This window comes from Nonomuraea diastatica (assembly GCF_004349015.1).
Classification (GTDB): domain Bacteria; phylum Actinomycetota; class Actinomycetes; order Streptosporangiales; family Streptosporangiaceae; genus Nonomuraea; species Nonomuraea diastatica.
Genome location: NZ_SMKP01000066.1, coordinates 1 through 49,319, shown reverse-complemented (window position 1 = coordinate 49,319; position 49,319 = coordinate 1). Strand labels below are relative to the sequence as shown.

Here is a 49,319-nt window from a genome sequence, read left to right as displayed (position 1 = left end):
CCCCGGTCGCCGGGGCGGGCGGGCGCGGGCAGGTACAGGGTGGCCTCCCCGCCCGCGACGACGGCCACGGCGTTCTCCACCGCGCAGCCGGTGAGCCAGTAGAAGTCGCTGTCCACCCTGAAGTCGTAGGCGGTGTCGTTGCTGCGCACCGGCGCCCGGCCGGCCGCCACGACGGCGGTCGTGCCGGGCAGCGCGGCGGCGAGCCTGGCCCGGTGGGCCGCGGCCGCCTCGGCCGCGCCGGGCTCCAGCGCGGGCGTGCGGGCGGGGGAGTCCCAGCCCTCGGCGATGTACGCGGCGAACGCGGGGATCTCCGTCAGTTTGGGCAACCGGCCGTCGGTCACGGGGCGATTCCTCCTCCTAGGTCGCGGACGAGCCCGGTCAGCCGGGCGAAGACCCGGTCGTCGCCGATGCCGTCGTGCTCGTACTCGTTGGTGACCCATGCCTGGGTGTTGCCGACCCGGGCGGCGGTGTCCAGTTGCAGGCCGGCGTCGACGTACATGTCGTCGAAATAGACGGCGGCGGCCACCGGCACCTCGTTGGCGGCCAGCCGGTCCAGGTCGTACAGCGGCGGCCACGTGGCGCGCTCGGCGAGCAGCTCGACGGCCGGGCCGAAGGGCGCAGCGCGCGGATCTCGCTGAACATCCAGGGGTAGATCATTTCGCCGGTGAACAGCAGTGGCCTGGCGTCCTCGGCGAAGGCGGGGTGCCGGGCGCGTTCCCGCTCGGCCGCCCATGCCGTCGCGCCGGGCCCCGAGCCGTAGATGCTCTCCTGCAGCGCCGCGAACAGCGGGTTGTCGGCGTAGGAGGAGCGGGCCAGCACCTGGTGCAGGAACGTCTCCGGCAGGTCGCCGCGCTCGTCGGAGAGGGCCTCGTCGAGCAGCCAGTGCATACGCTCGTAGCCCGGCTTCATGCCGAAGTCGACGCCGAGCGACTGCAGTCGCCGCACGGTGAGGGTGTCGCCGTCCGGCAGCGGCACGTCGCCTTCGGCCAGCCGGTCGGCCAGCCGGCTCGCGGTCTCGACGTGGTGCGGGTAGCGGTGGTAGAACGCGTCGTTCTTGGCCGCCACCCGGGGATAGGTGCGCCGGTAGACCTGCGCGGCGTCCGGTTCGAGCGAGGGCAGCCCGCCCGCCACGTAGCAGGCGCTCAGCCCGCCGGGCGCGCGGGAGAGGTACGTCAGCGTGAGGAAGCCGCCGTAGCTCTGCCCCAGCGTCGACCAGCGCCGCCCGCCGAACACGGTCGTGCGCAGGTGCTCGGCGTCGGCCACGATCGAGTCCGCGCGGAAGCGGGCCAGGTGATCGGCTCCCTCCTGCGGGCTGAGCGCGCTCATCACGCGCCCGTCGATGCGCGAGCTGCGGCCCGTGCCGCGCTGGTCGAGCAGGATCACGCGGTACGTCTCCAGCGCCCGCCCGAGCCACCCCGACGCGCCGGTGGGGCGCGGCCCCTTGCCGCCGGGGCCGCCCTGCAGGTAGAGCAGGCACGGCAGGTCCTCGCCGTCGCGCGCCGGGTCCACCACCTCCCGGGCGAACACCCTGATCGTCGCCGCCGGGTCCGACCAGTCGAGCGGCACCTCGACGACGTGGTCGCGCATCCGCATCCCGGGGATCGTGTACGTCGCGGTGATCAAGCCCTCTCCCTCCTGCGGCGCTCCCACTCGGGGTCGATGCGCGGGATGGCCGCCAGCAATGTGCGCGTGTACTCGTCCTGGGGGTCGTCGAACACCTGGCCGGTCGTCCCGAGCTCGACGATCCGGCCCTCGCTCATCACGGCGACGCGCTGCGCGATCTGCCGCACCACGGCCAGGTCGTGGGCGATGAACACGTAGCTGAAGCCGCTCTCGCGCTGCAGCCGCCGCAGCAGCTCGATCACCTGCGCCTGCACGGACACGTCCAGCGCCGACACGGCCTCGTCGCAGATCACCAGCTTGGGGTTGACGGCCAGCGCGCGGGCGATGCCGATGCGCTGCGCCTGCCCGCCGGAGAACTGCACCGGGTAACGCAGCGAGTGGTCGGGGTTGAGCCCGACGCGTTCCATCAGCTCCTTGGCGTGCGCCCGGCGGCTTCCGTTGGGCGCTATGCCCTGGTAGACCAGCGGCGCCATGAGGATGCGCTCCACCGTGTGCCGCGGGTTGAGCGAGGAGAACGGGTCCTGGAAGACGACCTGGACGTTGCCGCGGAAGCGGGCCAGCGCCGCCCCCTTGGCGTGGGTGACGTCCTCGCCCTCGAACTCCAGCGTGCCCTCGCTCGGCTCCAGCAGTTTGGCGATCATCCTGGCGGTCGTCGACTTGCCGCTGCCCGACTCGCCCACCACGGCCAGCGTCTCGCCCAGCCGTACGTCGAAGCACACCCGGTCGACGGCCGTGAACCCGGCCTTCGCCCCGAGCGGGCCGCGGGCGACGAAGCGTTTGGTCAGGTCCTTCGCGCGCAGCAGCGTCATGCGCTCACCTCGTCGAGGGGGTCGTCGATGCGGGGGATGCTGTCCAGCAGCATCCGGGTGTAGTCGTGGCGGGGCTCGGCGAAGACCTGCTCGGCGGTGCCGTACTCGACCTGCTCGCCGCGCCGCATCACCAGCACGCGGGTGGCGATCGAGCTGATCACGGCCAGGTCGTGCGTGATGAACACCATCCCCATGCCGCTCTGCCCGCGCAGGTCGGCCAGCAGGCGCAGGATCTGCGCCTGCACGGTCACGTCCAGGGCCGTGGTCGGCTCGTCGGCGATCAGCAGTGACGGTGAGCACACCAGCGCCATCGCGATCATGATGCGCTGCCGCTGCCCGCCGGAGAACTGGTGCGGGTAGTGGCGCGCCCGCCGCTCGGGGTCGGGCAGCCCGACCTCGCGCGCCGCCGCGCGCGAGCCGCCGCGGTGCGCGCGGTAGAGCTCCTCGATCTGCAGGCCGACCGTGTAATACGGGTTCAGCGACGACAGCGGATCCTGGAAGATCATCGACATCCGGTCGCCGCGCAGCCGCCGCAATTCCCTGGCGGAGGCGCCGAGCACCTCGGCGCCGTCCAGGCGGATGCTGCCGCGGGTCGTCGCGCCCTCGGGCAGCAGGCCCATGATCGCCAGGCTGGTCATCGACTTGCCGGAGCCCGACTCGCCGACGATGCCGACGGTCTCGTCCCTGCCGACGGTGAAGGAGACGTCCTTCACCACGTCGACCGGGCCACGCGTGGTGGGGAAGGTGACGTTGAGGTCCTCTACGACCAGCAGCTTGCTCATCTCGCCGTGATCCTCACTCTCGGATCCAGCCTCGTGTAGACGAGGTCCACCACCACGTTGCCGATCACCACGAAGAACGCCGCCAGCAGTGTCACCGCCATGATCACCGGCTGGTCGTTCTTGGCGATCGAGTCGGCGGCCATCTTGCCGACCCCGTTCAGCCCGAACACCGTCTCGGTGATCAGCGCGCCGCCCAGCAGCGCCGCGAAGTCCATGCCGAAGATCGTGGCGATCGGCGTCAGCGCCGGCCGCAGCGCGTGCCTGCGCATGGTCAGCGCCGGGCTGAGCCCTTTCGACCTGGCCGTGCGCATGAAGTTCTCGGCCAGGGTGTCGATCACGTTCGCGCGGGTGAGCCGCGCGTACAGGCAGGCGTAGCCGGTCGCCAGCACGAGCCACGGCATCAGGTACGACTGGAACCAGAGCGCCGGGCCGTCGGAGAACGGCACCGCCTGCGGGAACGGCAGCACCTGCAGCTCCACCACCAGCACATACTGCAGGGCCAGCGCCAGCACGTAGTTGGGGATGCTGGAGCCGCCCAGCGCCAGGCCCATCGCGGTGCGGTCCCACCAGGTGCCCTCCTTGACCGCGCTGAGCAGGCCCGCGACGATGCCGAGGAACAACCACAACACCGCCGCGCCGATCGCCACGGTCGCGCTGACCGGCAGGCGCTCGACGACCATGTCCCACACGGACTGGTTGGTCTGGAAGCTGTAGCCCAGGCAGGGCGCGGCGCAGTGCACGAGGTTCGCGCCCGCGCCGTAGTCGCGCCCGGCGAAGATCCCGGCGAGGAAACCGGAGAACTGCGCCAGGAACGGCTCGTCCAGGCCCAGGACGTCGCGGATCTGGTCGATGCGCTCCGGCGTGCACGTCTTCCCGCAGATCATCACCGCCGGGTCGGGGGAGAGCGTGAAGAAGATGATGAACGTGAACAGGCACACCAGGAAGAGGATCAGCACCACCCCGGCGGCCCGCCCGGCCAGGTAACGCGCCATCACGCGGCCTCCCCGGAGTCGAACGCGGCCCGCAACCGGTCGCCGAGCACGGTCAGCGACAACACGGTGAGGAACAGGAACGTGCCGGGGATCGCGAAGTACATCGGGTCGACGGCGTACCAGCCGACGGAGCTCGCGATCATCTGCCCCCACGACGGTGTGGGCGGCACGACGCCGACGCCCAGGAACGACAGCCCCGCCTCGGTGCCGACGTAGCCGGGCACCGCCAGCGTGGTCATGACGATCAGCGAGCTGCGCAGGTTGGGCAGGATCTCCTTGAACACCAGCGCCCCCGTGGAGGCGCCCGAAGCCCGCGCGGCCTCCACGAACTCCCGGTTCACCAGCGTCATCGTCTGCCCGCGCACCACCCGTGCCAGGTACGGCCAGCCGAACACGCTGATCACCACGACCAGCAGCACCGGCCGGTTGCCCTGCGGCAGCGACGACAGGATCGCGATCATGAAGATGAGCGCGGGGAAGGCCATCAGGAAGTCCATGACCCGGCAGATCACCTGGTCGGCCCAGCCCTGGTAGAACCCGGCCAGCAGGCCCAGCACCACGCCGAGCAGGGTGGTGAGCGCGGTGGCGGCGAGCGCGATCACCAGCGACACGCGGGCGCCGTACGCGATGCGGGCGAGGATGTCGCGGCCGTTCTGCGGTTCGACGCCGAGCAGGTGCTGGGCGCTGATCCCGCCCAGCGGCCCGTGCGGCACGCCGCCCAGGTCGGTGTCGACCGCGGCGGTGTCGAAGTCGTTCGGGCCGTGCCCGGTGATCAGGCTGATCAGCGGCGCGCAGATCGCCATCAGCACGATCAGCGCCAGGAACGCGCTGCTGAGCACGGCCGCCTTGTCGTGCAGCAGCGCGCCCGCGACCCGCCGGCCCGAGGTGGCGGGCGCACCCGCCACCTGCTGTGAGTGAGCTGCGACCGTCATCTACTTGGTCGGCTTGGCCAGGCCGACGGAGATGAGGTCGATGCCGCCGGAGAACGAGCTGGACTGGTAGGCGCCCGCGATGTTCGAGCCGACGACGAGGATGAGCTTCTCGTAGGCCAGCGGCACGATCGGTGCCTGCTTCATGACCTCCTTGTCCAGCTCGCCGTACGCGGCGTTGGCCTCGTTGACGTCGGTCATCGCGGCGATCTCGTCGATCCGCTCGTTGATCGCCTTGTCATCGATCTGGGCCAGGTTCGCGTTGCCCTTGGCCGTGATGTTGCGGCCGTCGAACAGCGGCGGCAGGAACGTCGCGCCGGAGGCCCAGTCGGGGCACCAGCCGGTGACGGCGGCGTCGTGCTGCTGCGCCGGCGTGCCGATGACCTCGTAGAACGTCGAGGTGTCGATGTTGTTGATCTTGAGGTCGATCTTCACCTGCTTGAGCGCGTCCTGGATCGCCACCGCCACCGCCGCCATCTTGGGGTCCGGGCGGGTGTCGAGCGTCAGGGAGAACCCGTCCGCCAGGCCCGCCTCGGCCAGCAGCTTCCTGGCCTGCTCGACGTTGTACGGGTACGGGTCGTAGTCCACCCGGCCCGCGATCGTGGGCGGCTGGATCGAGGTGCCCTTGGCGGCCAGGGCGCTGCCGCCCATCCCCGCGACCACGGTGTCCTTGTTGATCGCGTGATTGATCGCCTGCCGCACGCGCACGTCGTCCAGGGGCTTCTTGGTGGTGTTCAGGCTCATGTACGTGGTGCAGCCGTTGAGCCCGGACAGGGTGCGCTGCTTGATCTGCGGCTGCTGAACCCGCGCCACGGTCGCCGCCTGGATCGACGGGCCGATGGCGTCGGCGTCGGTGCCCTGCCCGGCCAGCATGCGCTCGTCGATCGTGGCCGGGTCCAGGCCGAACGTCCACTCGAAAGCGTCCGGCTTGGCCGCCCGCACGCTGTCGGTCTCGGGCTTCCACTGCGGGTTGCGCACCAGCTTCAGCGAGGAGCCGCGCTGGTGGCTCGCCACCTTGTACGGCCCGCTCGCGATCGGCTTGGTGTCGAACGCCGCGCCCGCCCCCGTGCCCTTGGGGAAGGGCGTGAAGTTGGCGAGCGCCAGCGCGCTCGGGAAGTCGGCGAAGGGCTTCTTCAGGTGGAAGACGACCGTCTTGTCGTCGGGCGTCTCGATGGTGTCCAGGTCGCCGTCGAGGTACGGGCCCTGGTAGTCCTTCGGCGCGTCCAGCAGCAGTTTCCCGTACGGCGAGCCGATCCCGGCCTCCGGGTCGAACGTGCGTGAGAAGCCGAACTTCACGGCCTCGCTCGTGATCGGCGTGCCGTCCTCGAAGAACAGGTTGTCCTTGAGCGTGAACGTCCAGGTCTTGCCGCCGTCGGACGGCGTCCCCGTGTCCGTGGCCAGATCGGGCACGATCTTCGTGCCCTCGGCTCCCGGACCCGCGCCGAACATCGTCAGCCCCCGGTAGATGAGCCGGTAGAAGTTGTTGACGCCACCGTCGAAGCCGCGCACCGGGTCAAGGTGGGAGAAATCCGCCTTGGCCAGGACGTGCACCGTGCCGCCCGTCGCAGGTGCCGCGGCCGGGGACCCCGTCCCCGTGCCGGAGTTGGGGGCCGCGCCGCCGCCTCCTCCGCACGAGGTGAGCGCCAGCACGACGGTCATGGTGACGCTCGCGAGCGCCGCCGATCTCCTCATGTCGCCTTCTTTCCGTTGTTCGGGCGGTCCTGGGTCCGGGTCCTGACCCAGACCCGCATGGCTTGAGGGCCGCGGTTGCCCCACAGGAAGTAGGGGGTGAAGGTCGCGGTGACCTTCCCTCGCGGGGACGTCTCCTCCAGCGGTAGCTCGGGGTAGAGCTCGGCCGAGGCCGGGGGGGCGGCGCCGGCCTCCACGCGCAGCACGACGGCGCCGTCCCGCCGCTCGATGTTCGCGTTAACAATGTCGGCGACGCCGACCACCAGGTCATCGACGGGCACCGGGCTGTCCTGCTGCTCGACGCAGTAGACGAGCGGGCCGCGGGCCAGGGCGACCGCGCCCCTGGTGGCGTCGAGGTAGGGGTGGGAGCCGTGCGCCCTGACCGGCATGGGCAGGTGCAGCCGTACCTCGTCGCCCGCCGCCCACGCGCGCCGCAGGGTGATCCATCCGTCGCGAGCGGCGGCGTCCAGCGGCTCGCCGTTGACGGTGACGGACACGTCCCTGGCCCAGCCGGGGACACGCAGCGCCAGCTCGTACGGGTCGCGCGGCGCCCGCTCGACCGTGAGGCGCACGTCGCCGTCCCACGGGTAGCCGGTCTCCATGGCCAGGTCCAGCTCCGAGGTCTCGATCCTGGCCGCGGTGTAGGCGGCGACCAGCACGGCGCCGTCCCGCTCGGCCGCCACGTAGTCGGCGAGCTGGGCCATCCACCGCACGATGTTGGGCGGGCAGCAGGGACAGCCGAACCAGGCCCGCCGCAGCGGCTCGCCGCCGGCCTCCGCGCCGCTGCGCTGCTCGTGGTCGGGGCGGCGCTGGAGCGGGTTGTCGTAGAAGAAGGCCGTGCCCTCCGCCGACAGCCCGACGGCGTAGGCGTTGTGGAGCACGCGCTCGAACACGTCCACGTACTTCGCGCCGCCCGTGGCCAGGAACATGCGCCAGGCCCACTGCATGACGGCGATGGCCGCGCAGGTCTCGCTGTAGGCCCGTTCCGGCGGCAGCTCGTAGCGGTCGCCGATCGCCTCGTCGGAGTGCCGGCTGCCCAGCCCGCCCGTGATGTACAGCTTGGTCGCCACCATGTCGTCCCACAGCCGCTCCAGCGCCTCGGCCAGCGACGGGTCGCCCGTCTCCAGGAGGACGTCGGCCACGCCGGCCGCCAGGTAGCCCATGCGCACCGCGTGCCCGGTCACCGACGGCAGCTCGCGGAAGGGCACGTGGTCCTGGAAGTAGTCGCCGGGGAAGATGCTGTGCTTGAGCGCGCCCGTGCCGCGCCGGTCGACGAACCGCGACGCCTGGGTGAGATAGCCGCGCTCGCCCGTCTCCCTGTACAGCTCGACCAGTGCCATCTCGACCTCGGGATGCCCGCAGACGCCCGCCTCGCCGAACCGGGAGACGACCAGGTCGGCGAAGCGCGCCGCCACCCGCAGTAGCCGGTCGTCGCCCATCCGGCGGTGCGCGGCGACGGCCGCCTGGATCAGGTGGCCCAGGTTGTACAGCTCGTGTCCCCAGGCCAGGTCCTCCCACGGCTTCTTGGCCGCCGCCGGGTCCTGGAAGAAGGAGTTGAGGTAGCCGTCGGGGGCCTGGACACGTTCCAGGAGGCCGACGACCTCCTCGTAGAACTCCCGCACCGGCTGCGCGGTGCGGCCGTCGCCCAGGTCGTACGCGAGCCCTTCGAGGGTCTTGTACAGATCGGTGTCGAGGAACGGGTAGCGGCCGCGGTAGGGGGCGGGGTCCGGCTCCAGGAGGCGGCTCAGGTTGGCGACGTTGCCGGCCGCCCTGAGCTGCTCGATGGTGTGCGGGATCGTGGCCGTGCTGTTCCGGCGCCGCCAGTCGTGGAGCAGACCGCCGGTCATGTGCACCCCGGAGACGGGCCGTACCGCTCCCGCGGTCGTACGCACGGCGCCCGACGGGGGCTTGACCTGCTTAGACGTCATGAAGCATCCCAGTAATGTGTGGCATTGCACTGAACCATAAGTGCCGGGACGGCCTGTTGCCAAGGGCTGGGAGAGCACTGGTGACAAGAAGGTGACCCGCCCGGAAATTTCCGGACGGGTCGGGATGTGGCGTCGGGCCGGTGCCGCCGGCCGCCGCCGGGGCCCGCGGCGGCCCCGTCTCAGCAGGTCCTGAGCCCGTCGAAGCGCTGCGGCCACTCCCACGTGAACTTGCTGTAGCGGCTGCCGGGCTCCTTGTACGTGCAGACGCCGTCCGGCCCGTTGGCCAGCCTGACCCGGAACTCCACGCCCTTGGAGCAGTTGTTCCAGACCCACAGCTCGTCCTGGGCTCCGTCGTCGTCCAGCGTGTACGCCAGGCAGGAGGGCGCCCGGCCCGAGGCCGCGGCAGCGGCATGGGCGGGGGCGGCGACCGTCGTGGCCGCGAACCCGGCGAGGGCGAGCATGGCGATGGTGGTTGCGCGCATGTCCTGGTGCTCCCTGTCCGTTGGTAACAGGTATGTCGGTATGGGCCTGTCGGTACGGGGCCGCCGGGTCAGCAGCTCACGAGCCCGTCGAAGCGGCGCGGCCAGTTCCACCACCACTTGTCGAACCCGCTGCCGGGCCTCTTGTACTTACAGGGCATGTCCTGGCCGTTGGCCAGCTTGACCTTGTAGCTCTGCGCCCCCTTGCAGGTGTTCCAGACCCACAGTTCGTCCTTGCCGCCGTTGTCGTCGAGCTTGTAGGTGAGGCAGGACGGCGCCGCCGCCTGCGCGGGGACAGGAGAGTCGGCTATGGCGGCGGCCGCGAAGACGCCCGCGGCGATGATCGTTCTGGTGCGCATCGTTGCTCCTCCGTCGGTGTCGGTGCTGATGACAGGACGGTAGGCGGCGCCATGTTGAGATCCCGTTGAGTCCGTGTAAGCCCGCCTGCCCCGGTACATTTGCCTGGTGCGGCGCATATCCGTGGTGGGCAACTCGGGTTCGGGCAAGTCGACTCTGGCCGCCGAGTTGTCGGGGCTCCTGCGCGTTCCGTGGCTGGAGCTCGACTCGATCTTCCACATGGCCGGCTGGACACGCCGGCCTGCCGAGGAGTTCCGCGCCGACGTCGACCGGTTCACCGCGGCCGCGGGCGGATGGGTGGTGGACGGCAACTATTCCGCGGTGCGCGACCTGGTGTGGTCACGGGCCGACACCGTGGTCTGGTTCGACCTGCCGAGGCGTACGATGATGCGCCGGCTGCTGGCCAGGACGCTGCGGCGGATGGCCACCGGGGCCGAGTTGTGGAACGGCAACAAGGAGTCGTTCCGCCTGCTGCTCGACAAGGACGAGTCGATCTTCCGGCAGGCCTGGACCGCCCACGCTCGACTCCACCGGTTGTTCCGCGGGGCCGCCGCCGACCCGGCCAACGCTCATCTGACCTTCGTCAGGATCGCCTCGCCCGACGACGCCGGGCGCCTGTCACGCGCGCCCGCAGAGGATCGCTGACGGAGTCGCGGCCTCAGCGCTCAATGAGGGTGACCTCCAGGGAGTAGTGCGAGGCCCGGTAGACGTGCGAGCCGTGCTCGACGGCCCGTCCCTGGTCGTCGTACGTTGTGCGGATCATGGTGAGCAGGGGGGCGCCGCGCCGCTCGTCCAGCAGCTTCGCCTCGGACTGGCTGGCGGAGCGCGCGCCGATGCGCTGGTTGGCCACCCGCATCCGCACGCCCGCGCCGCGCAGCAGCTCGTAGAGGCCGCGGCCCTCGAGGTCGGCGGCGGTGAGCGGGGCCAGCCCGAGCGGCAGCCAGTTGTGCAACACGGCCAGCGGCTCGCCGGCCGCGAAGCGCAGGCGTTCGAGATAGAGGATCTCCGTGCCGGTCTCCACACCCAGGATGCCGGCGATGTCCTCGTCGACAGGGCGCGGCTCCAGGGCCAGCACCTGCGTGGCCGGCTCCTGGCCGGCCCTGCGCAGGTCGTCGTAGAGGCTCGTCAGCTCCACCGAGCGCTTGACCTGCCCGTGCACCACCTGCGTGCCGACGCCGCGCTTGCGTACGAGGAGGCCCTTGTCCACGAGATACTGGATCGCCTGGCGGATCGTGGGCCGCGACAGGCCGAGCTTGTCGGCCAGCAGGATCTCGTTGTCCAGCCGCGAGCCCGGCGCCAGGTCACCCCGCCGGATCGCCTCGGCGATCTGCTCGGCCACCTGGAAATAAAGCGGCACGGGGCTGGATCGATCCAGGTCGATGGCGAGATCGCGGGTCATGCTGATCAGCTTAACCGAGGTCAGAATGTCCTGACAAACGGGTCATGAAAGGGCGTGCGCGGCGCTCGGGATTGGGCATGACGGTTGCGATGACCTCGATCGGCTGAAACTGGAGACCCACATGGACGTGACCCATCTGCTGGACACCGCCACCGAGGCGGTCAGGGCCGTTGGCCCAAGGCTGCGCAAGGCCTTCAGATCCCGGCCCGGTGTGACCACCAAACGGGACTTCCACGATCCCGTGACCGAGCACGACAAGGCGGCCGAGGAGACCATCCGCGCGGTCATCGGCGCCCGTTTCCCCGGCAGCGTGATCGTGGGGGAGGAGGGCGGCACGACCGGCTCCGGCGACCTCGCCTGGTACGTCGACCCCATCGACGGCACCGCCAACTTCGCCGCCGGGCTGCCGTTCTTCTGCGTGTCCATCGCCGCCGCCGTCGGGGGCGAGCTGGTGGCGGGGGTGGTGTACGACCCGGTGCGCGAGAACGAGTTCACCGCCTCCGCCGACGGCGCCTGGTGCGACGGCACGCCCCTGCGCAGCGCCGGCGCCGCCACCGACCGCGAGGCGATGTTGCTGACGAGCTACCCCTCACCCCACGACCTGGACGCGGAGGGTGACGAGGCGCTGCGGCGCTACCGGCGTTTCCTCGAGTCCTTCGCCGCCGTGCGCAGGCCGGGCAGCGCGGCGCTGAACCTGGCGCACGTGGCCGCCGGATGGTCCGACGCCGCGTACGGCACCCGGTCCAACCCGTGGGACGTGGCGGCGGGAGCCCTGCTGGTGCGCCAGGCCGGCGGCGTCTACCTGGGAGATCCCCTGGCGCCCGGCGACTACCTGGCGCACGTGGGCGGCTTCGCCTTAGAGGACTCCGTGCTGGCCGAGGTCGCCGAAGAGCCGCGCCAAGCCGGTCAGTGAGGTGATGCGGGGGAACCCGGCGGGCGGCCGCCGCACGCCGAGCCGGTCGAGCCAGATCGAGCGCATCCCGGCCGCCGCCGGCCCCGTCACGTCGTTCTCCACGTCGTCGCCCACCAGCACGACCTCCTGCGGCGCCAGGCCGAGCGCCGCGGCGGCCCCCGTGTACGACGCGGGCGACGGCTTGAAGTGCCCGCCCAGCACCTCGCCCGTCAACACCGGGCCGACCAGCCCGCCGAGCCCGATCGCCCGGACCTTCTCCTCCTGCACCGGTTGCGCGCCGTTCGTCAGCACGCCGAGCGCGAACCCGCCCAGCTCCTTCACCGCCTCCGCCGCGTCGGGAAAGGCCGCCCAGCCGCGCCGGTAGCGGTCGGTGAAGTCGGCGTAGGCCGCGTCGAGGTCTCCAGGCTCGGGCACGGCCAGCTCCTCGCAGAGCGCGCGCAGCCGGAGCCGCCGCTGCTCCTGCACCGAGCACTCGCCGCGCTGCCACATCGCCAGGTACGGCCCCTCCAGCTCCGCCCAGAGCGCGGCCACCTCGCCCAGCCGGGGATGGCCGGGTGCGCGGGCGGACACCCAGGAGACGATGGCGGTGTCGGCGGCGCCCCGGTGGTCGAGCAGCGTGCCGTCCAGGTCGAACAGGACGCCCTTGACGCCGGTCATGCCAGGCCGCCCGTCAGCGGGCCGGGGGTCTCCTTGCGATAGTCGCCGGCGCGGTTGACGTGGTCGACCATGATACGTTCCGCGGCCGCCCCGTCGCCGGCCGCGAGCGCCGCGAGGATGCCCTCGTGCGCCTCCATCTGGGCCTTGACCTGGGCCTCGTCCAGCCAGAGCGACGCCTCGGCGGGCACGGGGAAGCTGTTGCGCACCGATCGGGCGTGCGCGCCCAGGAAGGCGGGGCCGCCGATGTCGACGATGCTGAGGTGGAAGCGCCTGCTCTGCTCGCCGAGCAGGTCGTACCTGCCGTGCTCGGCGTCCTCGGCCATCGCGGCGTGCAGCTCGCGCAGCGAGGCCAGCTGTTCCGGAGTGATCCTGGCCGCCGCCAGCCGCGCCCCCAGGCCCTCGACGACCGCGCGCAGGCCGTAGTATTCCGCGAGCGCCTCGTCGCCCAGGTCGACCACGGTCGCGCCGTGGTGCGCCTCATAGCTGATCAGCCGGTCCTTCTCCAGCCTGCGCAGGGCCTCGCGTACGGGCGTGACCGACACCCCGAGCCGTTTGGCCACCTCTCCGGCCCGCAACGCCGTGCCGCCGGGGATCCGCGCGCTGCGGATCTCGTCGAGGAGCACGCTGTAGACGTACTCGGCCTTGCTCATGGGAGGTCGTGGGGTCGGCATGCGTCAAGTGTCTCCCAGATCCAGGGCTGATCAGGCGAAAGTCTTGACCTATGACATATTTCTTATAAGTTACATTCCCATGACAAGCCTCGCCGACCTGCGGGTCATCGACGCGGCGACGCTGTTCGCCGGTCCCTCCGCCGCGATGATGCTGGGCGACTTCGGCGCCGATGTGATCAAGATCGAGCATCCCCGCCGCGGCGACCCCTCACGCGGGCACGGCGCCTCCGTGGACGGCGTGGGGCTGTGGTGGAAGACGTTGTCGCGCAACAAGCGCAACGCGGCCGTCGACCTGTCGCAGGCCGAGGGGCAGGAGATCCTGCGCCGCCTGGCCGAGCGGTCCGACGTGCTGATCGAGAACTTCCGCCCCGGCACCCTGGAGCGCTGGAACCTGGCCCCCGACGACCTCCTGCGGCTCAACCCGCGGCTGATCGTCGCGCGGATGACCGGCTTCGGGCAGTTCGGGCCGATGTCCGCGCGGCCGGGGTTCGGGACGCTGGCCGAGGCCATGAGCGGGTTCGCGGCCATGACCGGCCAGCCCGACGGTCCGCCGACGCTGCCGCCGCTGGCCCTCGCCGACGGCATCGCCGGCCTGGCCATGTCGTACGCGATCATGGTGGCGCTGCGGGCCCGCGAGCGCACCGGCCGCGGGCAGGTCATCGACCTGGCCATCATCGAGCCCATCCTCGGCCTGCTGGGGCCGCAGGTGAGCGCGTACAAGGCGCTCGGGATCGTGCCCGAGCGCACCGGCAACCGCTCCACCAGCAACGCCCCCCGCAACACCTACCGCACCCGCGACGGCCGCTGGCTGGCCATCTCCACCAGCGCGCAGCCGATCGCCGAGCGGGTGATGACCCTCGTGGGACGGCCCGACCTCGTCGAGCAGCCGTGGTTCGCCAGCGGGCACGGGCGGGTGCGGCACGTCGACGAGCTGGACGAGGCGGTCGCCTCGTGGATCGCCGCGCGGGACGCCGACGAGGTCATCGCCCGCTTCGAGGAGGTGCAGGCCGCGGTCGCGCCCATCTACGACGTCTCCGATGTCGCGAGCGACCCGCAGTACGCGGCGCTGACCACGTTCGTGGACGTGCCGGACGAGGAGCTCGGCACGGTCACCATGCAGAACGTGTTGTTCCGCATGTCGGACACGCCCGGCGAGATCCGCTGGCCGGGCCGGCCCCTGGGCAGGGACACCGACGAGGTGCTCGCGGGGCTCGGCTATCCGGACGAGCGGATCGCGGCGCTGCGCGAAGCCGGGGTGATCGCGTGAACCCGCCCGTGACCTGGCTGTACGTTCCCGGCGACCGGCCCGAGCGGTTCGGCAAGGCGGTGGCGTCCGGAGCCGACGTGGTGATCCTCGACCTCGAGGACGCGGTCGCGCCCGCCCGCAAGGACGAGGCCCGCGCCAACGCCGTCGCCTACCTGCGCTCCCGTGGGGACGGCCCGTCCGGCGCGGAGGTGCACGTCCGGGTCAACGACCTGGCGACCGGGCGCGGCCGGGCCGATCTGGAGGCGGTCGCCGAACGGGCCGACGGCATACGGCTGCCCAAGGTCGAATCGCCCGCCATGCTCGACACCGTACTCGGTGGTGGGCCCAGGAGTGGGCCCAGGAGTGGGCCCAGGAGTGGGCTCGACGGGAACGCCGGGGCGCCCGTGTACGCGCTGCTGGAGTCGGCGGCCGGGATCGTCGCCGCCCGCGAGATCGCCGCCCACCCGCGCGTCGCCGGCGTCGCGCTCGGCGAGCAGGACCTGGCCGCCGAGCTGGCCGTCACCGACGAGCACGCCATGAACCACCTCAGGCTCCAGGTCGTGCTGGCCGCCGCCGCGGCGGGACTGCCGCCGGTGCCCATGTCCGTCTACCCGAACGTCAAGGACGAGGCCGGCCTGCTGGCCTCCTGCCGGGCCGGCCGCGCGCTCGGCCTGTTCGGCAGAACCGCGATCCACCCCCGCCAGATCCCCGTGATCGGGCAGGCCTTCCGCCCGGACGACGAGGAGGTGGCCAGAGCCGCCGAGATCGTCGAGGCCGCCGAGCGGGCCGAGCGGACCGACACGGGGGCGATCGCGCTGCCCGACGGCCGTTTCGTGGACGCCCCGATCGTCGCCAGGGCCCGCCGCACCGTGGCCCTGGCCCGCAGGCTCGCCGACCCGCCGTCCACGGACGGCTGACCCCGGACCCTCGTCCGCGGTCCGCCGTCCGGAACGTGTGGAACCGTCCCCCTACCCCCCACTGGAGGAATCCCGCCGTGACTCCTCCGCTCCCTGAAGGGAGCGGCTTCTCGCCCCGCTTGCGCGGGAGACGACGGCCAAGCCCTGACCGATGCCCGAAAGCACAAGCTCAATTTGATCCGGAGGTGGCGACAATGGCTGAGGCTCTGCCACTGCACGCCCGGGCCTTGGCGGCCCTCCCGCTCCCGATTCCCGCCTCGCCTGAAGGCGACGCCCTCAGGAGGCTCTGATGGGAATCGCCGTATGGGCGCTCGTCGCCTACATCGCCATCATCGTCGTCTGGAACGGCGTGCTGAAACGCGGCATCGGTGAGGCGATGCTCCTCGGGTTCGTCGCCATCTGCCTGTTCGGCGGCACCGAGTTCTTCGGCCTGGCCTGGGCGGGCATCACCGAAGCGCTGGCCGAGGAGGTCGTCTTCGCCGCGCTGGCGTTCGTGTTCATGGGTTACCTGCTCACCAGACTGGGGCTCATCCAGGAGCAGGTCACCGTGCTGAACTCCGTCTTCGGCCGGCTGCGCGGCGGCGCCGGATACGTCTCCACCTCGGCGGCGGCCCTGCTCGGCGGGCCGTCGGGCTCGGGGTCCGGCATCGCCGCGTCCGTGGGGTCGGTGACCATCCCGTGGATGACCAGGTCGGGCTGGCGGCCCGACCTGGCGGCCTCGCTGGTCGCGGGCAACGCCGGGCTCGGCATCTCGATCCCGCCGAGCTCGTCGATCTTCCTGCTGCTCGGCTCCGCCGCCGTGGCGCCCGTGCTGACCGCCGACCAGCTGTTCGTGCCCGCGCTGGTGGGCGGGTTGTGGACGGTGGCGTACCGGTTCGTGCTGGTGTTCCTCTGGGTGCGGCGGCACAACATCGCCGCCACCGACGCGGCCGACATCGTCCCGCTGCGTGCCGCGCTGCGGGCCGGATGGACGTCGCTGCTGGTGTACGCGGGCATCGTCATCCCGGTGCTGATGACCCTGGACTTCGGCGTGAAGCTGATGGAGTCGCAGGTGGGGGAGGCGGCCGACGACGTCAGCATCGTGGTGTGGATCCCCGTGCTGACGGTGCTGGTCACCCTCGCGGTGGCGTGGAAGCGGCTGCCGCGCACCGTCCGCGCCTGGAGCGAGCTGCTCGCCGACATGGGTCCCAGGTACGCGGTCATCGGCGCGACGCTGTTCTTCGCCTTCGCGGCCGCCGCCACCCTGGGCGAGCTGGGCCTGGTCGAGCAGCTGACCGCGATCATGCAGGCGCTCGACGCCCCCGCCGTGGTCATCGCCACCCTGGTCGGCCTGCTGATCGTGGTCGTCGCCGCGCCGCTGACCTCCACCGCGACGATCGCCGCGGTCGGCGGGGTGGCCTTCAGCGCGCTGACCGCGGCCGGGATGGACCCCGCGGCCGCGGCCACCGCCGTCATGATCTTCGCCTCGACGGAGGGGGCGTCCCCGCCGGGCGCGGCCCCCATCTACATCGCCTGCGGCATCGCCCAGGTGGACCCGGCCAGGACGTTCGTCCGGCTGATCGTCTGGTTCGTCATCCCGACCCTGGTCATCGGCGTGCTGGTGGCGACCGGCGCGCTGCCGATCTGAGAGGAAGTCACATCGTGAACGCCGTCAAGACCGTGACCATGGTCCTGTTCAAGATCGGACTGGTGCTGTTCCTCGCCCTCGGGGTCGTCGTCGTGCTCACCCAGGCGGTCGGCCTCGCCGCCGGAAGTCCTGGCCTGGTCTCCGGCGTGGTGTCCGCGCTGGGCCTGGCGATGACCGTGGCGGCGGGGGCGACCGGTCTGCTCGCCTTCGTGATGGCCTACGTCTTCGGCTGGAAGCCCGGCGAGGACTAGGCGGGACTAGCCCGGGCTCCAGCGGGCCGAGAGCTCCTCGTCCTCGGGTGGCGGGCCGGGCAGCTCACGGTGGCCGGGCGGCACCCTCAGCGCGTCCGTCGCCAGTGCGAGGAAGCGGTGGCGCAGCTGCGCGGTGCGCTTCTCGTCACCCAGCCTGATCGAGGCGATCTGCTCCAGCAGCAGCGCGATGTCGGCGACCGTCACGTCGGGCCGCAGCGCGCCCGCCTCGACCGTGCGGCGATGGATCTCCGTGGCCAGGGCGCCGGACCTGGCGGCGTCGTGGTGGAGCTCCTCCGTCGGGTGGAAGGTGCCGGCCAGCTTGATCGTCAGCGAGTTGGTGTCGGCGTCGACGATGCCGCGCAGGTAGCCGGCGAAAGCCTCCCACGCGTCGCCCTCCTCGGCCAGCGCCCGCTCGGTGACCTCGATGTAGAGCTTCAGCCCGTCGCCGCAGAGCTTCTGCAGCAGGGCCTCCTTGCTGGGATAACGGCGGTAGAGTGCGCTGATCCCGACGCCCGCCTTCTCGGCCACGGCCGCTATGGGGGCGCCGGGGTCGGCGGTGAACACCGCCCTGGCGGCCTGGAGGATCAGCTCGTCGTTGCGTGCGGCCTGGGCCTTGCGGCCGCTCATGGGTGCGCTGGTCATACTGCCATCATACGGGAACGTACGGTTCCGTTCTATTCCCTTGCACTGGAGTGTTACGGCAGGGCGGTCCGCGCGGGACGGTGGACCGGTGAGGTGCCCTACCGCTCCGGCACGACACCCGTCACGGCGCACCTCTTCCCCGGCGCGGCCGGCGCGCCGCTCCTCGTCGTCTGCGGCGGCGTGGACACCTGGAAGGTCGAGCTGCACCGCACCGCGGCGGCGGCGGGCTCCGGCGTGACCGTGGCCGTGCTCGACATGCCGGGCACGGGGGAGTCGCGGGTGCCCCTGGCCGCCGACGCCGACACCATCCTGGCGGCCGCCGTCCAGCGGATCGCCGAGCACACCGGAGCCCGCCGCACCGCGTTCCTCGGCATCAGCTTCGGCGGGCACTGGGCCGCCAAGCTCGCGCTCACCGGCCGGGTGGACGCCGCCGCCGGCATCGGCGGGCCGGTCGGAGCCGCCGATCACGCCCCCGACCTCACCACCCTGCCCGGCGCGATGCCCGGCATCGTGGCCCACGCCCTCGGCCTGCCGGCCCTGCCCGGTCCCGAAGACGCCGCCCGCTTCGCCGCCGCGTTCTCGCTGCGCCGCCAGGGGCTGCTCGACGCCGCGCTCCACGTGCCGCTGCTGGCCGCCAACGGCACGTCCGACCCGTACGTTCCGGTGGAGGACACCGCGGTGTTCGGCTGCGACCCGAACGCGACCGTGTGGCTCGTCCGCGACGCGGCGCACTGCGCCTCCGAACACCTCGCCACGCTGATGCCCGCGGTGCTGGCCTGGCTCCGCCACCGCCTCGGCGGCGACGAGGAGAGCGCGGGACGCCTGGAACGGGCCCGCCGCTCCCTCACGCCGCTCCTCGCCTGATCCCTTCTTCCCCGTAGACGGGGAGACGTGCCTGACACCGGGCGACGCGGTCGAGGAAGGTCTCGAGGGCCGACGTGGCCCGGCGTAGGACGTCCCCCGCAAGCGGGAGATGATCGCCGCATTAGTCCGCATGTCTATACATAGAGTTGACATTGAGGTAGAACCATGGCTAGCCCGTTGGTCTTGGAGGTGTCCTGTGAGACGTACCCCGATCGTGCTGGCCCTGGTGGGCGCGCTTGCCATGACAGGTTGCTCCTCGGGAGGGGAGAGCGCGCAGAGCGCCCCGCCCGCCTCGTCCGCCGGCGCGGCCGGGGGTGGTGACGCGAGTTTCGCGGTCATCACCCACGGAGCGCCAGGCGACTCCTTCTGGGACGTGGTCAAGAACGGCGCGGAGGCCGCGGGCGAGCAGTACGGCGTGCAGGTGACCTACCAGGGCGACGGCGATCCCGCCAGACAGTCGCAGCTCATCGACCAGGCCGTCTCCGGGAAGGTGGACGGCATCGTGGTCTCCATGGCCAACCCCGACGCGCTGAAGGAGGCCGTCGGCAAGGCGGTCGCGGCGAAGATCCCGGTGGTGACGATCAACTCGGGCGCCGAGTCGTCCAAGGCGTTCGGCGCCCTCACCCACGTCGGCCAGTCGGAGGACGTCGCCGGGCGCGGCGCGGGTGAGCAGCTCAAGGCGGCCGGCGTCACCAAGCTGGTCTGCGTCGTCCACGAGGCCGGCAACGTGGGCCTCGACCAGCGCTGCAAGGGCGCGGAGGAGACGCTGGGCGGCACGGTCGAGCGGCTGCAGGTGGACATCAGCAACCTGGCCGACGTGACGTCCAAGATCACCGCGAAACTCCAGTCGGACCAGCAGGTCAACGGCGTGCTGGCGCTCAACCCGGCCATCGCGGTCGCCGCCAGGGACGCGATCGCCGACTCCGGCTCGCAGGCCAAGCTGGCCACGTTCGACCTGTCGGCCGACGTGGTCGACGCGATCAAGGCGGACGAGATCCTGTTCGCCGTGGACCAGCAGCAGTACCTGCAGGGCTACCTGCCGATCACGTTCCTGAACCTGTACAAGACCAACCTCAACACCGTGGGCGGCGGCCTGCCGGTCAACACCGGGCCGGGCTTCGTCACCAAGGACAACGCCGAGCAGGTGTCCAAGCTGGCCGAGGCGGGCTCCCGATGACGCCGTCCGCCGGGGAGGCCGCATGACGGGCGCGCAGGCCCGGGCCGACGACCGGATGGTGAACGCCGGAGCGGTCCGGCGGCTGCTGATCAGGCCCGAGCTGGGCGCGGTGGTCGGCCTGGTCGTGGTGTTCGTGTTCTTCGCCTCCCAGTCGCCGGTGTTCCGGTCGCCGGACGGCATCGCCAACTGGCTCGACCCGGCCGCCACGCTCGGCATCATGGCGGTCGCGGTGGCGCTGCTGATGATCGGCGGCGAGTTCGACCTGTCGGCCGGCGTGCTGACCGGCACCAGCGGGCTGATCCTGGTCACGCTGGCCACCCGGTTCGGCCTCAACGTGTGGGTGGCCATGCTCGTCGGCCTCGTCGTGGCGCTGGCCGTCGGGTTCGCCAACGGCCTGATCGTCACCAGGACGCGGCTGCCCAGCTTCATCGTCACCCTGGGCACGTTCCTCATGCTGCAGGGGATCAACCTCGGCGTCACCAAGGCCATCACCGGGACCGTTCAGGTCAGCGGGCTGCGCCGGGCCGAGGGGTTCGAGGGCGCCAACGCGATCTTCGCGGGCACGATCGAGATCGGCGGCACCTCGTTCCGGGTGGCGATCCTGTGGTGGATCCTGGTGACCGCGGTGGCCACCTGGGTGCTCATGCGCTCCAGGGCCGGCAACTGGATCTTCGCGGTGGGCGGCAACGAGCAGGCCGCCCGCGCCGTGGGCGTGCCGGCCGCGCGGACGAAGATCGCGTTGTTCATGACCACGGCGTTCGCGGCCTGGCTGGTGGGCTCGATCATGGCGCTGCGCTACACGTCCGTGCAGGCCAACATCGGGATCGGGCAGGAGTTCATCTACATCATCGCGGCCGTGATCGGCGGCTGCCTGCTCACGGGCGGCTACGGCTCCGCCGTCGGGGCCGCCATCGGCGCGGTCATCTTCGGCATGGCCGACAAGGGCATCGTGTTCCTGGGCTGGGACGCCGACTGGTTCAAGTTCTTCCTCGGCGCGATGCTGCTGCTGGCGACGCTGGCCAACCGCCTGGTCCGGCGGTACGCCGAGGAGGTGCGGCATTGATTCTCGAGACCCGCGGCATCGGCAAGACGTTCGGCTCCGTGCTGGCGTTGCGCGACGTGTCGATGAGCGTGACGGCCGGCCAGGTCACCTGCGTGCTCGGCGACAACGGCGCGGGCAAGTCGACGCTCATCAAGATCCTCGCCGGGGTGCACCGGCATGACACGGGCACGCTGCTCGTCGACGGCGCGGAGGTGAGCTTCGCCAGCCCGCGCGAGGCGCTCGACCGCGGCATCGCCACCGTCTACCAGGATCTGGCGATGATCCCGCTCATGTCGGTGTGGCGGAACTTCTTCCTCGGCTCCGAACCGCGCAAGGGCCTGGCCTTCGACGTGGCCAAGGCCCGGCGGGTGGCCCGCGACGAACTCCGGGCCATGGGCATCGACATCCGCGACGTGGACCAGCCGGTCGGCACGCTGTCCGGGGGTGAGCGGCAGTCGGTGGCCATCGCCAGGGCCGTGTACTTCGGCGCCCGCGTCCTCATCCTCGACGAGCCCACCTCGGCGCTGGGGGTCAAGCAGGCGGGCGTGGTGTTGCGCTACATCGCCAGGGCCCGCGACCGAGGGCTCGGCGTGGTCTTCATCACCCACAACCCGCACCACGCATACCCGGTGGGGGACCGGTTCCTGCTGCTCAACCGGGGCACGAGTCTCGGCGAGTACGGCAAGGGCGAGATCACCACGCAGGAGCTGACCGCGCTCATGTCCGGCGGGGCGGAGCTGGAGGAACTGGCGCACGAGCTGGAACGGGAGTGAATTTGGGCGAGATTTGACCGATTCTGGCGATCCCCTGGGCGGATGGACGGGGCAAAGACCCCATAGGTACGCCTAGTGCCATCGGGGGATCATTTGATCTACAACGTAAAGGCGCCCGGCATCGTACGGTGGCGCTCGCTCCTGTACGGCCCCTTATTACCCGCCCGCGACGGCCGCCCGTGTCCTGAAGGCACGGGCGGCCGCGCGTGTGCAGTCCATCGCCGCCCTGTCCAACCTGCGCACCCAGCACGCCCGGGGCGAGTGGCGCGCCGCGTCCTCGACCTCAGCTCCTTCGCGCTGCGGCTGACGCTGGAGGAAGGGCGGCGGCTGCGCGCGGACCTGGGCGAGGTCGTCGCGCGCTACCGGCGCGAGGTGCCCGGCGTGGCCGCGCCCGAGGGCGCGGTGCGCGTCTCGCTGATCACTCAGGTTCTGCCCGAGCTGCCGTTGCCGCGCGGCATGGGACACCGCGCGCCGGCGCAGGGGGAGAAGGAGGGGTACTGGCGGCGGTTCGGCCAGGGCTTCACGTTCCTGCGCGGCGAGCCGCTGCTGCTCGCCGTGGCCGTCATGGCGGGTGTCGCGTTCCTGGCGGCCGGGCCGCCGATGCCGCTCTGGGCGATCGTGACGGTGTTGGCGATCGACGGGGAACCCCGTTCTGGGAGCGATCTCGTACGAACGGGTGCCGCGGCCCCTGCTCGGCCGGGTGAACGCCCTGCAGACGTAGCTGGTTTGGGCGGGCATCCCCCTGGGCGGCCTGCTGGGCGGGGTCGCGGTGGCGGCGGCCGGGCCGGCGCCGGTGTCGCTGGCCTGCGGGTCCGCCTGCGGCCTCACCACCAGCCTGACGGGGCTGCGGCCCGAATGGCGGGAGATGGACCGGCGGCGCGGTCACGGGCCACCTGCCGTACCGGTGACGGGGGAGCGCCGGGGCACGGTGCCCTAGCTCGCGGGGCCGCGGCGGGAAGGCAATACGCTGTCGGATGTGCCTGCGCCGTACCTGACCATCACCACCACCGTCGAGCACGAGACGGAGGCGCGGCGCTCGCGTTTCATCTGCGCGCTGGCGCCGGCGCGCACGGTCGGGGACGCGGCGGCCTTCATCGGCGAGCGCAGGCAGCGGCATCCGTCCGCCACCCACACCTGCACGGCCTACGTCATCGGCGAGCGCGTCCGGAAGGGCGACGACGACGGCGAGCCGGGCGGCACCGCGGGCACGCCCATGGTGCAGGCGCTGGTGGGCAGGGGGTTCAGCGACGTGGTGGCGGTGGTGACACGCTATTTCGGCGGCACCCTGCTGGGCGCGGGCGGGCTGGTGCGGGCCTACGGTTCGGCGGTGACCGAGACCCTCGACCGGGTCGAGCCGGTGCGGATGGTGCCGGCCAAGCTGGTGCGCGTGGCGGTCGCGCACGACCAGGCCGGCCGGGTGGAGAACGACCTGCGCGCCTCCCGCCACACGGTGCGGGACGTGACGTACGCGGGCGAGGTCCGCTTCGCCGTCGCGGTGGGGGCCGACGAGGTGGCGGCGTTCACCGGCTGGGTGGCCGGGCTGACGGCCGGCCGGGCCCGCGTTTCGCTGGAGGAGGACCTCCACGTCCCGGAGTGATCAGCTCTCCAGCGCGTCGGGGGAGGATCTTCGCGTCCCGGAGTGGTCAGCCCTCCAGTGCGTACTGCATGACGCGGAACTTCGCCTGGGCCTCGGCCAGCTCGGCGGCCGGGTCGGAGTCGCCCATGATGCCGCCGCCGGCGAACAACCGCGCCCGCCGCCCCTGCACCAGCCCCGAGCGCAGCGCGATGCCCCACTCGCCGTCGCCGTTGGCGTCGATCCATCCGACGGGGCCGGCGTAGCCCGCGCGGTCCATGCCCTCGAGCTCGCGGATGACCTCGATGGCGGTGCCGGTGGGAGTGCCTCCGACGGCCGCCGTCGGGTGCATGGCCGCGACCACGTCGAGCACCGACGCCCCGTCGGCCAGCCGGCCGGTGACGTGGCTGGCCAGGTGCTGGACGTTGGGCAACATCAGCAGCTCGGGCTCGTCGGGCGTCATCAGCGCGGAGCAGAGCGGCGCCAGCGTGTCGCGTACGGAGGCGATCGCGCACTCGTGCTCGTGGCGGTCCTTCGTCGAGGCGAACAGCGCGGCGCCCCTGGCGAGGTCGTCGGCGGTGCCGGTGCCGCGCGGGGTCGTGCCGGCCAGCACGAGCGACTCGATCTCCTGGCCCGTGCGCCGGATGAGCAGCTCGGGCGTGGCCCCCACCAGCCCCGCCACCGAGAACGTGTAGCACTCGGGGTAACGCCGTGCCAGCCGGGTGAGCAGCAGCCGCACGTCGATGGGCTGTTCGGCGGTGGCGAGCAGGTCGCGGGCCAGCACCACCTTCTCCAGCTCGCCGTCGCGGATGCGCCGCGCGGCGCGGGCGACGACGTGCTCCCACTCGGGGGCGCTCAGGCTGCCGTCGCCGTAGCTGATGCGGCCAGGCTCGCGTACGGGGGAGAACGTCTGCAGCGGCGCCTCGCCGATCGTGGTGAGCCAGGCGTGCCCGCCGCGCCGGCCGAGCACGGCCCGGGGCACGACCAGGACGGAGCCGCGGGCGTCCTCGTCGAAGGTGAAGCTGCCGAAGGCGACGGGGCCCGAGGCGGGAGCGTGTACGGAGTCGTCGACGTGGGCGTCGCCGAGGACGGTGGCCAGCCACTGGCGGGCCCAGGCGAACCGGCCGGGGCCTGGGGGCACGGCGACCCGGGCGGCCTCACCCCAGCCGACCAGGCCCTCGCCGTTTCTGACCCAGGCGTAAGGTGTCGTCCTGGGCAGGGAAGCCAGCAGGTCACCGGGGTCGCCGACAGGGGTGGTGCGAACCGGTAGCGGGCGGGTTGTTCCGAGCGCGACACTCACCCGAGACACTCTATGCGGGAACTGAACATGTTCGACTCGGACCCCCGTGAATGTGAGGTTACGGACATCGAACCCGGATATACCCGCACGCGCAGGGGCATCGGCCACACCCCGACCACCTGCGGACCTGTCAAGCGGCGATATGAAGTCGGTCCTGAAATGGCAGACCTTGCCCTGACGTCATAGGACCCCCGTGATCGGCTCCCTACCTTGGGGCCATGATCGCTCGTCTGGGCTCCGCCTCCCTTGCCGCCGTGCTCGTCCTCTCCGGCTCCGGCGCGGGCACCGCGCGCGCCGGAGCCGCCGTCCAGCCCGTGCCCGAGATCATGGCCGCGCTCGGCGACTCGATCTCCACCGGGTTCAACGCCTGCGGCTGGTACGTCTCCTGCGCCTCACGCTCCTGGTCGTCGGGCGACCACCGCGAGGTGTCCAGCCACTACCTGCGCCTGTCGCACTTGTCGGGAACGATCCACAAGCACAACCTCAACTTCGCCGCCCCCGGGTCGACCAGCGCCGACCTCCTCGGGCAGGTGAAGAAGGCGGTGGCGGCCAAGGCCGACTACGTGACGATCCTCATCGGCGCCCAGGACGCCTGCGTGCGCACCGAGCAGGAGATGACCTCCGTGTCGACCTACCGGGCCCGGCTGGACCGGGCGCTGCGGGAACTGCGGGCAGGGATGCCCGGCGCGAGGGTGTTCCTCGCCAGCATCCCCGACCTGCGGCGGTTGTGGCGCGTGGGCAAGGACCACCCGCTCGCCCGATCGTTCTGGACGCTGGGCCGCATCTGCCAGACCATGCTGGCCAGGCCCAGGTCGGTCAAGCGGGCCGACAAGGAGCGCAGGTCCAGGGTGCGGGAGCGGGTGATGGCCTACAACAACGAGGCGGCAAGGGCGTGCGCCGCGTACGGGCCCGCCTGCCGCACCGACGGCGGCGCGGTGTTCTCCTTCCCCTTCACCCTCGACCACGTCAGCAGGTGGGACTACTTCCACCCCAGCACGGCCGGGCAGCGGGTGCTGGCCGAGCAGACGTTCGAGCACGGTTTCGACTGGCTCGACCCGCGGTAGCCGTCATCGGCACTGGGCGAGCATGGCCTTCTTGTCGGCGCGGGTGACGGGCACGTCGTACTTGAGTGCGACCTGCGCGAAGCGGGTGACGTAGGCACAGCGGATGACCCGGCGCGGCGGCAGCCAGCGTGACGGGCCCGAGGCGTCCTTGTCCTCGTTGGTGTCGCCGTCCACGGGCAACAGGTTGAGCGGGTCGTTGGCGAAGTCGAGCCGCTTGGACATCGACCAGCGCGGCGCGCCCATCCGCCAGCCGTAGTTGAGCGGCACCACGTGGTCGACCTGCACCTCGTCGGCGCGGGACTTACGCCAGTGGATGATCCGGCCGGTGTAGGGGTCGGTCAGCTTCATGGAGACGACCTCGCAACTGGAGCCCGCCCGGTAGGTGACGTCGCGGCCGTCGCGGGCCAAGAGGTCGTCACGGGTGCGGCAGCCGTTGCGCGCGTACGGCACTCCGGCGGCGTCGTCGGCCCAGTTGCCGCCGTACCTGGTTCGCCGGTATCCAGTGTGGGGGCCGACCCGTGCGACGCGCAGGCGTCGGATGAGGGTGCGCGCGTCGGCCTTGTCGGCATCGGAGATGATGGGTGCCAGGCCGGGCAGCGTCCCGCTGACGTTGCCCAGGGGGCCGGCCGCGGTGGCCGGCGAGGTCTTGGCACTGTTGATGAGAGAAACGACGATGACGGCTCCTGCGAGGAAGGCGATCGCGTCCTTCGTGCTCAACCGGTCCTCCGTGCGGTTCCCCAGGCTGTCTAGAGAGGTTCCCGGCATCCGGTGTGCCGACACGGGGAGTGTTTCGTGACTGATCGCCCGATCGATCCGGATGTCGATCTCCACGTTCCCGCGCAGCGCGCCGAGGTGAGCGGCGGGGTGCTCGCGGTGATCGCGGTCGGCGGTGCGCTGGGGGCTCTGGCGCGGTACGGCGTGCAGACCGTCATGCCCGCCGGTCCGGCGGACTTCCCGTGGGCGACGTTCTGGGTCAACGTGCCGGGATGCCTGCTGATCGGGGTGCTCATGGTGGTGATCACCGAGGTGCGGCGGGCCCACCGGCTCGTGCGGCCGTTCCTGGGAGTGGGGGTGCTGGGCGGCTACACGACGTTCTCGACGTACACGGACGGCGTGCGGCAGGCGGTGGAGGCGGGCGCGCCGGTGACGGGGCTGGTCTACCTGGTGGGCACCCCGCTGGCGGCGCTGGCGGCGGTGGTCGTGGGCATGTGGCTGACCAGGCGGATCGCCGGTGTCACGCGGGCGTGGGCGAAATGACGGCGGCGATCGCCAGGCGGGTGTGGGCGAAATGACGGCGGCGGTTACCAGGCGGGCGATGACGGCGCACGCGCGGCGAGGGGCCGGTGGGGGATGACGGTGCTGCTGATCGTGCTGGGGGCGGCGGCAGGGGCGCCGCTGCGGTACCTGATGGACCGGGCGGTGCAGGCACGCCACGACACGGTCTTCCCGTGGGGGACGTTGACGGTCAACGTGGCCGGGTCGGCGCTGCTGGGGTTCCTGGCCGCGCTGCCCGCGGGCGACGGGGTGATGGCGCTGGCGGGCACGGGGTTCTGCGGGGCGCTGACGACGTACTCCACCTTCGGGTACGAGACGGTCCGGCTGGTGGAGGAGGGCGCGCGCTTCCACGCGGTGACCAACGCGCTGGCCAGCGTGCTGGCCGGGCTGGGGGCGGCCTACTGCGGCGTGGCGCTGGCGCAGGCCGTGGCCTGAGCGGAATCCGCCGGGAACACGAACCGGAAGCTGCGGCGTTAGCGTGTAATCCTGTAAGCAAAGGAGTGCACGATGGCGGATCCCCTTGACGCCTATTCGCGCGTCGTCTCCTCTGTGGCATCCGGGTTACTCCCGACAGTGGCCGGTGTGCGGGCCGGCAGGGGCAGCGGTTCCGCGGTGGTGTTCACCGCCGACGGGTTCCTGCTGACCAACGCCCACGTGGTCGGCTCCTCCCGGTCCGGCACCGTCGCGTTCGCCGACGGCACGTCGGGGGACTTCACGGTCGTCGGCCGTGACCCGCTGTCCGACCTCGCGGTGATCAGGGCGCGGACGGCCACGCCCGAGCCCGCCGAGCTGGGCGACTCCGACGAGCTCGTGGTCGGGCAACTCGTGGTGGCCGTCGGCAACCCCCTGGGCCTTGCCGGGTCGGTGACCGCCGGGGTCGTGTCCGGGCTCGGCCGCTCACTGCCCGCACGGAGCGGCTCCGCGTCGCGATTGATCGAGGACGTGATCCAGACCGATGCCGCGCTCAACCCCGGCAACTCCGGTGGCGCGCTGGCCGACTCGCGGGCGCGGGTGGTCGGGATCAACACGGCGGTGGCCGGCGTCGGCGTGGGGCTGGCCGTGCCGATGAACGCCACAACCCGCTCCATCATCGCCGCGCTGATCAGGGACGGCCGGGTCAGGAGGGCATTCCTGGGGCTGGTGACCTCGCCCGCGCCGCTGCCCGAGCACCTGCGGCGGCGCACCGGGCGGTCCGGCGCGCTGCGCGTCGTCGAGGTGGTGCCGGGCTCACCTGCCCACCGGGCTGGGCTGCGCGCCGGCGACCTGGTGCTGAGCGCGGGACAGAGCCCGGTGGCCGACGCGCAGAGCCTGCAGCGGCTGATGTTCGCCGACGCGATCGGAAGGCCGTTGCCGATCACCGTCCACCGCAACGGCGCGCTCGTGGACGTCATCGCCGAGCCGGTGGAGCTCACGGGCTCTGGAGTTTGACCTCTACCGGCGCCAGGACCAGCCGGGCGTTCACCGGCTCCGCCTCGTCCCCGGCCACGACGGCGGTCTCCGTGTCGTGCCGCGGTTCCGGCGGCGGGTCATGGGCGGTGTTCGTGTCGTGCCGCGGTTCCCGCGGCGCATGCTGGGCGGCGTTCGTGGCCGCTCGGCGCCGGCGTGCGCTGCCGGCGCGGCGGGTCAGCAGGTCGGCCAGCAGCTTGTCCCACTTCTGGCCGATGACGTCGGGGTCGTAGCCGCGGGCCGTCTCCAGCGCACGCGCGGCCAGGTCCCGGCGCAGCCCCTCGTCCTCGATGACGCGGATGATCGAGGACGCCAGGTTGGCGTTGGTACGCGGCTTGACCAGCAGCCCGTCCGCCTCGTGGGTGATCATCTCCTTGGGGCCGTGCGGGCTGTTGAAGCTCACGATGGACAGCCCCTTGGCCATCGCCTCCAGGATGGTCATCGGGAAGCCCTCGTGGCGGGAGCTGAGCACGTAGATCGACGCCTTCTCCAGCGCCGCCCCCACGTCGGAGGTGGGCCCCGGCAGCTCCACCGTGTCCTGCAGGCCCAGCTCCACGACCTGCTGGGCCAGGCTCTCCTCCTGCGGCCCGGCGCCGTAGATGCGCAGTTTCCAGTCGGGATGGGCCGCCGAGACGGTCTGCCAGGCGGTGATGAGCCTGTGGAAGCCCTTGATGCGGGTCATCCTGCCGACCGCCACGGCCACCTTGGCGTCCAGCTTGGCCGGCTCGCCCGTCATCGGCGGCACGGCGTTGGGGATGCGGACCAGCTTGCGCGGCTGCTTCGGCAACATCTCCCGGTAGTCGCGCAGGTCGGCCTTGGTAAGGGTGACCAGAGCGTCGAGGCGGCGGTACCGCCACTTGATCAGCTCCTGGACCGGCTCGGCCTGGGTGCGCAGAGCCACGTGCTCCTGCCCGATGGTGATGACACCGGGCCTGGCTAACTGGGCCACCACGAGGTTGAGCCCTGGTCGGGTGCCCATCAGCACGCCGGTGCCGAGCGAGCGGATGTAACGGGTGAGCGCGAGGTCGGTCCACAGGGAGAACCGGTGGTAGGCCGTCTCTCCCTTGGGGATGAGCTTGCTCGGCAGTTTCGACAACATCGCGCGCAACGGGTCGAGGCCGGGCTTGAGCCGGTCGTCCAGGTAGCGGAACTTCACGCGCGGATCAGTGGGGAAGAACGGGTGCTCGGCCTCCTTCAGGATGCTCACGATCTCGACGTCGTGCTCCTTGGCGAGGTAGCTCGCCAGGTTGAACACCGTCCTGATGGTGCCGCCCATCCCGTTGGCGTGCAGCAACAGGATGCGGATCTGCCGCGTCGTGGGTGGCGGGGCCTTCCTGCCCCGTCGCCGGTCGTACCCCCGATACAGCCTGACCACGGCCGACTTACCCTTGCGAGCCAGTGCGCGCACCTGACGTAATCCCCTCTGGGCCGGAACAACTCTGAACACATATGGCCGGTGGCGCGGGCATCCGCCCTGCCACCGGCCTTTCATCTCTCGGCGGAGTGCACGTTGTTCATCCCCTGTGCGCTTTCCCCACCTATGATCGTTAGACGCCATATATATGGCTAAGGTTGCACGCGAGGGTTATGCCGGATGATCTCCCAGGTCGGACGCCGATCACGCTTCCCCGGATACGCTCGCCCGCGTCGGCCCCCGGCCCGTGCCCCGGCCCCGCTGTCCCGGCCCTGCGGCTTCCGATCGACGGGACAGCCGAGGCGCGGCTCCCTCGGCTGTCCGGTCATGGTGTCCGGCCTGGCGGGCGGGTGCCCCTGGCCGCCCGCCGTCCGGCCAGGGTCACCCCTCGTCCGGAGCCTTCCTGGTCTCCTTCTTCGTCTCCTTTGCCTGCCTGCTCGTCTTGATGGCCTGCTTCTTCGACTTGCCGGTCTTGGCCGCGGGTTTCTTCTTCGTGTCAGCCATGGGAATCCCCCCGTGTACGGACGTGGTGCACCCCTATTGGTGCACCACGTGCGTTACTACCCAACTAGCGAAGAAATCCGACATACCGCCTATCGGGCGGGACGGTCGCCCGACGGCTCCGACCACCACACGCCCTCGCCGTGCGTCAGGCCCGGTAGCCGCTGCTCGGCCTCGTGCACCGCGGCCGCCGGGATCTCACCCGTCAGCACCCAGGTGTCGTCCTGCCTGCGGGTGTCGCGCAGGACGCCGCCCAGCACCGCCAGCTTCGCCGTGACCGCGCCGAACGACTCCAGCGGCACCTCCACCTCGAAGCGGTGGCACGGCTCGTACACCGTGGTGCCCGCCCGGCGCAGCGCCTCCGACAACACGATCGGGGTGCGGCCGCGGAAGTCGGCCGCGACCGTCGTCGGCGCGTCGTAGCCGGTCCTGGTGAGCGCGACCGTGACGTCGGTGACCGGCCAGCCGTGCGGGCCCGCGCGCAACGTCAGGCGCACGCTCTCCTCGATGGCCCGATGGAACGCCGCCGGCAGCGATCCCAGATCCACCTCCATGAGGTAAGCCACGCCTGAGCCGGGGGCGGCCGGCTCGACGCGGAGGCCGACCGTGGCCATGAACGCGTTGGGGCCGTGGCGCAGCATCTCCTCGACCGCCTCGGCGGTGCCCGCGGGACGTTCGAAGTAGACGGGGCGGCTCGGCTCGAAGTCGGCCTCGACCCCGAAATCCCTGGCCAACGTCTCGCCGATGACCTCCTTCTGCACCTCCCCGTACAGCAGGACGGAGGTGTCGCCGCCGGCCAGCGTACGGGTGGCGATCAGCGGGTCCTGCTCGGCCAGCGCGAGCAGAGCGGCGTGCAGGCGCGACTCCTGGCCCGGGACGCGGGCGCGTACGACGGTCTCCAGACCGGGCGGCGTGAAGTGGGTTTGCCCGGCCGGGCCCGGCGCGCCCAGGTGGTCGCCGACGCGGATTTCCGGTACGCCCCGCACCTTGACGATGTCGCCGGCCACCGCCTGTCGCTCTCCCGGCGCGCCGATGACGGTGAGCGCGGTCAGGCGGCCGGCGTACTCGTGCCGGCCGCGGTGGAAGGTCAGCTGTTCGCGGGTGCGCAGGACGCCCGCGCGCATCCGCAGGTAGGCCACCTTCTCGCCGGACGGGCCCCGCTCGATCGCGAACACGCTCGCCCGCACCCCCCGGCGCGCGCCGCCGTGGGCCGACCGGCGGGTGGCGGGCAGCAGGCCGATGCCGTCGAGCAGGTCACCGATGCCCTGCCCGGTCAGCGCGGAGCCGAACACCACCGGATGGGCCGCCCCGTCGGCGCACTGCCGCGCCAGCGCCGCGCGTACCTGCTGGACGTCGGGCGCTTTGCCGTCCACGAGAAGTTCGAGCAGTCCGTCGTCCCGCTCGGCCAGCACCTCGGCCGCCTCCTCCATGGAGGCGACGGGCTGCGTCGTGGCGGCCGGGCCGCCGAGGCCGCGCACCGTGTTGAGCGCGACGCAGTGCGGCGAGAGCCGCCGCCGGATGTCGGCCAGCAGGTCCCGTTCTCTCGCGCCGGACCGGTCGATCTTGTTCATGAAGATCAACGTGGGCAGGCGCAGCCTGCGCAGGGACTTCATCAGGACCCGGGTGTGCGGCTGGACGCCCTCGACGGCCGACAACACCAGCACGGCGCCGTCGAGCACGCCGAGAGCCCGCTCGACCTCGGCCACGAAGTCGGCGTGACCCGGCGTGTCCACCACATTGACCTGCAGGTCGTCCAGGGTGAAGGAGGCGACGGCCGTGCGGATGGTGATGCCGCGGCGGCGTTCGATCTCGCCGGTGTCGGTCTGGGTGCTGCCGTCGTCGACGCTGCCGAGCCGGTCGATCGCGCCGGTCTCGAACAGCAGTCGCTCAGTGAGACTGGTCTTGCCCGCGTCTACGTGCGCGAGAATGCCGATGTTCAGGATATGCATGGGTGAGGAAGTCCTCGAGAACTCTCGTGCCAATGGGGCGCTGGGAGATTCCGAGGCGGCGCCGCATCTCATGCTCCTGATCGTCGGGGTTGAGTGCCGCCCATGCTGACACCTGGCACGGCGCCCGAGCCAGTCCTTTTCCGCCCGCGCCTCCGCACGGCCGGTTCCTTGCGGAGCGAGGTCAGCGGCCGGTGGATCCGTCGATCTGCTCGCGCAGGATGTCGGCGTGGCCGGCGTGCCTGCCGGTCTCTTCGATCATGTGCACCAGGACCCATCGCATCGAGGGCGCCGGCCCTGGGCGGGTGGGCCGCGGAGCGGGAAGAGCCAGATCCGGGCAGGCGTCGATGACCTGGTTCGCTCGCTCGACGGTCTTCCGGTAGTCGGCGAGCACGCCGTCGACGGTGTCCTTGGGGGACGGCCGCATGGTCGCGGGCCAGTCGCCGACGTCCTCGCCGAGGAAGTAGAACCGTTCGACGAACGCCAGATGCCTGAGCAGCCCGAGAAGGTTGGTGCCCGAGGGCACCCCGCCCGTTCGGACGTGCGGTTCCGGCACGCCCGCGACCTTGTACGCGATCGCGTTCCGCAGATAGTCGAGGAAGCCCCTCAGGGTGGCCTTCTCGTCGGCGCCGGTCCGCGGGGGCGTGGCGTCCTTCGCCCGCTTCCCGGAACCTCGCGCGTTGTTGTCCGGCATGGGGGTCACTCCGTTCCGACGTGACGTCGTGTGGTTCGGGCGGTCATCTGGCGGTTCGCTGGACGAGTAGGACGATGTCGATGACGGTGGCGCTCTCGCCGGCGGGTCCGGTCGCCCGCCGGCTGGGCATGTCGGCGCGCAGGACGGACCAGCGCGCGGGGTCGAGGTCGAGTTCCGCGGCGATCTCGGCGGGTGCGGGGTAGCGGGTGTCGGGATCCTGGTTCCACGACCAGGGCGCGGTGGAGCCGTGGTCGACGATCAGCAGCAGACCACCGGGACGCAGGGCCCGTGCGGCGGTGCGCAGGACCCGGCTGCGGAGCAACGGGAACGGGGTGTGGAAGTACTGGGCCGAGACCAGGTCGAACCGCCCGGCCGGGAAGCTCCTGGCCAGATCGTGTTGTTCGGTGACGACCCGGTCCGCGACGCCGAGATCGCGGGCGCGTTCCCGTACCCGTTCGACGGCGGTGGTGGAGATGTCCACGGCGGTGACGTGCCAGCCCTGCCGGGCGAGCCAGATGGCGTCGCCCCCGGCGCCGCAACCCAGGTCCAGGGCGGCGCCGGGGCGCAGCGGCGCGGCGGTCTCGGCGAGCAGCGGGTTGACGCCGGCCCAGGAGCGCCGGGCGCGGTAGTGCCGCTCCCAGAACAGCTCGGCGTCCTGCTCCGCCGCCGTGCCCTGGCCGTCCCGGGCGCCGGCCGTGGGCCGTTGGTGTCGGGTGGAATCCATCAGAGATGTCCCTTCGCCGGTCGGCGTGCCGAGCGTGATCCGATACGCGCCCGCGACGCCGACGATGTACCGACAGCATCGCTACCGCCATTTCCAGGTTGCAAGAAAAGTTGCGGATGCGCATTATCGGGCGATGGACAATTCTGTAGGAGACGTTCTGACGGGAGTCGGGCCGCGTCTGCGTGCCCTGCGCCGGGCGCGCGGCACCACGCTGGCGGAGCTGGCCGACGAGACCGGCCTCACAGCCAGCACCCTGTCCCGTCTGGAGAACGGCAAGCTCCGTCCCACCCTGGAGCAGCTCCTGCCGCTGGCCCGGGCGCACGGCGTGCCGCTCGACGACCTGGTCGCGGCCCCGCCGACCGGCGATCCGCGCATCCACCTGCGGCCGGTACGGCGATCCGGGCTGGTGCTGGTGCCGCTGACCAGGCGGGCAGGTGGGATCCAGGCCTACAAGGTGATCTATCCACCCGCCGGCCGGACGTCCACGATGACGTTGCAGACCCACGAGGGATACGAGTGGTTCTACGTCCTCGACGGACACGTCAGGTTCGTGCTCGGCGAGCAGGAGTTCCTGCTCGGCGTCGGGGAGGCCGCGGAGTTCGACACCCGCATACCGCACTCCATCGGCAGCGCCGACAGCCGGCCTGCGGAGCTGCTCACCCTGTTCGGAGCGCAGGGAGAGCGCGCCCATCTGGGACCGTCCGGCCATTGACCGTCGCGGCCCTCCGCTCCGCGTGCACGCCGCCTCCTCCGGACGACGGCTGACGGCGACCGCGATGGGTGTGCATGGCGCGTGCGGTGGTCACAGGAGGCGGAGCTGCTCGGGCTCGGCCGGGCCGGGTGGGCGGCGGGGCGGGACGCGGCGGGCCATGGCAGGGGTGGCGCGGCCGACGCCGTGGCGCTCGGCCAGCTCCTTGACCAGCCCGGTCACGCGCGCCTGGTAGGTCTTGGGCGCGTAGGCCCCTCTGCCGTAGAGCTCCAGATAGCGCGGCACCAGCCGTGGGTGCTCGCGCGAGAGCCACCCCAGCCACCACTCGCGCGCCCCCGGCCGCAGGTGCAGCACGATGGGCGCGATGTGGGTGGCGCCCGACTCGGCGATCTCCTTGACCGTGCGCTCCACCTGGGCGGGGGAGTCGGTGAGGTAGGGCAGGATCGGCGCCATCAGCACGCCGCAGGCGATGCCGTTGTCGTTGAGAGTGGCGCACGTCTCCAGCCGTCGCCGCGGGTGGGGCGTGCCCGCCTCGATCGCCCGCCACAGCCCGGCGTCGACGAACCCGACCGAGACGCCGGCGCTCACGTCGGTCACACCGGCGGCCTCGGTCAGCAGGTCGAGGTCGCGCAGGATGAGCGTGCCCTTGGTCAGGATGGAGAACGGGTTGGCGGCGTCGCGCAGCGCGGCCAGGATCCCGCGCATCAACCGGTAGCGGCCCTCGGCCCGCTGGTAGCAGTCGACGTTGGTGCCCATCGCGATATGGTGACCACCCCAGCGGGGTGCGGCCAGCTCCTTGCGGGCCAGTTCGGCGGCGTTGACCTTGACCACGATCTTCGAGTCGAAGTCCGCTCCGGCGTCCATGTCCAGATATTCGTGCGTCCTGCGGGCGAAGCAGTAGACGCAGCGATGGCTGCAGCCACGGTAGGGGTTGATCGTGTACTCGAACGGCACCCGGCTGGCCCCCGGCACCTTGTTGATGATGGACCGGGCCTGGATCTCGTAGAAGATCATCCCCTTGAACTCGGGCGTGTCGAACGTGCGGGTGACCGCGCCGCGGGCGAACAGCGGCATGGCCGGATCGTCCTGACCGGGCGCGGCCAGGCGCAGGTTGTCCCAGCGCATCCCATGATTAGAACAAAGATTCGAGCATGATCGCAAAGGAAAAGAGGTGGCAATTACCCGGTCGGGCGGGGGCTAATGATCTTCATGGTTGGGCAGAAACACGCCTGAAGAGCTTGCGTTCGGGAGGTGCACCCATGGCCTGGTCGCAGGACGAGGAGCGGATGCTGGCGGAGATCGAGCAGCACCTCGTCGACGACGACCCGCGACTCGTGGCTCGGCTCGAGTCGTTCAACGAGCGGGTCCGTCGCAGCGAGTCGAAGACCCAGCGGCCGCCGGGTGCCGCGCGCAGGCCACGCCGCTCGACGGTGATCATCCTGATCAGCTGGCTGCTCATCGCGACCCTCATCGCCACCCTCCTGATCATGGTGCTCCGTCTCGACGCCGCCGCCGCTCTGGCCCTGGCCGCGGCCTTCTGAGTCACGGCCTTCTGGGTCACGGCCTTCTGGGTCACGGCCTTCTGGGTCACGGCCTTCTGGGTCACCGCCTTCTGAGTCACGCTCCGCTGCACGGCCTTCCGTGCGCTCCCCACCGCGCGGAGCCGGATCTTCAACGCGATCCCCCGGGGCATGGACGGCTCGGCCTGGAGCGAGACATGCGGCAAGGCGTACGCACCGACCTCGCGCGGTTCGCCATATGATCACGCGTCGTAGCTCGGGTGAACCACGGTCACCGGAGAACTCCGTCACCGCCAAGTCGTCGGTCCGCCTTGATCCTTAATAGCGCTAAGATTCCCTACTTCTATTAGGGAACCATAGATACCCTAGGATGGCACCGTTCGTGTCCCGGGGGAGGGTGGACTATGGCCGCGCAGGGGCCAAGCAGGCGCGACAGGGTCAGGCAGGCGACGCTGGCGGAGATCCGCGCGGTCGCGCGCAAGCTGCTGATCGAGAAGGGCCCGGCCGCCGTGACGATCAACGCCGTGGCCAGGGAGATGGGGATGAGCGGGCCGGCGCTCTACCACTACTTCGCCGGGCACGACGAGCTGGTCGGCGCGGTGACCGCCGACTTCTTCCGCGAGCTCACGGCGGTGGTGGAGGCGGCGCGCGACTCCTGCCCGCCGGACGAGCACGGCCGCCGGCTCCTGGCGGCGTGCCGGGCGATGCGCGGCTGGGCGATCATGCATCAGGCGGAGTTCGGCTGGGTGTTCGCCAGCCCGATCACCGCCGAGCGGCGGCCCGACTCGCCGCGCGAGCTGGCCGGGCGCGACTTCGAGCAGGTCTTCCTGGAGGAGGTCGCCGAGTTGTGGAAGGCGCGCCCGTTCCCGGTGCCCGCGCCCGGGGAGCTGCATCTGTCCATCGCGGAGCAATTGCGCGTGTACGCGGACTCATCCGGGGTGGACATGCCGGTGGAGGCCGTGCACGTCTTCCTGACGTGCTGGATCAGGCTGTACGGCCTGCTCTGCATGGAGGTGCTCAACCAGCTGAGCTTCGCCTACTCCGACCTGGAACCGGTCTTCGAGGAATGTCTGCGGGAGATGGCCCCCAAGCTCGGCCTCGACTACGACGAGGCGACCCCGTCCCGGTGACGGTCTTTACCGCCTGATACTCGTAAGCGTATATTCGTAGACGAGTAGGAGGTGAGCGAGATGCCGAAGCGGCGACGGGTCGGAAACCTGATGGCGCTCGCCGTGCTGACCGCGGTCGTCCAGCGGCCGATGCACCCCTACGAGATGGCCTCGGTCCTGCGGGCGCGCGGCAAGGACCAGGACATGCCGATCAAATGGGGTTCCCTCTACACCGTGGTCCGCAACCTGGAGAAACACGGCCTGCTGGAGGTCGTGGAGAGCGGGCGGCAGGGCGCCAGGCCGGAGCGCACGATCTACCGCGTCACCGACGCCGGCCGCCAGGAGGCCGACGATTGGACCCGCGAGCTGCTGTCGGCCCCCGAGCGGGAGCCGTCGGCGTTCGAGGCCGGGCTGTCAGTGATGGGCGGGCTCGGTCCCGACGAGGTCGCGGCACTGCTGCGGCAGCGCCTCGATGAGCTGCGACGCCAGATCGGCGACGACCGCCGGGGGCTGGATCAACAGCGTGGCGAGCTGCCCCGGCTCTTCCTCCTGGAGTCGGAGTACGCGCTGGCGATGCGGGAGGCGCAGGCCCGCTGGGTGAGCTCGCTGCTGGCGGACCTCGGCGGAGGCGTGTTCCCCGGCCTGGAGGAGTGGCGCGCCTATCACCGCACGGGCCGGATGCCCTCTGACGTGGCGGACCTCGCCGAGAGGGGCCGCACCGACTGAACAACCAGGCAGCGGCCACCGCAGGCACGGCCGCACCAAGAAAAACCCGGCGGGGGTGTTGCAGCACCGCCGCCGGGAGACCTCGCACCGCGAATCCGCGAAGCGGACCCCGGCCACGAGATGGCACTCGCAACAATAGCCGGGCTCCCTTCACGGGCTGAAACCACCATGGGAGCCACGCATGACGACCACCACCACCATGGGCGACGTGACGTCTAAGGACGGCACCACGATCGGCTACCACCGGCTCGGCCGCGGCCCCGGCCTCGTTGTCCTGCACGGAACCATGCAGGTCGGCCGCAGCCAGATCGAGCTGGCCCAGGCGCTCTCGGACGACTTCACCTGCTACCTGCCCGACCGCCGAGGCCGCGGCATGAGCGGCGCGTACGGTCCCGCCTACGGCGTCGAGCGGGAGACCGAGGACCTCCACGCCCTGCTGACGGCGACCGGCGCCCGCTACGCCGTCGGCATCAGCTCGGGCGCCATCATCGCGCTGCGCACCGCCCTCACCTCTTCGGCCCTCGACAAGATCGTGCTGTTCGAACCCCCGCTGGACATCGCCGGCTCCAACCCGACGGACTGGCTGCCCCGCTTCGACCGCGAGATCGCCGCGGGCGACACCACGGCGGCGCTGGTCACCGGCATGCGGGCCACCCGCATGGGCCCGCCGATCTTCATGATGATGCCGCGCGTCCTGCTGGAGCGGCTCACCGTCATGGCGCAGAAGCGGCAGGAAAGGGACGAGACGGACGGGGAGCCGACGTTCGACGAGCTCGCCCCGACGCTGCACTACGACGTCCAGGTGGTGGCCGAAACGGCCACGGCCGGCGATCCGGTGGCCTACCGGCCGGTGGACGCCGAGGTGCTGCTGCTCGGCGGCGCCAGAAGCCCGGCCTACCTGCGTATGGCGCTCGACGCGCTGGAGCGCGTGCTGCCGCGCGCCCGTCGGGTGGAGCTGGCGGGTCTCGGCCACAGCGCCACCTGCAACGCCTCCCGGCGCGGGCGGCCGGAACGGGTGGCCGCCGAGATCCGCGAGTTCCTCATCTGAGCCCGGCTCAGAGGCCCTTGAGGAAGGTGGCCGCCACCGGGGCGGCCACCGACCCGCCGCCGCCACCGCCCTCCACGACCACCGCGAACGCCACGTCGTCCTTGAACCCGATGAACCAGGCGTGGCTGTCGAGCTTCTCGCCGGTGCCGTATTCGGCGGTGCCGGTCTTGCCGTGAGTGCCGGCGGGCAGCCCGGCCGCCTTGGCGGTGCCCTTGGTCACCACGGCCGACATCATCGCGTGCAGGGCGTCCTTGACCCCTTCGGGCAGCTTCCGCTCGGAGGCCTTCTGCTTGAGCTCGGGCACCAGCGTCGGCGGCCGCCACGTGCCGTCGGCGAGGGCGGCGGCCACCGACGCCATCGACAGCGGGCTCGCGGTGATCCTGGCCTGCCCGAACGACTCCGCGGCCAGCTCGGCGTCGGACTCGGCCTTGGGGAAGCCGGCGTCGGTGGCCGGCACGCCGATGTTGAGAGGCTGGTTGAAGCCGACGGACTCGGCCGCCTCCAGCAGCTTGTCGGCGCCCAGCTCCCGCTGCGCCAGCGGCGCGAACGTCGTGTTGCACGAGTGGGCGAACGCGTCGAGGAACGACACCGACCCGAACTCCGCCTTGTCGGAGTTACGGATTTTCAGCCCGCCGACGGTCGCGTATTGCGGGCACGTCACCTTGTCCTGCGCCGACACCCCGGCCGCCAGCAGCCCGATCGCGGTGACCGCCTTGAAGGTCGAACCGGGCGGATAGCGGCCGTCCAGCGCCCGGTTGAAGCCGCCCTTGTTGTTGACCACGGACAGGATCTCGCCGGTCGACGCCTTGATCGCCACCATCGACGCGGGCTTTTCGATGTCCTTGACCGCGTCGACCGCGGCGTCCTGCACCTTCGGGTCGAGCGTGGTGCGCAGGGGCTCGCCGTCCTTGCCCTCGATGGTCTCCAGGGTCTTGCCGCCGAGCATGATCTCCGTGGACGGTGTGCCGGCCAGCTGCTTCTGGAACGTCCTCTGCAGTCCGTGGTGCCCGATGGTCTGCCCGGGTTCGTAGGCTGAGCCGAGCTTGGCGGCATCTTTCTTGGAGGCCTTGTCGAGATAGCCGACGAGCTGCTGCACGGAACCGCCGACCGTGCCGGTGTCGATGCGCCCGCCCTCGGCGTCGGTGATCTCGGCGCGCTCGGGCCAGTGGGTCTTCACCTCGAACGACGCCCCCTCGGTCATCGACGGGTGCAGCGTGGTGGACTTCCAGTCGACCTTCCAGGTGCGGTCGGCCACCTTGAGGTCGATCTCGCCCTCGTAGACCCAGGTGCCGATGTCCTTCAGCGTCAGGGTCGCGGTGTAGGGGGCGCTGGCCCGATCGTCGCCCTCGGTGACCTGGCCCAGCCGGATCACGGTCGACTCCACCGCGAGCGCCTCGCGTTGCTGGTCGTACGCGCTGAACTGCTGCGGTGCGGCCAGCTCGGCCGCCATGGCGGCCTTGTCGCCCGCCTGCCACGCGGCCGCGAAGCGCTGCGCCGTCTCGGCGGGCGTGCCCCTGGTGTGCAGCACGTAGTAGGCGCCGCCGCCCGCGGCCCCCACCGCGAGCACGGCGGCGACGGACACGATCGCGATCGTACGACCCCGCGCCACTGATCAGCCCCCTCGTCATCGACGCCGGACGGCCCGGCTCATGGTGTGCCGTTGGCGGCGGCCTTGAGGCTCGACGCGTAGGCCGGCACGTATTCCTGCCCTGACAACTTCTGAACGGCCGCCATGATCTCATCGGTCACCCGGCGGCGGTCACGTGCCTTGGTGTGGTCGCCATCGAAACGCAGGGGCGCCCCGATGGCGATGCCGATCCGCGCGGGCCTCGGCACACTGGCCCCGGGCGGCAGCACCTTCTCTGTGCCGCTGAGCGCCACGGGCAGCACGGGGGCGCCCGTCTTGAGCGCCAGCCAGGCCACGCCGACCTTGCCGCGGTAGAGGCGACCGTCGGGGGAGCGGGTGCCCTCGGGGTGGATGCCGAACAACTCGCCCCGCTCCAGCAGCGCGGCGGCCTCGTCGAGCATGACCTGGGCGGAGTGCGCGCTCTCGCGGTCGATCGGCAGGCTCCCGCCCAGCCGCATGAAGAACCCGGAGACCGGGTTGCCGTCGAAGTATTCGTTCTTGGCGGTGAAGGTCACGTGCCGCGGCAGCAGCGCGGGGAGCAGGAACGAGTCGAGCACCGACAGGTGGTTGGCGGCCAGGATCGCGGGCCCGCTCCTCGGCACGTGGGCCGCACCGGTGACATGCGGCCGGCACATGGCGTGTGCCAGCGGCGCGGCGGCGAACTTGACCACTTCGTACAGCAACGAGCTCTCCTGCGATCATCGGGCGGTCGGCCACCCCACCATAAAGCAGGCGCCCCGCCGGTGGGCGGGACGCCTGGAAAAGCTGTTAAGGCCGATGTGGCGGTCGCCTCCTCGGCGAGATGCACAACACGGCTCCAGCCGAACGGTATTCCGTGAAGGCGGTAATTTGCGGCCCGGGGGACACAGACCACATCGGCCATTCGATGCTAACGGACATCCGGCGACGCATATTCCATACGCCCCAAAGAATCGGTCACGTTCGTGTCCAATGTGGTTGCGCGACGTCGAAGACCCGCTGCTCGCGGCCACGCAGCGCCACCTCCGCGAACTGCCACAAAATCGCCCCGGTCGGCGCGTGGATCACGATCGAGGGGCCCAGCGGCATCTGCAGCAGCTTGCCCTTCCAGCGCGGCACCCCCGGCGCCAGGAACCGCTCCAGCGGCACCGCGTGCACCGAGGCCACCTCGCGCGGGTCGGCCACCGGCTCCTGCCGGCCGCCGAACGCCACCACCGGCGTGATCACGAATCCCGAGTCGGTGACGAAGTCGTCGAGCAGCCCGGCCACCTCGACGCTGTCGACGCCGGTCTCCTCGGCCAGCTCACGCAGCGCCGCGTCCACGGGCCGCTCGCCGTCGTCGAGCCGCCCGCCGGGCAGCGCCCACTGCCCGGGGTTGCGGCCGTGCGGCGCCCGCTTGATCAGGATCGTGTACGGGCGGCGCTCGGCGTCCTCCAGCACGCACACGGTGACGGCGGCCCTGCGCACCCCGCCGACCGGCGGCACCTGCCTGCGGTCGAAGGCGGCCAGATGGGCGATGATCTGCTCGCGCAGCACGTCAATGGGCGACAGCACGCCACCAGGATCTCACGGCGCGTGTGACGTGCGCCGACCGTGGCACGGCGCCGGCGCAGGAACTCCCGCTCCGGCGCCGTGCCCGCCAGCTCCAGCGCCCGCCCGTACGCGGCCCCACCGGGCGTGGCGATGTGCCGGATCAGGCGGACATGCTGCTCGTGACCAGGATGCCGAGCAGGAAACCCAGGATCATCCCCACCCCGGCGGCGACGGCGGCCCACTTGCCCAGAGGCTCCCCGCGCGTGTGGCCGACGATGCCCAGCACGATGCCGGCCAGGCCGAACACGATCGGGACGAACAGCACGGCGACCGCGGCGCAGAGGAACCCGATGATCGACAACACCTGGTTGGCCGGCCGCGGCTGTTGGGGCGGCTGCGAGTAGGGCGGCGGCTGCGACCATCGGGGCGGAGGTTCGTCGCCGTGGGGCGGCTCAGGGGAGGTCGTCACTGCGCTGGCTCCTCTCGGAGGCGTGAACCACATCACACCTCGATCCGGCGGCCCTGTCGAGCCGGTGGGCCGGATCGGCAGCCATGCGGCTTCAGCGGGGCCGGGTGAGCTGGGGAGGCAACGGACGCGCGTGCACGATGTCGAGCCGGGAGACGGCCCGGGTGAGGGCGACGTACAGGCGGTTCAGCCCGCGCCGCTCCGCCTCGGCGACGGCGGCGGGCTCGGCCACGATCACGTGGTCGTACTCCAGCCCCTTGGCCATCGCGGCGGGCAGCACCGTCAGCCGCTCGCTCGCGGCGACGCCCTCGTCCCGCAGCGCCGCCGCGAGCTCCTCCACGTCCGCGCCGGCCGCGATCACGCCGATCGAGCCCTCGAACGCCAGCGCCTCGCGCACCGCCGCCACCACGCCCTTGGCCGGGTTCGCCACCCGGGTCACCCGCAGCCGGCCGTCGGCGCGGTACGAGCGCGTCGCGGGCACCTCCACGTCGAGCGCCGCCAGCAGCGTGTTGGCCAGGTCGACCACCGCCGCGGGCACCCGGAAGCCGGTGGTCAGGGCGATGACCCGGGCGTCCGGCTTGCCGAGCAGCTCCATGCGCTCCCGCCACGAGGTGGCGGCCCACGGGGTGGTGCCCTGGGCGAGGTCGCCGAGCACGGTGAGCGAGCCGTGCTCGCTGCGCCTGGCCACCGCCCGGCACTCCATGGGCGACAGGTCCTGGGCCTCGTCCACGATGACGTGCCCGTAGCCGCGCGGGCGCTCGACGAGGGCGGCCAGCTCGTCGAGCAGCACCAGGTCGGCGGCCGACCACGTGGCGCTCCTGACGCTGCGGGACGGCCTGTCCCAGGTGATGGCGGCGCGCTCGGCGTCCGTCAACACGCCTGCGGCCGGATCGGGGCCGGATCCGGGGCCGCGCAGCAGCTCGTACAGGACCTCCACGGGCTTGACGGCGGGCCAGAGCACGTCGAGCGACGAGGTGACGCCGCGGCCGATCTTGCGCAGCCAGGCGGCGTTCGGCGTCTGGCCGCGGGTCTCGGCCTGCCACCGGATCGACTCGACCACCCTCGCGCGTACGCGTTCCCGCCCGACGGCGTACGGGAGCGTCTCGCGCCGGGTGTCGTCCACGAAGCGGCGCAGTTCGTCCGCGTCCACCCGCCACCGGTAGGAGCCGTCGGGCACCACGACCGGCTCGACCGGCTTGCTGATCCGTCCGTACAGGGCCTTGCGCAGGACCGTCGCCATCCGGGCGTCATGTTTGACGGCGGCGGCCTGCTCGCTGTCGGCCGCGGTGACGGGGACGGCGCCGAGCAGCCGCTCCAGCGTGGTCTGCTCGACGTCCACCTCGCCGAGCGCGGGCAGGACGGCGGAGATGTAGCCGAGGAAGGCCCGGTTCGGGCCGAGCACCAGCACACCCGAGCGTTCGAGGCGCCGGCGGTGCGCGTACAGCAGGAAGGCGGCCCGGTGCAGCCCGACCGCGGTCTTACCGGTGCCGGGGGCGCCCTGGACGCAGATCGAGGTGTCCAGCTCGGCGCGTACGAGGTCGTCCTGCTCGGGCTGGATGGTGGCGACGATGTCGCGCATGGGTCCCACGCGGGGGCGTTCGATCTCGGCGGCGAGGATCTTGCTCTCGCCCTCCTCGCCCTCCTCGCCCTGTTCGAGCCGCTCGTCCTCGAAGCTCGTCAGGGTGGTGCCCGACCAGCCGAAGCGGCGGCGCACCGCCACGCCCTGGGGATCGCGGGCGCTGGCCCGGTAGAAGGCCCTTGAGACGGGCGCGCGCCAGTCGATCACGACGGGCGGGCCGCCGTGCTCGCCGGTGATGTGGCGCCGGCCGATGTGGTACGCGCGGCCGCGGTGCTCGGCCGAGCCCGGCCCGAAGTCGAGCCGGCCGAAGAACGGCGGCCCCTCGGGCTCCTCGCCGAGCTCCTTGGCCAGGCTCTTGAGGTGGCGTCCCAGCCGTTCCGCGCTGTAGCGGTCGCCGGCCACGGTCTCGCCGACGATCATGTTGTGGCGCGCGCCCTGCACCATCCTGCGCAGTCCGGCCATGCACTCTTCGACGTACCGTCTCTCGTCGTCGAGCGTGCCCATGGCACCTCCCTAAAGCGTTAACTCGGTTAAGAGATTAACCAGGTTAACACTTTGATAGGGTGTGCTCATGACGGGACTGCGAGAGCTTCAGCGGCAGCGGGTGCACGACGCCATCTCGACGGCGGCCATCGCGCTCTTCCTGGAGCACGGCTTCGACGAGGTGCCCGTGACGGAGATCGCGGCGGCGGCCGGTGTGTCGAAGCCGACGCTGTTCAAATACTTCCCGACGAAGGAGGACCTCGCCCTCCACCGCATCGCCGACCACCGGGGGGAGTCGGCGCGCGTGGTGCGGCGGCGCGCGGAGGGCGAGGGGGCGGTGCAGGCGCTGCGCCGCCACTTCCTCGACGGGCTCGCCCGGCACGACCCCGTCACCGGGCTCAACGACGACCCCGAGGTGGTGGCCTACCACCGAATGGTGTTCTTCACACCGAGCCTGGCGGCGCGGTTGTTGCAGCACATGGCGCTCGAAGAGCGGGCGCTCGCCGAGGCGCTGGCCGAGACGACCGACGACCTGACCGCGGGCCTGCTCGCGGGGCAGGTGCTGGCCACGCAGCGGGTGCTGGCCCGGCGCACCTGGGAGCAGCTGGCCGGTGGGCGGCCGCTCCGAGAGGTCGAGACCGAGGCGGTTCGCGCGGCCGGGAGGGCGTTCTCGCTGCTGCCCGCGCTGTGATGCCCGTGCTGTGACCCGCTGCCCGCGGGTTCAGCCGGGCGGAGCCGCCAGCCAGGTCTCGTGCAGGTGCAGCCAGCGCAGGCCCGGGCCGCGCCGGAACACCACCGTCGCCCGGCGCCCCCGCGCGGCCGGGGACGGCGCGTGCCCGCCGGGAGCCGTCCTGTGCCACTCCTCGTACGCCGCCACCACGAGATCGCCCGATTCGGCCACCACACGGACGTCGCGGATGGTGATCCTGAGGTCCGGCGCGCTGCCGTGGGAGCCTTCGACCCAGGCCCGCACCTCCCCCTGCGTCATCGCCACCCCGTCGGGGCCGACCAGGGTGAAGTCCGGCGCGAGCGCCCCGGCGAAGGACTCGAACCCTGCCCGGTCCGCCGCCCCGGTCAGCCACTCCTCGATCACCCGGTGATGGCGGATCACCTCACGCTCGGCGTCCGTCATGACAGGCCCCGGGCGGCGATCCAGTCGCGCAGCGGCGTGAGGCGGATGCCCAGCCGCTCCCCGGCGTCGTGGGCGGTGGCGAAGAAGCCGTCCGTGTCACGGATCCACCGGTAGGTGCCGGCGACCCCGGCGGCCGTCTCCGCGCCCGCCATCCGTGCCAGGCCCGCCTCGAACGCGTCCACGTCCTGCTCCTCGTATCGCACCCGCGGCCCGAACGCCGCCGCCAGCTCAGGCCCCGTCAGCGCCTGCGGCCCGCCCACGTCCAGCGTGAGCCCGTCCAGCCCGTCGCGCGTGAGCGCAGCGGCCGTCGCCGCGCCCAGGTCGTCGTGCGTCAGCCACGGTACGGCGACCCGCGCGGGCACGGGGTAACGCAGCACGCCCGAGCTCGCCAGCGGGCCGGACACCCAGGGAGCCAGCAGGTTGTCGGCGTACAGGGGCGGGCGCAGCACCACCGCCGGCACCCCGCTGCCCAGCAGGGTCGCCGCCGCGGTCCTGCGCGTGTCGAACACGGCCACGCCCGTCTCGCGCCCGGGCAGCCGGTTGCCCGTGTTGAACACCAGCCGCCGCACCCCGCCGGCCCGGGCGCCGCCGATCACGTGGCGCACGTAGGCGGAGACCGTGGCGGGGTCGAACTCCATGGGCAGCACCACCGACGCGTGCGTCACCCCGTCGAACGCCTCCTTCACCCGTCCGGCGTCCCCGAGGTCGCCGGGGAAGGGGCGTACCCCTTCTGGGACGTTCGCGGTGCGGGAGAAGCCGCGCACCTCGTGCCCCGCCGCGACCAGCCGGCGGGCGACGGCGCCGCCTTGGGCGCCCGAGGCGCCGATCACCAGGAATCTCATGGGGTCCATCTTTCCGGCGTGCGGCAATACGCTCTATAAAGGAAAGTCTCGCGATACTTAAGGATCGTCCGGTGGATGGTGACCTGCTGAGCGAGCTGCTGGGGCCGCTCCGCCTGCGCGGGGTGTTCCGCAGCCGCTGGACGGCCCGCGCGCCGTGGGGCGTGACGGGCGAGCGGGAAGACTGCGCCCTGCTGCACTACGTCAGTGAAGGCGCGTGCACGGTGGAGCTGCCGGAGGCCGAGCCGGTGCTGCTGGGCACGGGGGAATTGGCCGTCTTCCCGCACGGCGCGGGCCACCGGCTCGGCGACGCGCCCGGCGGCCCCGCCGTGCCGCTGGACGGCCTGCTCCCTGGGCGGGAGCCGGGCCTGGCGCGCAGGGTGTCGATCGACGGCCCGGGGCCGCTGACCGCCGTACTCTGCGGCGGGCTGCACTACGATGCCGCCGCCGCGGCCCCGCTCTACCGGGCGCTGCCGCAGATGCTCGTACTCGACCGGGCGGCGATCGCCGGCGAGCCGCTGCTCGGCGACATGCTGGACCGGCTGGCCGGCGGCTGGGACGGCGGGGAGCCCGGGCTGGAGATCGTCGCGTTGCGCGCCTTCGAGCTGGCCTTCGTGCTCGCCCTGCGCGCGGCCCTCGCGAACCTGTCCGAGGGCGAGCCGATCCTGCGCGCCCTGCGGCATCCGGCCGTCGGGGCGGCGCTGCTGGCCGTGCAGACCAGGTTCGCCGAGCCCTGGACGGTGGAGTCGCTGGCCGAGGAGTCGGGGCTGTCGCGTTCGGCGTTCGCGGCGGCCTTCCGCGAGCTCGTCGGCGAGGCGCCGATGCGGCACCTGACCGCCCGCAGGATGCAGGAGGCCGCGCGGCTGCTCGCCGAGAGCACGCTTCCGCACAGCCGGATCGCGCGGCGCGTCGGTTATCAGTCGACGGTTGGATTTCATCTGGCTTTCAAGCAATGGCATGGTTTGACACCCGGCGAATATCGCAAGAACGCCGACGTCCGCGCAGGTGGGAAAGGTTTCTGGTAGATATCATGACCGCCCCTTGACCCTTTGCGGAGTCAAGGCGATGCGGATATCGCGAGGCGGGCTCCTACCTGAAAGGACTGATTTGTGAGCGGACTTTCCCTGCACATCGTCGGCTACGGAAACGGATTGAGCGGTGACGGAAAGTGATCGGCGGAGTGTTGTCCCGCGGATGGGCGCGGGCACGTTCCGTGCTGCCCGAGCGCGCCGCGCTGGCCGCCATGGGGCGGACGCCCCGCCGTGACCTGCTCGCCGGTCTCACGGTGGCGATCGTGGCGCTGCCGCTCGCCCTCGGGTTCGGCATCTCCTCCGGCGCCGGCGCGGCGGCGGGCCTGGCCACCGCTGTGGTCGCCGGAGTGCTGGCCGCGCTGTTCGGCGGCTCGGACCTGCAGGTGACCGGCCCGACCGGGGCGATGACGGTGGTGCTCGTGCCGATCGTGCACGCGTACGGCATGCCCGGCGTGCTGGCGGTCGGCCTGATGGCCGGGATGCTGCTGATCGCTCTGGCCCTGGCGCGCGCGGGCCGGTACATCGCGCTCGTGCCTGCCCCCGTCGTGGCGGGCTTCACCGTCGGCATCGCCCTCGTCATCGGCCTGCAGCAGGTCCCCCACGCTCTCGGCGTGCCCGCCGGGGGCGGCGACACGGTCGCGGTCGCCGCCTGGCACGCACTGGTGCGCTTCCTCACCGAACCGCACTGGTGGGCCATGTGCGTCACCGTGGCCGTCGCCGCGGCGCTCATCGTGGGCGCGAGCCTGCGGCCCGCCGTGCCGTTCTCGCTGCTCGCCGTGGTCGCCGCCACCGTCGTCGCCGAGCTGGCCGAGCTGCCGCTGGCCAGGATCGGCGACCTGCCGGCCGGGCTGCCCGCGCCGTCGCTGGAGTTCCTCGACCCGGGGGCGCTGCCGTCCCTCATCGCGCCGGCCGTCGCGGTGGCCGCCCTGGCGGCGCTCTCGACCCTGCTGTCGGCCGCCGTCGCCGACGGCATGAGCGGCACCCACCGGCACGACCCCGACAGGGAGCTGTTCGGCCAGGGCGTCGCCAACCTCGTCGCCCCGCTGTTCGGCGGAATTCCCGCCACGGGCGCGATCGCCCGCACCGTGGTCAACGTCCGTGCGGGAGCCGGGTCCCGGCTGGCGGCGCTGGCGCACGCCGCCATCCTCGCCGTCATCGTCTACTGCGCGGCCGGGCTCGTCTCCCGGATTCCGCTGGCCGCGCTGGCCGGCGTGCTGGTCGCCACCTCGATACGCATGGTGGAGGTCGGGACGCTCAGAGCCATGGTCCGCTCCACGCGTGGCGACGCCGTGGTGCTGGTCCTGACCGCCGTCGCCACGCTGGCTCTCGACCTGGTGGTGGCCGTCGTCCTCGGCCTGATCGCGGCCGGGGCGCTGGCGCTGCGGGCCGTCGCCAGGAACACGCGCCTGCACCAGGAGCCGCTCCGCCGCGACCTGCACCCCGTGGCCGAGCACGCCCTGCTCACCGAGCACATCGTCACCTACCGCCTCGACGGGCCGCTGTTCTTCGCGGCCGCGCACCGCTTCCTGCTGGCGCTGTCCGAAGTGCGCGGCGTGTCCGTGGTGGTGCTGCGCATGTCCCGCGTCACCACCATCGACGCCAGCGGGGCGCTCGCCCTCGCCGACGCCATCGACCAGCTCGAGCGCCGCGGCATCATGGTGTACGTCTCGGGCATCCCCGACCGCCACCACCAGCCGCTGGAGGCGCTCGGGGTGGCCGGCCGCCTGTCCAGGGCCGGTCAGGTCTACCCGACGACCGGCGAGGCCATCACGGCCGCCCGCGACCGCCTCCACCACGCCGGCGTCCTCCCCGGCCTGGCCGGCTGAGCCCACCC

Annotated in this window: 53 protein-coding genes; 23 read left to right on the top strand and 30 right to left on the bottom strand. The window is 71.8% G+C overall.

What is annotated here, in order from left to right; all coding sequences use genetic code 11:
• From E1294_RS23295 to E1294_RS23250, 10 genes are all read right to left on the bottom strand, one after another.
• A partial coding sequence (locus tag E1294_RS23295) for an aminopeptidase P N-terminal domain-containing protein (RefSeq protein ID WP_181958539.1) occupies positions 1-341 on the bottom strand: 341 nt, incomplete at its 3' end.
• A gap of 37 nt (positions 342-378) precedes the next feature.
• On the bottom strand, positions 379-1,623 hold the full coding sequence (locus E1294_RS23290; protein ID WP_246083211.1) for an alpha/beta fold hydrolase: 1,245 nt from the start codon (positions 1,621-1,623) through the stop codon (positions 379-381).
• A complete protein-coding gene (locus E1294_RS57790) occupies positions 1,620-2,432 on the bottom strand; it encodes an ATP-binding cassette domain-containing protein (protein WP_132511461.1) in 813 nt (270 codons plus the stop codon). The genes E1294_RS23290 and E1294_RS57790 overlap by 4 nt, the downstream gene beginning before the upstream one ends.
• Positions 2,429-3,214, bottom strand: coding sequence for an ABC transporter ATP-binding protein (locus E1294_RS57785; protein WP_132511459.1), 786 nt, complete (start codon positions 3,212-3,214; stop codon positions 2,429-2,431). The genes E1294_RS57790 and E1294_RS57785 overlap by 4 nt, the downstream gene beginning before the upstream one ends.
• Entirely contained in the window at positions 3,211-4,206 is a 996-nt protein-coding gene (locus E1294_RS23275; RefSeq protein ID WP_132511478.1) for an ABC transporter permease, read from the bottom strand. Before E1294_RS23275 ends, E1294_RS57785 begins: the two co-directional genes overlap by 4 nt.
• Complete coding sequence (locus E1294_RS23270) at positions 4,206-5,138, bottom strand: ABC transporter permease (RefSeq protein WP_132511457.1); 933 nt, start codon at positions 5,136-5,138, stop codon at positions 4,206-4,208. Before E1294_RS23270 ends, E1294_RS23275 begins: the two co-directional genes overlap by 1 nt.
• On the bottom strand, positions 5,139-6,827 hold the full coding sequence (locus E1294_RS23265) for an ABC transporter substrate-binding protein (protein ID WP_132511455.1): 1,689 nt from the start codon (positions 6,825-6,827) through the stop codon (positions 5,139-5,141). It lies immediately after the preceding gene.
• Complete coding sequence (locus E1294_RS23260; RefSeq protein ID WP_132511453.1) at positions 6,824-8,752, bottom strand: glycoside hydrolase family 127 protein; 1,929 nt, start codon at positions 8,750-8,752, stop codon at positions 6,824-6,826. The genes E1294_RS23265 and E1294_RS23260 overlap by 4 nt, the downstream gene beginning before the upstream one ends.
• Positions 8,753-8,931: 179 nt before the next feature.
• A complete protein-coding gene (locus E1294_RS23255) occupies positions 8,932-9,234 on the bottom strand; it encodes a hypothetical protein (protein ID WP_132511451.1) in 303 nt (100 codons plus the stop codon).
• Between the two features lie 68 nt (positions 9,235-9,302).
• A complete protein-coding gene (locus E1294_RS23250) occupies positions 9,303-9,590 on the bottom strand; it encodes a hypothetical protein (protein WP_132511448.1) in 288 nt (95 codons plus the stop codon).
• 106 nt (positions 9,591-9,696) lie between these two features.
• Here E1294_RS23250 and E1294_RS23245 point away from each other — a divergent pair, with 106 nt between their 5' ends.
• On the top strand, positions 9,697-10,233 hold the full coding sequence (locus E1294_RS23245; RefSeq protein WP_220447893.1) for a P-loop NTPase family protein: 537 nt from the start codon (positions 9,697-9,699) through the stop codon (positions 10,231-10,233).
• A gap of 13 nt (positions 10,234-10,246) precedes the next feature.
• Here the strand turns inward: E1294_RS23245 and E1294_RS23240 are convergent, their stop codons facing one another.
• Positions 10,247-10,987, bottom strand: a complete 741-nt coding sequence (locus tag E1294_RS23240) for a GntR family transcriptional regulator (RefSeq protein WP_132511446.1) — start codon at positions 10,985-10,987, stop codon at positions 10,247-10,249.
• A gap of 121 nt (positions 10,988-11,108) precedes the next feature.
• Here E1294_RS23240 and E1294_RS23235 point away from each other — a divergent pair, with 121 nt between their 5' ends.
• Entirely contained in the window at positions 11,109-11,900 is a 792-nt protein-coding gene (locus E1294_RS23235; protein ID WP_132511444.1) for an inositol monophosphatase family protein, read from the top strand.
• On the opposite strand, the gene E1294_RS23230 is transcribed toward E1294_RS23235, so the two are convergent.
• Together E1294_RS23230 and E1294_RS23225 are read right to left on the bottom strand one after the other, a co-directional pair.
• Positions 11,844-12,557, bottom strand: coding sequence for an HAD family hydrolase (locus E1294_RS23230; RefSeq protein WP_132511442.1), 714 nt, complete (start codon positions 12,555-12,557; stop codon positions 11,844-11,846). The genes E1294_RS23235 and E1294_RS23230 overlap by 57 nt on opposite strands.
• Entirely contained in the window at positions 12,554-13,228 is a 675-nt protein-coding gene (locus E1294_RS23225) for a GntR family transcriptional regulator (protein ID WP_246083210.1), read from the bottom strand. The genes E1294_RS23230 and E1294_RS23225 overlap by 4 nt, the downstream gene beginning before the upstream one ends.
• A 79-nt stretch (positions 13,229-13,307) precedes the next feature.
• On the opposite strand from E1294_RS23225, the gene E1294_RS23220 reads away from it, so the two are divergent.
• From E1294_RS23220 to E1294_RS23205, 4 genes are all read left to right on the top strand, one after another.
• Positions 13,308-14,495, top strand: coding sequence for a CaiB/BaiF CoA transferase family protein (locus E1294_RS23220; protein WP_132511440.1), 1,188 nt, complete (start codon positions 13,308-13,310; stop codon positions 14,493-14,495).
• The gene (locus E1294_RS23215) at positions 14,492-15,391 is read left to right on the top strand and encodes an HpcH/HpaI aldolase/citrate lyase family protein (RefSeq protein WP_132511438.1); all 900 of its coding nucleotides are present in this window, start codon (positions 14,492-14,494) and stop codon (positions 15,389-15,391) included. The genes E1294_RS23220 and E1294_RS23215 overlap by 4 nt, the downstream gene beginning before the upstream one ends.
• 289 nt (positions 15,392-15,680) lie before the next feature.
• Positions 15,681-17,018 (top strand): TRAP transporter large permease subunit, encoded by a 1,338-nt coding sequence (locus E1294_RS23210; RefSeq protein ID WP_132511436.1) that lies wholly within the window; start codon positions 15,681-15,683, stop codon positions 17,016-17,018.
• 14 nt (positions 17,019-17,032) lie between these two features.
• Positions 17,033-17,269, top strand: a complete 237-nt coding sequence (locus E1294_RS23205) for a hypothetical protein (RefSeq protein ID WP_132511434.1) — start codon at positions 17,033-17,035, stop codon at positions 17,267-17,269.
• A 6-nt stretch (positions 17,270-17,275) separates the two neighbouring features.
• On the opposite strand, the gene E1294_RS23200 is transcribed toward E1294_RS23205, so the two are convergent.
• Entirely contained in the window at positions 17,276-17,911 is a 636-nt protein-coding gene (locus tag E1294_RS23200; RefSeq protein WP_246083209.1) for a TetR/AcrR family transcriptional regulator, read from the bottom strand.
• A 93-nt stretch (positions 17,912-18,004) separates the two neighbouring features.
• Here E1294_RS23200 and E1294_RS23195 point away from each other — a divergent pair, with 93 nt between their 5' ends.
• The 4 genes from E1294_RS23195 to E1294_RS23180 all read left to right on the top strand — a co-directional run bounded on the left by E1294_RS23195 (position 18,005) and on the right by E1294_RS23180 (position 21,767).
• A complete protein-coding gene (locus E1294_RS23195) occupies positions 18,005-18,775 on the top strand; it encodes an alpha/beta fold hydrolase (protein WP_165977434.1) in 771 nt (256 codons plus the stop codon).
• A 196-nt stretch (positions 18,776-18,971) separates the two neighbouring features.
• Positions 18,972-19,952, top strand: coding sequence for a sugar ABC transporter substrate-binding protein (locus tag E1294_RS23190; protein WP_220447892.1), 981 nt, complete (start codon positions 18,972-18,974; stop codon positions 19,950-19,952).
• 22 nt (positions 19,953-19,974) lie between these two features.
• Positions 19,975-21,015 carry an ABC transporter permease gene (locus tag E1294_RS23185; protein WP_132511432.1) on the top strand — a complete coding sequence of 347 codons (1,041 nt, stop codon included), beginning with the start codon at positions 19,975-19,977 and terminating at the stop codon, positions 21,013-21,015.
• On the top strand, positions 21,012-21,767 hold the full coding sequence (locus E1294_RS23180; RefSeq protein ID WP_132511430.1) for an ATP-binding cassette domain-containing protein: 756 nt from the start codon (positions 21,012-21,014) through the stop codon (positions 21,765-21,767). Before E1294_RS23185 ends, E1294_RS23180 begins: the two co-directional genes overlap by 4 nt.
• Positions 21,768-21,923: 156 nt before the next feature.
• Here the strand turns inward: E1294_RS23180 and E1294_RS23175 are convergent, their stop codons facing one another.
• Entirely contained in the window at positions 21,924-22,598 is a 675-nt protein-coding gene (locus E1294_RS23175) for a hypothetical protein (protein WP_132511427.1), read from the bottom strand.
• 145 nt (positions 22,599-22,743) lie between these two features.
• Between E1294_RS23175 and E1294_RS23170 the strand changes: the two genes are divergently transcribed.
• Positions 22,744-23,364 (top strand): IMPACT family protein, encoded by a 621-nt coding sequence (locus E1294_RS23170; RefSeq protein ID WP_132511424.1) that lies wholly within the window; start codon positions 22,744-22,746, stop codon positions 23,362-23,364.
• Positions 23,365-23,410: 46 nt separating this feature from the next.
• Here the strand turns inward: E1294_RS23170 and E1294_RS23165 are convergent, their stop codons facing one another.
• Complete coding sequence (locus E1294_RS23165; protein ID WP_132511422.1) at positions 23,411-24,640, bottom strand: isochorismate synthase; 1,230 nt, start codon at positions 24,638-24,640, stop codon at positions 23,411-23,413.
• Between the two features lie 218 nt (positions 24,641-24,858).
• On the opposite strand from E1294_RS23165, the gene E1294_RS23160 reads away from it, so the two are divergent.
• A complete protein-coding gene (locus E1294_RS23160; RefSeq protein ID WP_132511420.1) occupies positions 24,859-25,704 on the top strand; it encodes an SGNH/GDSL hydrolase family protein in 846 nt (281 codons plus the stop codon).
• Positions 25,705-25,707: 3 nt separating this feature from the next.
• On the opposite strand, the gene E1294_RS23155 is transcribed toward E1294_RS23160, so the two are convergent.
• On the bottom strand, positions 25,708-26,421 hold the full coding sequence (locus E1294_RS23155; RefSeq protein ID WP_132511418.1) for an HNH endonuclease family protein: 714 nt from the start codon (positions 26,419-26,421) through the stop codon (positions 25,708-25,710).
• 75 nt (positions 26,422-26,496) lie between these two features.
• On the opposite strand from E1294_RS23155, the gene crcB (E1294_RS23150) reads away from it, so the two are divergent.
• The 3 genes from crcB (E1294_RS23150) (at position 26,497) to E1294_RS23140 (ending at position 28,407) form a co-directional block, all read left to right on the top strand.
• Positions 26,497-26,961 carry a fluoride efflux transporter CrcB gene (gene crcB, locus E1294_RS23150; protein ID WP_132511416.1) on the top strand — a complete coding sequence of 155 codons (465 nt, stop codon included), beginning with the start codon at positions 26,497-26,499 and terminating at the stop codon, positions 26,959-26,961.
• Between the two features lie 93 nt (positions 26,962-27,054).
• Positions 27,055-27,414, top strand: coding sequence for a fluoride efflux transporter CrcB (crcB, locus tag E1294_RS23145; protein ID WP_132511414.1), 360 nt, complete (start codon positions 27,055-27,057; stop codon positions 27,412-27,414).
• Positions 27,415-27,486: 72 nt separating this feature from the next.
• Positions 27,487-28,407 (top strand): S1C family serine protease, encoded by a 921-nt coding sequence (locus tag E1294_RS23140; RefSeq protein ID WP_132511412.1) that lies wholly within the window; start codon positions 27,487-27,489, stop codon positions 28,405-28,407.
• Here the strand turns inward: E1294_RS23140 and E1294_RS23135 are convergent.
• From E1294_RS23135 to E1294_RS23120, 5 genes are all read right to left on the bottom strand, one after another.
• Positions 28,388-29,833 carry a glycosyltransferase family 4 protein gene (locus tag E1294_RS23135; protein ID WP_246083208.1) on the bottom strand — a complete coding sequence of 482 codons (1,446 nt, stop codon included), beginning with the start codon at positions 29,831-29,833 and terminating at the stop codon, positions 28,388-28,390. The two genes, E1294_RS23140 and E1294_RS23135, sit on opposite strands and share 20 nt — an antisense overlap.
• 387 nt (positions 29,834-30,220) lie before the next feature.
• Positions 30,221-30,343: a hypothetical protein gene (locus E1294_RS57280; RefSeq protein WP_281284160.1), complete on the bottom strand. Its 123-nt coding sequence runs from the start codon at positions 30,341-30,343 to the stop codon at positions 30,221-30,223.
• An 89-nt stretch (positions 30,344-30,432) separates the two neighbouring features.
• Positions 30,433-32,289, bottom strand: coding sequence for an elongation factor G (locus tag E1294_RS23130; protein WP_132511410.1), 1,857 nt, complete (start codon positions 32,287-32,289; stop codon positions 30,433-30,435).
• A gap of 181 nt (positions 32,290-32,470) precedes the next feature.
• Positions 32,471-32,980, bottom strand: a complete 510-nt coding sequence (locus E1294_RS23125) for a DinB family protein (protein WP_132511408.1) — start codon at positions 32,978-32,980, stop codon at positions 32,471-32,473.
• 43 nt (positions 32,981-33,023) lie between these two features.
• On the bottom strand, positions 33,024-33,704 hold the full coding sequence (locus E1294_RS23120) for an SAM-dependent methyltransferase (RefSeq protein WP_132511406.1): 681 nt from the start codon (positions 33,702-33,704) through the stop codon (positions 33,024-33,026).
• A 133-nt stretch (positions 33,705-33,837) separates the two neighbouring features.
• On the opposite strand from E1294_RS23120, the gene E1294_RS23115 reads away from it, so the two are divergent.
• Positions 33,838-34,416 (top strand): helix-turn-helix domain-containing protein, encoded by a 579-nt coding sequence (locus E1294_RS23115; RefSeq protein WP_132511404.1) that lies wholly within the window; start codon positions 33,838-33,840, stop codon positions 34,414-34,416.
• A gap of 90 nt (positions 34,417-34,506) precedes the next feature.
• On the opposite strand, the gene E1294_RS23110 is transcribed toward E1294_RS23115, so the two are convergent.
• Positions 34,507-35,538: an Rv2578c family radical SAM protein gene (locus E1294_RS23110; RefSeq protein WP_132511402.1), complete on the bottom strand. Its 1,032-nt coding sequence runs from the start codon at positions 35,536-35,538 to the stop codon at positions 34,507-34,509.
• 134 nt (positions 35,539-35,672) lie between these two features.
• Here E1294_RS23110 and E1294_RS23105 point away from each other — a divergent pair, with 134 nt between their 5' ends.
• From E1294_RS23105 to E1294_RS23085, 4 genes are all read left to right on the top strand, one after another.
• A complete protein-coding gene (locus E1294_RS23105; protein WP_132511400.1) occupies positions 35,673-35,954 on the top strand; it encodes a DUF3040 domain-containing protein in 282 nt (93 codons plus the stop codon).
• Positions 35,955-36,337: 383 nt separating this feature from the next.
• Entirely contained in the window at positions 36,338-37,063 is a 726-nt protein-coding gene (locus E1294_RS23095; RefSeq protein ID WP_132511398.1) for a TetR/AcrR family transcriptional regulator, read from the top strand.
• 60 nt (positions 37,064-37,123) lie between these two features.
• Positions 37,124-37,768 (top strand): PadR family transcriptional regulator, encoded by a 645-nt coding sequence (locus E1294_RS23090; protein WP_132511396.1) that lies wholly within the window; start codon positions 37,124-37,126, stop codon positions 37,766-37,768.
• A gap of 181 nt (positions 37,769-37,949) precedes the next feature.
• Positions 37,950-38,816 carry an alpha/beta fold hydrolase gene (locus E1294_RS23085; protein ID WP_132511394.1) on the top strand — a complete coding sequence of 289 codons (867 nt, stop codon included), beginning with the start codon at positions 37,950-37,952 and terminating at the stop codon, positions 38,814-38,816.
• A gap of 7 nt (positions 38,817-38,823) precedes the next feature.
• Here E1294_RS23085 and E1294_RS23080 read toward each other — a convergent pair whose 3' ends face one another.
• The 5 genes from E1294_RS23080 to E1294_RS23060 form a co-directional block, all read right to left on the bottom strand.
• The gene (locus tag E1294_RS23080; protein ID WP_246083207.1) at positions 38,824-40,398 is read right to left on the bottom strand and encodes a penicillin-binding transpeptidase domain-containing protein; all 1,575 of its coding nucleotides are present in this window, start codon (positions 40,396-40,398) and stop codon (positions 38,824-38,826) included.
• A 65-nt stretch (positions 40,399-40,463) separates the two neighbouring features.
• Positions 40,464-41,126 (bottom strand): lysophospholipid acyltransferase family protein, encoded by a 663-nt coding sequence (locus E1294_RS23075; protein WP_246083206.1) that lies wholly within the window; start codon positions 41,124-41,126, stop codon positions 40,464-40,466.
• 253 nt (positions 41,127-41,379) lie between these two features.
• On the bottom strand, positions 41,380-41,976 hold the full coding sequence (locus E1294_RS23070) for an NUDIX hydrolase (RefSeq protein ID WP_132511390.1): 597 nt from the start codon (positions 41,974-41,976) through the stop codon (positions 41,380-41,382).
• 139 nt (positions 41,977-42,115) lie between these two features.
• Positions 42,116-42,424: a hypothetical protein gene (locus E1294_RS23065; RefSeq protein WP_132511388.1), complete on the bottom strand. Its 309-nt coding sequence runs from the start codon at positions 42,422-42,424 to the stop codon at positions 42,116-42,118.
• Positions 42,425-42,515: 91 nt separating this feature from the next.
• Positions 42,516-44,504, bottom strand: a complete 1,989-nt coding sequence (locus E1294_RS23060) for a HelD family protein (protein ID WP_132511386.1) — start codon at positions 44,502-44,504, stop codon at positions 42,516-42,518.
• Between the two features lie 67 nt (positions 44,505-44,571).
• On the opposite strand from E1294_RS23060, the gene E1294_RS23055 reads away from it, so the two are divergent.
• On the top strand, positions 44,572-45,174 hold the full coding sequence (locus E1294_RS23055; RefSeq protein ID WP_132511384.1) for a TetR family transcriptional regulator: 603 nt from the start codon (positions 44,572-44,574) through the stop codon (positions 45,172-45,174).
• Between the two features lie 30 nt (positions 45,175-45,204).
• Here the strand turns inward: E1294_RS23055 and E1294_RS23050 are convergent, their stop codons facing one another.
• Both E1294_RS23050 and E1294_RS23045 read right to left on the bottom strand, forming a co-directional pair.
• Complete coding sequence (locus tag E1294_RS23050; RefSeq protein ID WP_132511382.1) at positions 45,205-45,615, bottom strand: nuclear transport factor 2 family protein; 411 nt, start codon at positions 45,613-45,615, stop codon at positions 45,205-45,207.
• Positions 45,612-46,457 carry an SDR family oxidoreductase gene (locus tag E1294_RS23045; protein ID WP_132511380.1) on the bottom strand — a complete coding sequence of 282 codons (846 nt, stop codon included), beginning with the start codon at positions 46,455-46,457 and terminating at the stop codon, positions 45,612-45,614. Before E1294_RS23045 ends, E1294_RS23050 begins: the two co-directional genes overlap by 4 nt.
• A 71-nt stretch (positions 46,458-46,528) precedes the next feature.
• Between E1294_RS23045 and E1294_RS23040 the strand changes: the two genes are divergently transcribed.
• Both E1294_RS23040 and E1294_RS23035 read left to right on the top strand, forming a co-directional pair.
• On the top strand, positions 46,529-47,479 hold the full coding sequence (locus E1294_RS23040) for an AraC family transcriptional regulator (RefSeq protein ID WP_246083205.1): 951 nt from the start codon (positions 46,529-46,531) through the stop codon (positions 47,477-47,479).
• Positions 47,480-47,697: 218 nt separating this feature from the next.
• Positions 47,698-49,311 carry a SulP family inorganic anion transporter gene (locus E1294_RS23035; protein WP_132511463.1) on the top strand — a complete coding sequence of 538 codons (1,614 nt, stop codon included), beginning with the start codon at positions 47,698-47,700 and terminating at the stop codon, positions 49,309-49,311.
• Positions 49,312-49,319 lie beyond the last annotated feature (8 nt).

What these genes read in the sequence shown, in the direction of transcription:
- E1294_RS23060 (WP_132511386.1), bottom strand. Translation starts at nt 44,504, where the DNA reads ATGGGCACGCTCGACGACGAGAGACGGTACGTCGAAGAGTGCATGGCC.
- E1294_RS23220 (WP_132511440.1), top strand. Translation starts at nt 13,308, where the DNA reads ATGACAAGCCTCGCCGACCTGCGGGTCATCGACGCGGCGACGCTGTTC.
- E1294_RS23045 (WP_132511380.1), bottom strand. Translation starts at nt 46,457, where the DNA reads ATGAGATTCCTGGTGATCGGCGCCTCGGGCGCCCAAGGCGGCGCCGTC.
- E1294_RS23260 (WP_132511453.1), bottom strand. Translation starts at nt 8,752, where the DNA reads ATGACGTCTAAGCAGGTCAAGCCCCCGTCGGGCGCCGTGCGTACGACC.
- E1294_RS23055 (WP_132511384.1), top strand. Translation starts at nt 44,572, where the DNA reads ATGACGGGACTGCGAGAGCTTCAGCGGCAGCGGGTGCACGACGCCATC.
- E1294_RS23255 (WP_132511451.1), bottom strand. Translation starts at nt 9,234, where the DNA reads ATGCGCGCAACCACCATCGCCATGCTCGCCCTCGCCGGGTTCGCGGCC.
- E1294_RS23275 (WP_132511478.1), bottom strand. Translation starts at nt 4,206, where the DNA reads ATGGCGCGTTACCTGGCCGGGCGGGCCGCCGGGGTGGTGCTGATCCTC.
- E1294_RS23120 (WP_132511406.1), bottom strand. Translation starts at nt 33,704, where the DNA reads ATGGATTCCACCCGACACCAACGGCCCACGGCCGGCGCCCGGGACGGC.
- E1294_RS23110 (WP_132511402.1), bottom strand. Translation starts at nt 35,538, where the DNA reads ATGCGCTGGGACAACCTGCGCCTGGCCGCGCCCGGTCAGGACGATCCG.
- E1294_RS23230 (WP_132511442.1), bottom strand. Translation starts at nt 12,557, where the DNA reads ATGACCGGCGTCAAGGGCGTCCTGTTCGACCTGGACGGCACGCTGCTC.
- E1294_RS23035 (WP_132511463.1), top strand. Translation starts at nt 47,698, where the DNA reads ATGGGGCGGACGCCCCGCCGTGACCTGCTCGCCGGTCTCACGGTGGCG.
- E1294_RS23270 (WP_132511457.1), bottom strand. Translation starts at nt 5,138, where the DNA reads ATGACGGTCGCAGCTCACTCACAGCAGGTGGCGGGTGCGCCCGCCACC.
- E1294_RS23225 (WP_246083210.1), bottom strand. Translation starts at nt 13,228, where the DNA reads ATGCCGACCCCACGACCTCCCATGAGCAAGGCCGAGTACGTCTACAGC.
- E1294_RS23115 (WP_132511404.1), top strand. Translation starts at nt 33,838, where the DNA reads ATGGACAATTCTGTAGGAGACGTTCTGACGGGAGTCGGGCCGCGTCTG.
- E1294_RS57785 (WP_132511459.1), bottom strand. Translation starts at nt 3,214, where the DNA reads ATGAGCAAGCTGCTGGTCGTAGAGGACCTCAACGTCACCTTCCCCACC.
- E1294_RS23050 (WP_132511382.1), bottom strand. Translation starts at nt 45,615, where the DNA reads ATGACGGACGCCGAGCGTGAGGTGATCCGCCATCACCGGGTGATCGAG.
- crcB (WP_132511414.1), top strand. Translation starts at nt 27,055, where the DNA reads ATGACGGTGCTGCTGATCGTGCTGGGGGCGGCGGCAGGGGCGCCGCTG.
- E1294_RS23140 (WP_132511412.1), top strand. Translation starts at nt 27,487, where the DNA reads ATGGCGGATCCCCTTGACGCCTATTCGCGCGTCGTCTCCTCTGTGGCA.
- E1294_RS23250 (WP_132511448.1), bottom strand. Translation starts at nt 9,590, where the DNA reads ATGCGCACCAGAACGATCATCGCCGCGGGCGTCTTCGCGGCCGCCGCC.
- E1294_RS23200 (WP_246083209.1), bottom strand. Translation starts at nt 17,911, where the DNA reads ATGACCAGCGCACCCATGAGCGGCCGCAAGGCCCAGGCCGCACGCAAC.
- E1294_RS23130 (WP_132511410.1), bottom strand. Translation starts at nt 32,289, where the DNA reads ATGCATATCCTGAACATCGGCATTCTCGCGCACGTAGACGCGGGCAAG.
- E1294_RS23105 (WP_132511400.1), top strand. Translation starts at nt 35,673, where the DNA reads ATGGCCTGGTCGCAGGACGAGGAGCGGATGCTGGCGGAGATCGAGCAG.
- E1294_RS23160 (WP_132511420.1), top strand. Translation starts at nt 24,859, where the DNA reads ATGATCGCTCGTCTGGGCTCCGCCTCCCTTGCCGCCGTGCTCGTCCTC.
- E1294_RS23085 (WP_132511394.1), top strand. Translation starts at nt 37,950, where the DNA reads ATGACGACCACCACCACCATGGGCGACGTGACGTCTAAGGACGGCACC.
- E1294_RS57280 (WP_281284160.1), bottom strand. Translation starts at nt 30,343, where the DNA reads ATGGCTGACACGAAGAAGAAACCCGCGGCCAAGACCGGCAAGTCGAAG.
- E1294_RS23240 (WP_132511446.1), bottom strand. Translation starts at nt 10,987, where the DNA reads ATGACCCGCGATCTCGCCATCGACCTGGATCGATCCAGCCCCGTGCCG.
- E1294_RS23265 (WP_132511455.1), bottom strand. Translation starts at nt 6,827, where the DNA reads ATGAGGAGATCGGCGGCGCTCGCGAGCGTCACCATGACCGTCGTGCTG.
- E1294_RS57790 (WP_132511461.1), bottom strand. Translation starts at nt 2,432, where the DNA reads ATGACGCTGCTGCGCGCGAAGGACCTGACCAAACGCTTCGTCGCCCGC.
- E1294_RS23095 (WP_132511398.1), top strand. Translation starts at nt 36,338, where the DNA reads ATGGCCGCGCAGGGGCCAAGCAGGCGCGACAGGGTCAGGCAGGCGACG.
- E1294_RS23125 (WP_132511408.1), bottom strand. Translation starts at nt 32,980, where the DNA reads ATGCCGGACAACAACGCGCGAGGTTCCGGGAAGCGGGCGAAGGACGCC.
- E1294_RS23185 (WP_132511432.1), top strand. Translation starts at nt 19,975, where the DNA reads ATGACGGGCGCGCAGGCCCGGGCCGACGACCGGATGGTGAACGCCGGA.
- E1294_RS23090 (WP_132511396.1), top strand. Translation starts at nt 37,124, where the DNA reads ATGCCGAAGCGGCGACGGGTCGGAAACCTGATGGCGCTCGCCGTGCTG.
- E1294_RS23235 (WP_132511444.1), top strand. Translation starts at nt 11,109, where the DNA reads ATGGACGTGACCCATCTGCTGGACACCGCCACCGAGGCGGTCAGGGCC.
- E1294_RS23210 (WP_132511436.1), top strand. Translation starts at nt 15,681, where the DNA reads ATGGGAATCGCCGTATGGGCGCTCGTCGCCTACATCGCCATCATCGTC.